The organism is Psychrobacter sp. PP-21 (genome assembly GCF_033790785.1).
Classification (GTDB): Bacteria; Pseudomonadota; Gammaproteobacteria; order Pseudomonadales; family Moraxellaceae; genus Psychrobacter.
Genome location: NZ_JAMYEB010000003.1, coordinates 115343 through 173013, shown reverse-complemented (window position 1 = coordinate 173013; position 57671 = coordinate 115343). Strand labels below are relative to the sequence as shown.

Annotated in this window: 56 protein-coding genes and 1 pseudogene (2 of these 57 running past the window's edge); 18 read left to right on the top strand and 39 right to left on the bottom strand. The window is 44.5% G+C overall.

Going from position 1 to position 57671, the window contains the following annotated elements; genetic code table 11:
- On the top strand, nt 1-438 hold the 3' end of the coding sequence (gene gyrB / locus NJD71_RS04835) for a DNA topoisomerase (ATP-hydrolyzing) subunit B (protein WP_319050874.1). The gene continues 2115 nt to the left of window position 1, outside the view; only the last 438 of its 2553 coding nucleotides appear in the window; the start codon falls outside the window, past its left edge; its stop codon occupies nt 436-438.
- Nucleotides 439-538: 100 nt separating this feature from the next.
- Here the strand turns inward: gyrB and rlmF are convergent, their stop codons facing one another.
- Both rlmF and NJD71_RS04825 read right to left on the bottom strand, forming a co-directional pair.
- A complete protein-coding gene (gene rlmF / locus NJD71_RS04830; RefSeq protein WP_319050808.1) occupies nt 539-1576 on the bottom strand; it encodes a 23S rRNA (adenine(1618)-N(6))-methyltransferase RlmF in 1038 nt (345 codons plus the stop codon).
- Between the two features lie 65 nt (nt 1577-1641).
- Complete coding sequence (locus tag NJD71_RS04825) at nt 1642-2349, bottom strand: LysE family translocator (RefSeq protein WP_319050807.1); 708 nt, start codon at nt 2347-2349, stop codon at nt 1642-1644.
- A gap of 245 nt (nt 2350-2594) precedes the next feature.
- Here NJD71_RS04825 and NJD71_RS04820 point away from each other — a divergent pair, with 245 nt between their 5' ends.
- Nucleotides 2595-3395, top strand: coding sequence for a crotonase/enoyl-CoA hydratase family protein (locus NJD71_RS04820; protein WP_319050806.1), 801 nt, complete (start codon nt 2595-2597; stop codon nt 3393-3395).
- 109 nt (nt 3396-3504) lie between these two features.
- Here the strand turns inward: NJD71_RS04820 and NJD71_RS04815 are convergent, their stop codons facing one another.
- Nucleotides 3505-3996, bottom strand: coding sequence for a cupin domain-containing protein (locus tag NJD71_RS04815; protein ID WP_319050805.1), 492 nt, complete (start codon nt 3994-3996; stop codon nt 3505-3507).
- A gap of 184 nt (nt 3997-4180) precedes the next feature.
- Here NJD71_RS04815 and NJD71_RS04810 point away from each other — a divergent pair, with 184 nt between their 5' ends.
- Nucleotides 4181-5341, top strand: a complete 1161-nt coding sequence (locus tag NJD71_RS04810; RefSeq protein WP_319050804.1) for a MalY/PatB family protein — start codon at nt 4181-4183, stop codon at nt 5339-5341.
- 133 nt (nt 5342-5474) lie between these two features.
- Here NJD71_RS04810 and NJD71_RS04805 read toward each other — a convergent pair whose 3' ends face one another.
- Nucleotides 5475-6323 (bottom strand): hypothetical protein, encoded by an 849-nt coding sequence (locus NJD71_RS04805; RefSeq protein WP_319050803.1) that lies wholly within the window; start codon nt 6321-6323, stop codon nt 5475-5477.
- Between the two features lie 247 nt (nt 6324-6570).
- On the bottom strand, nt 6571-8553 hold the full coding sequence (locus NJD71_RS04800) for a YadA-like family protein (RefSeq protein WP_319050802.1): 1983 nt from the start codon (nt 8551-8553) through the stop codon (nt 6571-6573).
- Nucleotides 8554-9116: 563 nt separating this feature from the next.
- On the opposite strand from NJD71_RS04800, the gene guaA reads away from it, so the two are divergent.
- A complete protein-coding gene (guaA, locus tag NJD71_RS04795; protein ID WP_319050801.1) occupies nt 9117-10727 on the top strand; it encodes a glutamine-hydrolyzing GMP synthase in 1611 nt (536 codons plus the stop codon).
- 209 nt (nt 10728-10936) lie between these two features.
- On the opposite strand, the gene NJD71_RS04790 is transcribed toward guaA, so the two are convergent.
- The 4 genes from NJD71_RS04790 to NJD71_RS04775 all read right to left on the bottom strand — a co-directional run bounded on the left by NJD71_RS04790 (nt 10937) and on the right by NJD71_RS04775 (nt 14710).
- A complete protein-coding gene (locus NJD71_RS04790; protein WP_319050800.1) occupies nt 10937-11785 on the bottom strand; it encodes an HNH endonuclease signature motif containing protein in 849 nt (282 codons plus the stop codon).
- Nucleotides 11786-11983: 198 nt separating this feature from the next.
- Nucleotides 11984-12988 (bottom strand): oxidoreductase, encoded by a 1005-nt coding sequence (locus NJD71_RS04785; protein ID WP_319050799.1) that lies wholly within the window; start codon nt 12986-12988, stop codon nt 11984-11986.
- Between the two features lie 194 nt (nt 12989-13182).
- Entirely contained in the window at nt 13183-14160 is a 978-nt protein-coding gene (locus NJD71_RS04780; RefSeq protein WP_319050798.1) for a zinc-binding dehydrogenase, read from the bottom strand.
- A gap of 295 nt (nt 14161-14455) precedes the next feature.
- A complete protein-coding gene (locus NJD71_RS04775; protein ID WP_319050797.1) occupies nt 14456-14710 on the bottom strand; it encodes a DUF2798 domain-containing protein in 255 nt (84 codons plus the stop codon).
- 304 nt (nt 14711-15014) lie between these two features.
- Between NJD71_RS04775 and NJD71_RS04770 the strand changes: the two genes are divergently transcribed.
- Nucleotides 15015-15737, top strand: coding sequence for an aspartate/glutamate racemase family protein (locus tag NJD71_RS04770; RefSeq protein ID WP_319050796.1), 723 nt, complete (start codon nt 15015-15017; stop codon nt 15735-15737).
- An 86-nt stretch (nt 15738-15823) separates the two neighbouring features.
- Nucleotides 15824-16771, top strand: coding sequence for an alpha/beta fold hydrolase (locus NJD71_RS04765; RefSeq protein ID WP_319050795.1), 948 nt, complete (start codon nt 15824-15826; stop codon nt 16769-16771).
- A 2-nt stretch (nt 16772-16773) separates the two neighbouring features.
- On the opposite strand, the gene NJD71_RS04760 is transcribed toward NJD71_RS04765, so the two are convergent.
- From NJD71_RS04760 to NJD71_RS04725, 8 genes and pseudogenes are all read right to left on the bottom strand, one after another.
- Complete coding sequence (locus NJD71_RS04760; protein ID WP_319050794.1) at nt 16774-17817, bottom strand: NAD(P)H-dependent flavin oxidoreductase; 1044 nt, start codon at nt 17815-17817, stop codon at nt 16774-16776.
- Between the two features lie 273 nt (nt 17818-18090).
- Complete coding sequence (locus tag NJD71_RS04755; RefSeq protein ID WP_319050793.1) at nt 18091-18252, bottom strand: hypothetical protein; 162 nt, start codon at nt 18250-18252, stop codon at nt 18091-18093.
- Between the two features lie 138 nt (nt 18253-18390).
- A pseudogene (locus tag NJD71_RS04750) lies at nt 18391-19623 on the bottom strand (IS3 family transposase).
- 52 nt (nt 19624-19675) lie between these two features.
- The gene (locus NJD71_RS04745) at nt 19676-19885 is read right to left on the bottom strand and encodes an AlbA family DNA-binding domain-containing protein (protein WP_319050792.1); all 210 of its coding nucleotides are present in this window, start codon (nt 19883-19885) and stop codon (nt 19676-19678) included.
- 369 nt (nt 19886-20254) lie between these two features.
- The gene (locus NJD71_RS04740) at nt 20255-20632 is read right to left on the bottom strand and encodes a DsrE family protein (protein ID WP_319050791.1); all 378 of its coding nucleotides are present in this window, start codon (nt 20630-20632) and stop codon (nt 20255-20257) included.
- A gap of 202 nt (nt 20633-20834) precedes the next feature.
- Complete coding sequence (locus tag NJD71_RS04735; RefSeq protein ID WP_319050790.1) at nt 20835-21377, bottom strand: acyl-CoA thioesterase; 543 nt, start codon at nt 21375-21377, stop codon at nt 20835-20837.
- Nucleotides 21378-21427: 50 nt separating this feature from the next.
- Complete coding sequence (locus NJD71_RS04730) at nt 21428-22525, bottom strand: YheT family hydrolase (protein WP_319050789.1); 1098 nt, start codon at nt 22523-22525, stop codon at nt 21428-21430.
- A gap of 245 nt (nt 22526-22770) precedes the next feature.
- Entirely contained in the window at nt 22771-23367 is a 597-nt protein-coding gene (locus NJD71_RS04725) for a YigZ family protein (RefSeq protein WP_319050788.1), read from the bottom strand.
- A 196-nt stretch (nt 23368-23563) separates the two neighbouring features.
- On the opposite strand from NJD71_RS04725, the gene NJD71_RS04720 reads away from it, so the two are divergent.
- Together NJD71_RS04720 and NJD71_RS04715 are read left to right on the top strand one after the other, a co-directional pair.
- A complete protein-coding gene (locus NJD71_RS04720; RefSeq protein WP_319050787.1) occupies nt 23564-24268 on the top strand; it encodes a pseudouridine synthase in 705 nt (234 codons plus the stop codon).
- A 376-nt stretch (nt 24269-24644) separates the two neighbouring features.
- Complete coding sequence (locus NJD71_RS04715) at nt 24645-25709, top strand: disulfide isomerase DsbC N-terminal domain-containing protein (protein ID WP_319050786.1); 1065 nt, start codon at nt 24645-24647, stop codon at nt 25707-25709.
- A 184-nt stretch (nt 25710-25893) separates the two neighbouring features.
- Here NJD71_RS04715 and NJD71_RS04710 read toward each other — a convergent pair whose 3' ends face one another.
- Nucleotides 25894-26544, bottom strand: a complete 651-nt coding sequence (locus tag NJD71_RS04710; RefSeq protein WP_319050785.1) for a DUF2939 domain-containing protein — start codon at nt 26542-26544, stop codon at nt 25894-25896.
- A 405-nt stretch (nt 26545-26949) separates the two neighbouring features.
- Here NJD71_RS04710 and dnaJ point away from each other — a divergent pair, with 405 nt between their 5' ends.
- From dnaJ to NJD71_RS04695, 3 genes are all read left to right on the top strand, one after another.
- The gene (dnaJ, locus tag NJD71_RS04705) at nt 26950-28086 is read left to right on the top strand and encodes a molecular chaperone DnaJ (protein ID WP_319050784.1); all 1137 of its coding nucleotides are present in this window, start codon (nt 26950-26952) and stop codon (nt 28084-28086) included.
- 172 nt (nt 28087-28258) lie between these two features.
- Nucleotides 28259-29089, top strand: coding sequence for a 4-hydroxy-tetrahydrodipicolinate reductase (gene dapB / locus NJD71_RS04700; RefSeq protein ID WP_319050783.1), 831 nt, complete (start codon nt 28259-28261; stop codon nt 29087-29089).
- An 87-nt stretch (nt 29090-29176) separates the two neighbouring features.
- Nucleotides 29177-30073 (top strand): hypothetical protein, encoded by an 897-nt coding sequence (locus NJD71_RS04695; RefSeq protein WP_319050782.1) that lies wholly within the window; start codon nt 29177-29179, stop codon nt 30071-30073.
- A gap of 96 nt (nt 30074-30169) precedes the next feature.
- Here NJD71_RS04695 and NJD71_RS04690 read toward each other — a convergent pair whose 3' ends face one another.
- From NJD71_RS04690 to erpA, 8 genes are all read right to left on the bottom strand, one after another.
- Nucleotides 30170-31345: a type III PLP-dependent enzyme gene (locus NJD71_RS04690; protein WP_319050873.1), complete on the bottom strand. Its 1176-nt coding sequence runs from the start codon at nt 31343-31345 to the stop codon at nt 30170-30172.
- 113 nt (nt 31346-31458) lie between these two features.
- A complete protein-coding gene (gene def / locus NJD71_RS04685) occupies nt 31459-32013 on the bottom strand; it encodes a peptide deformylase (RefSeq protein ID WP_319050781.1) in 555 nt (184 codons plus the stop codon).
- A gap of 206 nt (nt 32014-32219) precedes the next feature.
- A complete protein-coding gene (locus NJD71_RS04680; protein ID WP_319050780.1) occupies nt 32220-32474 on the bottom strand; it encodes a GlsB/YeaQ/YmgE family stress response membrane protein in 255 nt (84 codons plus the stop codon).
- A gap of 396 nt (nt 32475-32870) precedes the next feature.
- Nucleotides 32871-34358 carry a UDP-N-acetylmuramate:L-alanyl-gamma-D-glutamyl-meso-diaminopimelate ligase gene (mpl, locus tag NJD71_RS04675; protein WP_319050779.1) on the bottom strand — a complete coding sequence of 496 codons (1488 nt, stop codon included), beginning with the start codon at nt 34356-34358 and terminating at the stop codon, nt 32871-32873.
- Between the two features lie 325 nt (nt 34359-34683).
- A complete protein-coding gene (locus NJD71_RS04670; RefSeq protein ID WP_319050778.1) occupies nt 34684-35328 on the bottom strand; it encodes a copper resistance protein NlpE N-terminal domain-containing protein in 645 nt (214 codons plus the stop codon).
- Nucleotides 35329-35781: 453 nt separating this feature from the next.
- A complete protein-coding gene (locus NJD71_RS04665) occupies nt 35782-36309 on the bottom strand; it encodes a disulfide bond formation protein B (RefSeq protein WP_319050777.1) in 528 nt (175 codons plus the stop codon).
- A 68-nt stretch (nt 36310-36377) separates the two neighbouring features.
- The gene (gshA, locus tag NJD71_RS04660) at nt 36378-37952 is read right to left on the bottom strand and encodes a glutamate--cysteine ligase (RefSeq protein ID WP_319050776.1); all 1575 of its coding nucleotides are present in this window, start codon (nt 37950-37952) and stop codon (nt 36378-36380) included.
- 357 nt (nt 37953-38309) lie between these two features.
- Entirely contained in the window at nt 38310-38690 is a 381-nt protein-coding gene (gene erpA / locus NJD71_RS04655) for an iron-sulfur cluster insertion protein ErpA (RefSeq protein ID WP_057757666.1), read from the bottom strand.
- 698 nt (nt 38691-39388) lie between these two features.
- On the opposite strand from erpA, the gene NJD71_RS04650 reads away from it, so the two are divergent.
- Nucleotides 39389-41410 (top strand): ATP-binding cassette domain-containing protein, encoded by a 2022-nt coding sequence (locus NJD71_RS04650; RefSeq protein WP_319050775.1) that lies wholly within the window; start codon nt 39389-39391, stop codon nt 41408-41410.
- Nucleotides 41411-41484: 74 nt separating this feature from the next.
- Here NJD71_RS04650 and NJD71_RS04645 read toward each other — a convergent pair whose 3' ends face one another.
- The 3 genes from NJD71_RS04645 to NJD71_RS04635 form a co-directional block, all read right to left on the bottom strand.
- Complete coding sequence (locus NJD71_RS04645; RefSeq protein WP_319050774.1) at nt 41485-41847, bottom strand: septal ring lytic transglycosylase RlpA family protein; 363 nt, start codon at nt 41845-41847, stop codon at nt 41485-41487.
- Nucleotides 41848-42314: 467 nt separating this feature from the next.
- The gene (locus tag NJD71_RS04640; RefSeq protein WP_442967649.1) at nt 42315-42881 is read right to left on the bottom strand and encodes an IS630 family transposase; all 567 of its coding nucleotides are present in this window, start codon (nt 42879-42881) and stop codon (nt 42315-42317) included.
- Nucleotides 42808-43158: an IS630 transposase-related protein gene (locus tag NJD71_RS04635; RefSeq protein ID WP_102093161.1), complete on the bottom strand. Its 351-nt coding sequence runs from the start codon at nt 43156-43158 to the stop codon at nt 42808-42810. Before NJD71_RS04635 ends, NJD71_RS04640 begins: the two co-directional genes overlap by 74 nt.
- Nucleotides 43159-43437: 279 nt before the next feature.
- Between NJD71_RS04635 and NJD71_RS04630 the strand changes: the two genes are divergently transcribed.
- Together NJD71_RS04630 and NJD71_RS04625 are read left to right on the top strand one after the other, a co-directional pair.
- Nucleotides 43438-44457 carry a DnaJ C-terminal domain-containing protein gene (locus NJD71_RS04630; RefSeq protein WP_319050773.1) on the top strand — a complete coding sequence of 340 codons (1020 nt, stop codon included), beginning with the start codon at nt 43438-43440 and terminating at the stop codon, nt 44455-44457.
- A 98-nt stretch (nt 44458-44555) separates the two neighbouring features.
- Complete coding sequence (locus tag NJD71_RS04625; protein WP_319050772.1) at nt 44556-44879, top strand: chaperone modulator CbpM; 324 nt, start codon at nt 44556-44558, stop codon at nt 44877-44879.
- A 78-nt stretch (nt 44880-44957) separates the two neighbouring features.
- Here NJD71_RS04625 and sstT read toward each other — a convergent pair whose 3' ends face one another.
- The 4 genes from sstT to NJD71_RS04605 all read right to left on the bottom strand — a co-directional run bounded on the left by sstT (nt 44958) and on the right by NJD71_RS04605 (nt 49405).
- Complete coding sequence (sstT, locus tag NJD71_RS04620) at nt 44958-46160, bottom strand: serine/threonine transporter SstT (protein ID WP_319050771.1); 1203 nt, start codon at nt 46158-46160, stop codon at nt 44958-44960.
- Nucleotides 46161-46489: 329 nt separating this feature from the next.
- The gene (locus tag NJD71_RS04615; RefSeq protein WP_319050770.1) at nt 46490-46954 is read right to left on the bottom strand and encodes a DNA polymerase III subunit chi; all 465 of its coding nucleotides are present in this window, start codon (nt 46952-46954) and stop codon (nt 46490-46492) included.
- Nucleotides 46955-46961: 7 nt separating this feature from the next.
- A complete protein-coding gene (locus tag NJD71_RS04610) occupies nt 46962-48593 on the bottom strand; it encodes a leucyl aminopeptidase (protein WP_319050769.1) in 1632 nt (543 codons plus the stop codon).
- A 194-nt stretch (nt 48594-48787) separates the two neighbouring features.
- Nucleotides 48788-49405 carry a cysteine hydrolase family protein gene (locus tag NJD71_RS04605; protein ID WP_319050768.1) on the bottom strand — a complete coding sequence of 206 codons (618 nt, stop codon included), beginning with the start codon at nt 49403-49405 and terminating at the stop codon, nt 48788-48790.
- Between the two features lie 532 nt (nt 49406-49937).
- On the opposite strand from NJD71_RS04605, the gene NJD71_RS04600 reads away from it, so the two are divergent.
- Complete coding sequence (locus NJD71_RS04600; RefSeq protein WP_319050767.1) at nt 49938-51230, top strand: LPS export ABC transporter permease LptF; 1293 nt, start codon at nt 49938-49940, stop codon at nt 51228-51230.
- Nucleotides 51230-52438 carry an LPS export ABC transporter permease LptG gene (gene lptG, locus NJD71_RS04595; protein WP_319050766.1) on the top strand — a complete coding sequence of 403 codons (1209 nt, stop codon included), beginning with the start codon at nt 51230-51232 and terminating at the stop codon, nt 52436-52438. The genes NJD71_RS04600 and lptG overlap by 1 nt, the downstream gene beginning before the upstream one ends.
- Nucleotides 52439-52534: 96 nt before the next feature.
- On the opposite strand, the gene NJD71_RS04590 is transcribed toward lptG, so the two are convergent.
- Nucleotides 52535-53155 carry a class I SAM-dependent methyltransferase gene (locus tag NJD71_RS04590; protein WP_319050765.1) on the bottom strand — a complete coding sequence of 207 codons (621 nt, stop codon included), beginning with the start codon at nt 53153-53155 and terminating at the stop codon, nt 52535-52537.
- Between the two features lie 762 nt (nt 53156-53917).
- Between NJD71_RS04590 and NJD71_RS04585 the strand changes: the two genes are divergently transcribed.
- Complete coding sequence (locus NJD71_RS04585) at nt 53918-54415, top strand: hypothetical protein (protein WP_201547512.1); 498 nt, start codon at nt 53918-53920, stop codon at nt 54413-54415.
- 210 nt (nt 54416-54625) lie between these two features.
- On the top strand, nt 54626-54757 hold the full coding sequence (locus NJD71_RS04580) for a hypothetical protein (protein WP_319050764.1): 132 nt from the start codon (nt 54626-54628) through the stop codon (nt 54755-54757).
- A gap of 121 nt (nt 54758-54878) precedes the next feature.
- Here the strand turns inward: NJD71_RS04580 and NJD71_RS04575 are convergent, their stop codons facing one another.
- The 5 genes from NJD71_RS04575 to ruvX all read right to left on the bottom strand — a co-directional run.
- The gene (locus tag NJD71_RS04575) at nt 54879-55217 is read right to left on the bottom strand and encodes a DUF3817 domain-containing protein (RefSeq protein WP_319050763.1); all 339 of its coding nucleotides are present in this window, start codon (nt 55215-55217) and stop codon (nt 54879-54881) included.
- Nucleotides 55218-55284: 67 nt separating this feature from the next.
- Nucleotides 55285-56223, bottom strand: coding sequence for a site-specific tyrosine recombinase XerD (gene xerD / locus NJD71_RS04570; RefSeq protein WP_319050762.1), 939 nt, complete (start codon nt 56221-56223; stop codon nt 55285-55287).
- 65 nt (nt 56224-56288) lie between these two features.
- On the bottom strand, nt 56289-56615 hold the full coding sequence (gene tusA, locus NJD71_RS04565; RefSeq protein WP_319050761.1) for a sulfurtransferase TusA: 327 nt from the start codon (nt 56613-56615) through the stop codon (nt 56289-56291).
- A gap of 54 nt (nt 56616-56669) precedes the next feature.
- Nucleotides 56670-57188, bottom strand: a complete 519-nt coding sequence (locus NJD71_RS04560) for a hypothetical protein (RefSeq protein ID WP_319050760.1) — start codon at nt 57186-57188, stop codon at nt 56670-56672.
- Nucleotides 57189-57272: 84 nt separating this feature from the next.
- A protein-coding gene (gene ruvX / locus NJD71_RS04555) for a Holliday junction resolvase RuvX (RefSeq protein ID WP_319050759.1) crosses the window boundary here: on the bottom strand, nt 57273-57671 show its 3' portion. Its footprint extends 228 nt past the window's final position; only the last 399 of its 627 coding nucleotides appear in the window; the start codon falls outside the window, past its right edge — the gene reads right to left on this strand; its stop codon occupies nt 57273-57275.

Sequence of the window (57671 nt, the reverse complement as noted above, 5' to 3'; positions counted from 1 at the left end):
GTCACGGTATATGTGCACCAGTTGGCGCATCATTATCTACTAGATGCCAGCTTTATCAACTCAGGTGAGTACAGCAAGCTGTTACGCTTATCGAGTGAATGGAATACCCTGCTTGAGGACGATGCTTTTATTCGCCGCGAGAGTAACAGTGGTAGTAAAGACATGCCGATACGCGACTTTGATTACCTCTGGCAGCAGATGATGCTTGATGCACGTCGTGGTCTATCGGTTCAGCGTTATAAAGGTCTGGGCGAGATGAATGCCGACCAGCTATGGGATACGACTATGGATCCTGAAAATCGCCGAATGCTACGCGTCACTATCGAAGATGCGATTGCCGCTGATCATATGTTCACTTGCCTAATGGGTGATCATGTCGAACCGCGCCGTATCTTTATCGAAGAAAATGCGCTAACCGTTTCAAATTTAGACATCTAAGTTTAAGTTTGATTGGTAACAAAATAAAAAATACCGCTTCGATAGTCGAAGCGGTATTTTTGTTTCACGTGAAACTTAAATTAACTAACGTATCTATCGACTACTCTTCATCAGTATTAAAGCGCCACGCCAGTACACGAGTGCTCTTTTGACCTTGGCTCATCTCAATGATACGCATCTGCGCGACATCCAGCTGCTTTAATAGTAGCTGCAAAGGTTTCACGTTTTCAGATTTTGATACCAACGTTGTGAACCAACCGACATGCTCTGCAAAACTTTGGCTTTCTTTTGCCATCTTGGTTAAGAAAGCAATTTCACCACCTTCGCTCCAGAGCTCTTTGTGCTGTCCACCGAAGTTTAGGTTTTGCGCCGCGTTACCTGACTTGGTTGAATGACGGCTGATCTGCTCGCTTTCATTTTTACCACGATGGCGCTGCAAGTTGTGTTGCTTGCGGCTGTTGGCTTCCATTGCTTCTTCTAATGACGCGTGAAATGGAGGGTTACAAACCACCACATCGAAATAATCTTGACGACCGATGATGTTCTTAAAGATAAACTTAGGCTCAGGTTGCAGCTTTACTTTGACTGCACTTTTTAGCTTGGGATTGGCGTCACAAATGAGGGCGGCAGTATTGACCGAAATCGGATCAATATCGCTTGCCGTAAAGCGCCAGCCATAGCTTTGGCTACCAACGATCGGATAGATCGCACTGGCACCCGTACCAATATCAAGGGCATGAATCTCTTTACCCGTTGGCGGTGTGTTGTCGGCATTGACGTGCGTGGTTTGCGCGAGTAAATCCGCAATATAGTGGATATAATCGGCACGTCCAGGGATAGGCGGACATAAATAGCCGTCTGGAATATCCCAAAACTTAACACCGTAATAATTTGCCAGTAGTGCTTTATTCAGAACGCGAACCGCTTGATGATCCGAGAAGTTAATCGTCGGCTCGCCTTTGGGGTTGGTGATGGTGTGCTCAGCAAGTTCAGGCAACGCGCGTGTTAATACGGCAAAGTCGTAGCGACCTTGGTGCGGGTTGCGCGGATGCAGCTGACCAAGTTTTTTGGCGGTCGCAGGCGATCGGTTTCTATGTTTGCTATTGGCAGGATTACGGGTCATGGGCTTACTTGTCATAATGTCAGGCTACGATATATGGATATAAGTCATCAGTGTAGCAGATTTCACCGCTCACAAATGAGTTATCGATGACGCAAAATCAGGTTGAGTCCTAATACAATCATCGCGGACCCCAATACACGGTCGATCCAATGCTCAAAACGCTGAAAGCGGCGGTGAATCGCAGGAATAGAGAGTAGCATCACCACGGTGCTAAACCATGCCATCTGTAAGACCATCATCCAGACGCCATAAATCGCCAATTGCCAAAATGGGATGTCTGGGGATAGCACAAGGGTAAAGATAGCCACAAAATACACAGGCGCTTTTGGATTAAAGACATTACAAAAAAACCCACGGCGCAATGTGGCAACGGCAGACTCAGCATTTAAAGATTCAGTATTTACAGATTTTATATGCGTAGGTGCGTTTTGCTTCGCTTGTAAGTGATCAATAAGAGCGTTCTCTTGCGTTACCGATGTTGCTAGTTCTGCTGGCTTTTTTGGTTTTGCCTGAATACCTTGCCACCCTAGATAGATCAAATAGCCACCACCCAACCATTTGATCGCGGTCAATAGTGGCTGCGAGTGAGCAATGACTGTTGCTAGTCCCAGCACCGAATAGATAATATGCACCGACAGCCCTAAGGTAATCCCCAAACTACAAATCAAACCAGTACGGCGACCCTTAGCTAACGTCTGCTGTGAAACCAAGACAAAATCAGGACCTGGTGAGGCAGCTGCTAGTAAATGAACGCTCGTGATAAGCAAAAACCCATGCCAAAATTCCATAAAATACTCTGTACGCTACCTGAATCTGAATCATAGTTGCACTTATCGCAAATGAGGTCAACTTTTATCGATTATGCTTCATACAAGTCATCTCTACTGCTTGTGTTATGGCAGCATGATGTCTATATTAAAAGTCAGATTAAAGATAGAACTATCGACAATCGCTATCAATAAGCAATCGAGATTGAGCGATGTGAGCGATATGATCACTTAGTACAAAGAATTATTTTAACAAGGACAGTACCATGACAACGGACAGTAATACTCAAGACAATTGCATCACCTATGACACAGACGGCTACGTCTGCCTAATAGGGCTAAATCGCGCTAACAAACGCAACGCCTTTGACAGTCATATGATCACTCAGCTCTCTGAAGCCATGAGCCGATATGAAAACGATGATCATTTACGCTGTGCGCTTATCTTCGCCCATGGCGATCACTTTACCGCTGGGCTAGATTTGGTTGAGCTACAAGACAAGCTAAACGACGGTGTGTTTGAGTTTGATGACAATCAAATTGATCCTTGGGGTATCAGTGGAAAGCTACGTACCAAGCCAGTAGTGGTCGCGGTAAAAGGCACGTGCTTTACCGTGGCTATCGAGTTGATGCTCAATTGTGATGTGGTCATCGCAAGCGACAACTGTAACTTTGCTCAAATGGAAGTCCAGCGCGGCATCATGCCATTTGGCGGGGCGACGGTACGCTTTGTCACGGCGGCAGGTTGGCAAAAAGCCATGCCATATCTACTCACGGGTAAAGCCTTCGATGCGCAAACGGCTGATCGACTGAACTTGGTCAGTGAAGTGGTGGCAAATGGGTCTGAATACGAGCGCGCATTGACGCTGGCACAAGAGATCAGCAAAGCTGCGCCGCTGGGCGTTAGAGGCGCGCTATCTTCCGCGCAAGATGCGAGCCGCAATGGTGCCGCGACGGCACTGGCTAATATCCATAGTTATCTGCCGCCACTCTTTCATTCAGAAGATGCAAAAGAGGGCGTGATGGCGATGGTTGAGAGAAGGGAGGCTGAGTTTACTGGTAAATAGTTTTTAACCATATTAAAAAGCAGTACGCCTCGTGATAAGTATTTAAACCTGCCGTAACAGTGTTGTTCCTAGCAACTACTGATATTGCAGGTTTTTCACGAGGTACGAACTATACCTCACCCAAATCTTCCAAATCCACATACTCTTTTTTACCATGTATCTTATACATCTTACGATTAATATCGGGATATAGGGTGATGTCAATCGGTGGTCGGCTGCCGCCCATCAAATAAGTGGCATCGGCATCGCTATCATTGCGCATCGAGTGCGCCGCACCATGCGCAGGGAACGCCGCAAAGTCGCCAGCCTTTAGCTGATACTGCTCATCACCATAGCGCAGTGACAGCTCACCTGACAGCACATAAATGAACTCATCTGACTCTTCATGATTGTGATGGGTCGTTGTCTCATCGCCTGCCTCAACGCGCACCAGGTGCAAGCCAAATTTCGTCAGACCGGCAATATCACTGAGCGACACTGTATGGCGAATAGCGTGTTCGTTAAACTGGTGGACATGCTTGGTCTCGGCGGTGTTATCGATATCGGATTTGGTTAAGACATATGTTTGCGTATCCTTACGTGGCTTTTGTTCTGTCGTCATCATCAGTCTCCATGATTTTTATTTTGAGTTCACAAAGTTATTATCTAATAGTATTAGGTTGCAAAAAGTACAAAGTAGGCATGATTTTGTTAATGTCATCGCGCGTTTGTCTAATTCTCACAAAGCAATTGGTGATGATGCGATTCCTGTTGTACTCTAAGCCATTATCTTTAGATTTAGGAGCATGCAGGTGTCATATAACTTTGATGAAGTCGTCGACAGACGGGATACAGGGTCGCTCAAATGGCATTATAGCGACGATACGATTCCGCTATGGGTGGCAGATATGGATTTCAAAGCTGCCCCGCCTATCTTAAACGCGATCGAGCAAGCCGTGCAGCATGGCATACTGGGTTATACCAAACCTACCAAAGCGCTGTATGACGCAATTATCAATTGGCACGGTAGTCGCTATGATTTGGCGCTTAATCAAGAAAATATATTGTTCTCACCAGGTGTGGTGCCAAGCCTAGCGCTAATGATGAATGTCTTCACCGATATAGGGGATGCGGTACTGGTCAACGCTCCGATCTATACGCCATTTATGAGTAAGGTTGAGCAAAATGGGCGCACGCTCATTACTTCCTCACTACAAGAGAGCGAAGACAAATATCGTTTGAATTTGGTCGATATCGAAGCCAAGATTATCGAGCATAATGTGAAGCTATATTTACTCTGTAATCCGCATAATCCGGGCGGGCGTGTGTGGACACCTGATGAATTGAACGCACTGCTTACCATTTGCAAAAAGCATGATGTGGCGATTGTCAGTGATGAGATTCACCAAGACTTGACCCTGAGTGGGCATACTTTTACACCGTTTTTAACGCTAGCGGCAGGGTATGAGCATAAGGTGGTGAGCCTAACCTCTATGACCAAAACCTTTAATATCGCTGGTATCAAAGGCTCAATGATCTTTGCTAAGGATGCAGCATTAATCCAAAAAATCAGCCAGCAGCAGCAGCTAAACGACGAGTACGAACTGAATTTATTTGCATACACAGCGATGCGTAGTGCGTATAGCGAGGGCAGTGAATGGTTGTCACAGGCGCTGGAATATATTGAGGGTAACATTAATTTAACCATGCAGTATTTCGCTGAGCACTTGCCTAAGATCAAGGTCATGCGTCCAGAAGCGTCCTATTTGATCTGGCTAGATTGCGCAGCCTATAGTCAAGACGATCAACAACTTTATAATGCGCTGCGTGCAGCAAGAGTGGAGCTCAATGCCGGAATTAAATATGGTGAGGAAGGGCACTCAAAAATGCGCCTTAACGTGGCTTGTCCTCGAGCGGTGTTGGTAGAGGGATTAAACCGCATCCATCACGCTTTTAGTACTATATAGCTTCTATATATAAAAGCTACATACAGAAGCTATTATCAAATGATTTGCTCATAAGTTTCGTCATAGTGAGATATAAAAAACCCCGCAATAGCGGGGTTTTTGCTGTTCATAGCATGACTAATAGTTGTTAGGATTACTGAGCTGCTTTGTAATAATCAACAAGCATGGTACCTAACGTGCCGTTCTCATCAATCGTTACGATACTGACTTGACCTGTCTGTGAGGCGGTACTTGATTTAACTTGTCCTGCATTACCCAAGACGACTTGATGCTTATTGGTTGCTTTGACGCCGTTACCAATAGCAATGCTGTTCAGACCGCTAGCAACCGAGATATTACCGATAGCAATAGACGCCTCACCCTGTGCCGCAGCGGCTTCACCAACTGCTGTTGCACGTATGCCACTAGCATTGGCTAGGTGACCAAATGCTTGTGCTCGCTCGCCCGTGGCTTTTGACTGCCAACCGATAGAGGTGGAGCCCAGACCTGCTGCATTGGCTTCGCCGCCGACCGCTGTGGCAGAGTTCATACCAGCATTTGCTTTGTTACCGACCGCGACAGTGTCGTTAGTTCCACCAGCCATTGCAGCTTCACCGACTGCCGTTGCGCGTACACCGCTAGCATTGGCTAGGTGACCAAATGCTTGCGCTCGCTCAGCAGTGGCTTTTGATTGCCAACCGATAGAGGTAGATCCTAGACCTGCTGCATTGGCTTGACCACCGACCGCTGTGGCAGAGTTCATGCCAGCATTGGCTTTGCTACCGATAGCGACAGTATCGTTAGTACCGCCAGCAGTTGCTGCGCTACCACAGGCAATGGCAGACTTGACGTTGCTAGTAGCACCCATAATGGTTTGGGTATTGGCATCATTTATCTGACATTCGGCTGCCATCACAGCGGTAGTGCTCAAAGATGCTGCCGCAACTGCTAGGGCAAGGGTACTGATCTTTCGTACTGAGTAAGATGAGACTGCAATTTTCATAATTTTTTCCTCTGTTAAAATAGTTAAAGACTTCCTAGTTGTTTTAATTGAACCGTAAACACGTCTCTGTGAAACGAATTTTTATTTATATTGAGTAAACCTCTAACGCTAAAAGATATCTACCTCGCTATGTTCAAATACGCATGAAGACGAGGTAGATATCCGTGTATTGACTAGCCTGTACATCGATTAATAGATGAGCCAGTGGCTAAGCGAAAATCATCAAGCGAAAATCACTAAGCAACACTTACCAAGCAAAGGTTACCCCGCCGCGTGCGCCTACTTTACCCGTGTCAGTACCGAAGCCTGCACCAGTTGAGATAGTGATACTGTCACTGACTCGACCAGCGAATGAGGCGCTGATGGCTGAGCTGCTATTGTAATAACCCGTACCGATAGTCATGGCGTAACGCTTACCTGAAGGGATAACTGGGGTTTCCATCGATAGAGCCATCGCAATACCATCTTCTGCTTCATCTAAGCGGTCTTCTTGACGGTTATATTGACTACGCAAGTCGTTGAATTGTTTTGATGTTGCTAGTGACTCCATATTAAGGGTACCTAGCGTACCACTTGCATCCGCTGTCACAATATTGGTTACGCCAGATTGTGATAGAGTGCTCTCTTGCAGTTGGTTTGTGCTACCTAAGACGATTTGGTTGTCGTTTGCCGCTGCAGCACCATTACCAATAGCGATACCGTTTGAGCCACTAGCAGATGACTGATTACCAAGTGCTACTGATCCTGAACCTTGTGCTTGCGCAGCTTCACCCACGGCAGTAGAGCGTTCGCCAGTTGCAGATGCTAAATGACCAAAAGCCTGTGCACGAACGCCACTAGCGGTTGACTGCCAACCGATTGCGGTCGCCCCCGCTTGCGTTGCTTGGGCTTGCGCGCCGATAGCAGTAGAAGAGGTACCAGAAGCGGTCGTTTGACGCTCGCCGCTTCTATCGCCGCCAACCGCTACACCATCAAGACCTGAGGCGACTGAGTTATTACCGATAGCAATCGCATTGTCTGATTCAGCACTAGCATCTTCACCTACAGCAAGCGAGCGTACGCCAGAAGCACTGGCTAGATGACCAAAAGCCTGCGCCCTCTCTGCGGTAGCCGTTGCGCGCCAACCGACCGCGGTCGCACCTGCAGTCTCACCCGTAGAAGTTAGAGAGCCTGCGTTTAAGTCTGTACCTTCAGCCACTGTTCCAGTAAAGGCCTCACCGCCTAGTACAGTCGTCGAATTACCATTGGCTTGAGTTTTGTTACCGATAGCTACGGTATCATTAGCGCCGCCAGCAAAAGCATCTTCACCGACTGCGGTAGAACGAACACCAGTAGCACTGGCTAAATGACCGACTGCGGTCGCTCTCTCTGCCGTAGCCGTTGCACGCCAACCGAGGGCAGTCGCACCTGGAGTCTCACCTGTAGAAGTTAGAGCACCTGCATTTAAATCTGTATCATCCGCCACTGTTCCAGTAAAGGCCTCACCGCCTAGTACAGTCGTCGAATTACCATTGGCCTGCGTCAAGTTGCCGACAGCCACAGTATCATTGGTTCCACCAGCAAAAGCCGCTTCACCAACTGCTGTAGAGCGTACACCGTTTGCTTGAGCCAAATGACCGAAAGCTTGCGCACGCTCAGCATTTGCACCCGATTGCCAACCGATAGCAGTGGCACCAGGGCCAGTTGCCACTGATTCGCCACCAACCGCTGTCGTAGAGTTGCCTTGCGCGCTAGCACCAGCACCGATTGCCACAGCATCATTACCATTAGCATTTGAGCCAACACCATCTTCGTCTAAATCACCGTCATTGTTGACGTCATTATTACCACCAATGGCGATAGCACCATTACCTGTAGCCGTGGCATCTTCACCGACAGCAACTGACTGAACACCGATTGCAGAGGTCTGATGACCTAGTGCGGTTGATCGATTGCCTGCAGTAATCGCTTGCCAGCCGATAGCCGTTGCACCGGCACCATTTGCCTCTGACTCACCGCCAACTGCTGTGGTAGAGTTGCCAGTTGCTGTAGAGTCTGTACCAACAGCAAGTGCATCCACACCTGTTGCAGCCGCATTGACACCACACTCTAGAGCGGTGGCATCAGCGCCTGCATTACAGTCTGGCGTTGCGTCAGCAAAAGCAGAAACCGAAGTCAATGTTGCTGCAGCAACTGCTAAAGTGAGTGAGCTAAGCTTGAGTGCTGAGCGCTTTGAGAAGTCCTTTTCCATAATCTTATTCCTTTGATAAAAGCTTCGCGAGCTTTGTAGTTGGTACGGCAGGTGTGGGTAAAGGTGTATCAAACCCTGGATATATAGGGCGGTTATCTAAATGATTTAATGATTTATTGTCTCTGTGATAGTAAGAACCTCTTAACAATGTACACGTCCTAGCAACAAAAATCGACTAATATTTCGCTATTGTTTGAATATATTTTTTATTGGATAGCAGTGCTTTATCGTCATTTAAGGATAGGTGTTAAGTGGGTGTAGTCGTTGTACTCTTGAGAAGATTTATAGCTAAAACATACTGACTAAAGAGCCACTATAAAAAGTAAGAGTTGTTATATAGATATGATGCTGTAGCAAGTGAAAAGTCAGGAAAGTCTTAAACATACAACAATACGATTGAAAAATAATAGGATGGCAGAGGACAAGGTCGTTTAAATGACAGGATTGAATGTTTTTTCTAAAGAAAATGATTGAATAGTGAAATATTGCGGAGGAAGTAACCCTTATGAGGCGTAAACTTGTTAAAATAGGGCACCAATTTATCTATTGATGGACATCGATTTATGACCACTGCCGCTGCCACTCCTACAATCAAAGAAGACCGCATCTTAATTCTCGATTTTGGCTCGCAATACAGTCAGTTAATCGCCCGCCGTGTGCGCGATTCTGGAGTGTTTTGTGAGATGTTCCCTTATGATATCGACACTCAGCGCATCATCGATTTTGGCGCAAAAGGCGTCATCTTATCGGGTGGTCCTGAGAGCGTTCATGCTGAAAACAGCCCACGTATCAACGATGCAGTATTTGAGCTAGGCGTGCCCGTATTAGGTATCTGCTACGGTATGCAGGCGATGGCGGATCGTTTCGGCGGGCAGGTTCATGCCAGTGATATTCATGAGTTTGGAGCCGCGACCATTGATGTCACTGGTCATTCGCAGCTGACTGATGGTATCGAAGACAGCAAGACTGACGGCGCGGCTGCTAAGCTAAACGTTTGGATGAGCCATGGTGACAAAGTCATCGAAGCGCCTGAAGGCTTTGACATCGTCGCTAGTACGCCAAGCTGCCCGATTGCAATCATGGCCAATGATGACAAGCAATACTACGGCTTACAGTTCCACCCAGAAGTCACGCATACGCTACAAGGTCAAGCGCTACTCGGTCGTTTCGTGCATCAAATCTGCGAGTGTGCTGGTGAGTGGACGCCAGACAATATCGCTGATATGCGTATCGCACAGCTAAAAGAGCAAATCGGTGACAAGCAGGTATTGCTAGGTCTATCGGGCGGTGTCGACAGTTCAGTCGTTGCCGCGCTATTGCACAAAGCAATTGGTGATCAGCTGACCTGTGTGTTCGTTGATAACGGTCTATTGCGTCTGCACGAAGGCGACCAAGTGATGCAAATCTTTGCCGAAAACATGGGTGTAAAAGTCATCCGCGTCGATGCCGAAGATTTGTTCTTAGATGCGCTAGCAGGCGAGTCTGATCCAGAGAAAAAACGCAAAATCATCGGCAAGACGTTCATTGACGTATTCGCTGATAGCGCGCGTCAAGTAAGCGAGCAGAGCGATGGTAAAGTCGTTGAGTTCTTGGCACAGGGTACGATTTACCCAGACGTGATCGAATCTGCTAAGTCGCATCAAGGCAAAGCCCACGTGATTAAGAGCCATCATAACGTTGGCGGTTTGCCAGATGATTTGGCATTTAAACTGATTGAGCCATTACGTGATTTGTTCAAAGACGAAGTGCGTAAGCTTGGTATTACGCTAGGGTTACCTGCCAAAATGATCTATCGTCATCCGTTCCCAGGTCCAGGTTTGGGTGTACGTATCCTTGGTGAAGTTAAGAAAGAATACGCCGACGTGCTGCGTTTGGCAGATGCTATCTTTATGCAAGAGCTTGAGCGTTCAGGCTGGTATGACAAAACGGCACAGGCATTTGCCGTATTCCAACCTATCAAATCTGTCGGCGTGGTCGGTGATGGCCGCCGCTATGCGTGGGTCATCGCGCTACGTGCGGTTGAGACGGTAGACTTTATGACCGCTCGCTTTGCACATCTGCCGTATGATTTGATCGAGACGGTATCGAACCGCATCATGAATGAAATCGCTGACGTATCACGCGTGACTTATGATGTGTCGAGCAAGCCACCTGCAACGATTGAGTGGGAATAATTCGTTTACGTATTCTAAACGGCAACGGTGTTAACCTCGCTAGATGTACAAATACGTACTATCTGCGCTCGGTTGCCTTGTTACCATCTTAGATTACGTAAACTTATCTAATAGCTTTTCAACTCAAATTTTTTGAATTGATATACAGCTTGTCGTCAATAAAAAAACACTCAACTTTGTTGGGTGTTTTTTTGGTTGTTACAAGTACCTTATTGGTTTAGATTAGCTTCGATAGCAATAACTGTATCCATTAATTTACTGTTAAATTCTAAATGATCTAGAGAGTAGTGAGCTTTTCGATGACATATAGGGCACAACGCGATAACGTTTTGAGGTAAGTCTGCCCCACCGTCTGCCAACCTAGTTAAGTGATGGACTTCAAGGTAAGGTCCAGACTTAGTTTCAAATGGAGCTATTTTGTTACACCCTTCGCATATGCCATTAGCTCTTTTCTTAGCATAAAGTTTAATTGCTCTACTACGGTTTTGGATAGACTGAATTTTTTCTTGTGTACTTCCTTGGGTTGGCGTTGAACTTAAAGCAATCTCTCGTAATTTTTGTAATGACTGGCCTTTGCTAGGCTTAGTAATGTACATCGCTTTAGGTGATTCAACTAATTTGGAAGTTAGAGTGTGAGCTGCATCAATATTTCGATTGTTGACTATATCTAGATGGAAAACGATAGCCTCGCGAAGATTACCATTTCTATCTGGCCGCTCTTCAATATGATGAAAAACATAATTGCACGTTCCTAGAAGCCGTACATAACCTCGTGATGTAGATTCAAAGAGTAGGATTTCTTTATTGTTTTTTTGATGATCGCGAATAGCTAAATTGCCTTTAGACATTTTCATGTCACCCTCTTGTCCTTCTCCTGTGTATTTAAAGGTACCGTTAGGATCGAAATCGTCAATATATCCATACTCGCTACCAGAATCACCTGTAAATATAAATATATATGGATGAGCGGCAGGAGTAGCTATACCACCATATTGTTGGCCCTTATATCTACCGTGTATATCAGCACGCCTATTATAAATTTCTCCTATCTCAAACAATTTAACTTCCTTATTACTAATATTCTATGAAGATATTATAGTAAACTTAAGTTTGTTAAAGTCAATTCATGTTTTTCGATTTTTTATCCTAAGTTTCAACATGAATGAGTTGTCCATTGTCTATATGCCAAAAAAAGCGGTGCTCTTTTAGATAAAGAGCACCACTACTATTTATAGAATTCAATCTTAAAATGAAACCTAACCCTTCACATTCACCACATAACGCCCAACCACTTTGCTCGACATAAAGCGATCTAGGTATTCTGGCGTTTGCTCCAGTGTGATTTCTTCACCATAGCTCTCAAGGTTAGGCAGTTTCATATCGGTTGCGACACGCTGCCAAATCGCTTCTTTATCAGCCAGTGGGATATAAACCGAGTCGATACCCAATAGTGACACTGCACGAGTGATAAACGGCATGACCGTCATGGAGAACTCAGCACCACCTGCTAGACCACAATTGGTCACTGCGCCGCCCGCTTTAGTCTGCTTGAGCAAGTTAGATAGATACTCACCGCCGAGGGTATCGATAGCGTTTGCCCATAGCTCACGGCCGACAGGTTTGTTACCGATTTCGTTGATGGTATCGCGATGACGGACTTCGCTTGCACCCACTGCTTTTAGATGATCGCTCTGCTCTGGCTTACCTGAGAATGCAATCACGTCATAGCCGAGCTGCTTTAGGATTGCGATACTGATCGTACCGACGCCACCTGTTGCCCCAGTGACAGCGACTGGACCATCACTTGGTTTTGCGCCCATTTTCTCTAGTTTTTGTACACTGAGTGCTGCGGTCAGTCCGCCAGTGCCATAGGTCATCGCTTCTTTTAGCGTCAGCGTCTCTGGACACGCCAGCGCCCAATCTGCTGGTATCGAGATCATTTGACCCAGACCACCATCGGTATCCATACCGAGATCATAGCCGAATACCAATACTTCGTGCCCTGCGCTAAACGTGCCTGACTTGTCACTGACGACCACGCCCGCTGCATCGATACCAGGCGTATGCGGATACTCTCTGGTGATTCGCTTGTTGCCTGACGCTGACATTGCATCTTTGAAGTTCAATGACGAGTAGTGCACTTCGATGAGTAGGTCGTTCTCTGGTAGGTCGCTGACACTACGTTCTTGGATACTTTTTTTGAATTCACCATCCTCGGTTTCTTCGACGACGAGTGCTTTGAATGTTGTGTTGTTTGACATAGTTATATCCTTATTCGGTTTTATTATGGGTACTTATTGATGATGTAGCGACTATACTAGCGCCGCACTATGGTTAGAGACGTCTGGTCAAAACAAAAAAGCCCACAGTATTATCTGACGAGTAATACGAGCGGGCTCTTTTGGATGTCATGTTACCTCTCTAGAGGACAGTCATTGTAAGGGTAATATATTGCTTACGGTTTTAAAATAACCTTACCTTTTTTGCTTGATTGTACTTTTCCAGAGACGGCAGTTGTGATGTCATCCAGACTATAGATGGCTTCGATAGGGAGTTTTAGGTCGCCATTAGAAGCGCGCTCTAGTAGCTCATCGATCAGACGTTGTTTGTTATCGAGATCCATTTCTTGACTGGTTTTGCTGCCCCAGAACCCTTTTACCACCGCTTGTTTAAAGATGAGGCTACCAGCGTCTAGTGCCATTGGCTTGCCTGACATGATACCAAATGAGACCAGCGTGCCTTTGCTACCCAGTAGTGATAGTAGCTCATTGCTTGACTCACCACCGACCGAATCAACGGCTGCGGTAATCTTGTCATCACCGATGATGGCGCGAACTTGGTCTTTCCAGTCGTCATAAGCGGTGACGACGTTGTTTTTGATATCAAGTGCAGTCAGCTCTTCGAGCGAGTCTTTACTACGCACCAGATTGATGGTATTCACGCCGCGCGCAGCAGCGAGCATGGCTAGTGTCTTACCGACTGCGCCATTTGCAGCGTTATGAATAATCCATTGACCGCTATCGACTTCTAAGAACTCTAATAGCATCAAGGCAGACAATGGCATAGCGATCAGCTGGGCTGCTAGCTCGTCTTTGATATTGTCAGGAATGACAAATACCATATCGGCAGGGGCGACAAAATACTCGGCCCATGTCTCATGCACACTAGCACACGCTACTCGCTGACCGACACTGAGTTCTGTGACGTCTTCGCCGACAGCATCGATAATACCGAGCGCTTCACTACCACCGATGGCTGGCATCTCAGGCTTATAGCCGTATTGACCGCTGACGGTTAGCAGGTCATGGTTGTGAATAGGGGAGAGAATGGTTTTGATGCGGACTTCGTTGGCAGCAGGCTGCGGCATGGGACTATCGCCCACGCTTAAGACGTCAGAGGGTTTACCAAAACTGTTATGAATAGCACTACGCATGATGATTTCCTTTGCTTATTTATGATTTTATTTATAAGTATATTAAGAGTCTGAATAACCAGCTAAAACATGTTGTTATCAAGGTTATTCACTAATATTTTTTATTCGAGTGAAAACAATACCACGATAATGATAAATATAGGCTATCGATTCACAAAGATACTATACTTGAAAAAGGATACTATACTTAAAAATAGACTGGTCGTCTAGACGGCGGATACATTCGTGCTAAATGGATTTTATTGTAGAAAGCTTGGCTTACATCGGTAATATTTTTGTCTGCTGCCTAAGTGCTCTAATAAAACTCAATACGACTGAGTACATGCTCTTGTATCATATAGGCACAGATATACGCGCTCGGCCACGCAAAGATAAAGGCCAATCCCCAAGAGTGCATCAATTCTGCAAAAAAGCCATCAACGTAGCCTACTTTTACCAATAATAGCGCTGACGAGATAATAAGTGACATCATCATCGCCATGAGACCTGTAAAAATAAGGCGATAGAGCTTGCGGCGGATGCGTATTCTGATAGTGGGGAAGTTTGTCATAGTGTTCGGTGTCCTACAGGATGGTAGCAAATAGCGACGCTCAGCCTATGATGCTGGCGTATGGTATACATCTATGGTAATTAACAAACGTAGCCGACAGGATGGTTGGCTACGAGCGCACATGATACGCCTCAAAAATGAATAGGTAAAATCGTTATTATTAATGGTGATAATCGTTGTATATTGATCACAAGAGTTTTGTTTTGAGCAAAATAGCATTGGTGTAAACGCGCACACTATATATAGCCAGCGTTGTTACGATAATTGGCGATGAGCCAGACGATAAAGTACCTAGGAGAGTGGCATGGCAGATCAACAACAGCGAGACTTTGAACAACGAACATTGGGCATCATCGGCGGTATGAGCTGGGAGAGCACCGAGAGCTACTATCGCCTGATTAATGAAGGCATCAAACATCAGCTTGGCGGACTACATTCAGCAGACTTGATGATCCATAGCGTGGATTTTGCCACGATCAATGAGTTACAAGAGCAAGGCCAATGGGACGAGCTGGGCGCGATAATGGCTAGTAGTGCTCAGCGTTTGCAAGCAGCTGGCGTGCAAGGAATCATGATCGCCTCCAATACGATGCATAAATTGTTTGATAACGTAGCAGCCGTCACTTCCCTGCCGTTGATTCATATCGCTGATGCGACTATCGAGGCTATCAAAAAGCAAAACCTGACCACAGTAGCACTACTCGGTACGCAGTTTACAATGACTCAGGACTTTTATAAGCAGCGCCTGATCGATGCAGGCTTGCAAGTGCTGATACCAGAGCAGGATGCAAGAGTAGAGGTACACCGTATTATCAAAAACGAGCTGTGCGTCGGTGAGTTTAAAGACAGCTCACGAGAATATTATCGCCAAGTGATTAAGGACTTGGCAGCGCAAGGAGCAGAGGGCGTAATATTAGGCTGTACTGAGATTGGTCTACTTATCAAAGAAACCGATAGCCCGATTTCTGTATTTGATACTACTGCTATTCATGCTGCGACTGCGGTAGAGTTTTTGTTAAATCAATAAAGGCAGTTAAAAAGGCTAGAGCACAAAAGGGTGGCATAAATAGGTGTTGTGCGACTCATTTACCGATAACTAATAAGGATGTTTTGATGTCATTGATGCGTATATGTTTTCCTCTTTTCTTGGCTTTGTCTGTTGCCAGTTGTACAACGCCTAATAGTTTCACCGTTGCCACAACCCAAAAAATCATCCAACACGAGCGCAATAAATCCGATCTGACCACTAAGGTGTTTACACTGGCGTCAGGTGAGCAGCTGACGTATGCCGAAAACAACAATACCACTGCTGAGCCTTTATTATTGATTCATGGGTTTGGTAGCAACAAAGACAGCTTTACGCGTGTTGCAAGCGAGCTTGGAGACTATCATCTTATTATCCCAGATCTACTAGGATTTGGTGACTCAAGCAAGCCCGATAGCGCAGACTATCGCGCAGATGCACAGGCGCAGCGCTTACATGAGTTGATGCAAGCGAAGGGCACCGCTTCCAACCTTCATCTAGGTGGTAACTCTATGGGCGGTGCTATCAGCGTGGCATATGCAGCAAAGTATCCAAACGATATCAAAAGTCTTTGGCTCATCGATAGTGCAGGATTCTGGTCAGCAGGTGTCCCAAAATCACTGGAAAATGCCACACTTGAGAACAACCCACTATTGATCAATAAGACAGAAGATTTCTACAAGCTGTATGAGTTTGTCATGTATAAACCGCCTTATCTGCCCAAAACGGTGCAAGCAGTCTTTGCCCAAGAGCGTATTGAAAACAAAGCGCTACATGCCAACATTCTTGAGCAAATCGTGGTAGACAATGTCGAGGCACGCGCCGCAGTCGTCGCAAACTATAATATTCCAACGCTAGTCGTTTGGGGCCAAGAAGACCGAGTCATCAAGCCTGAAACCACAGAATTGATCAAAGAAATCATCCCGCAGGCGCAAATTATTATGATGCCTAAGGTTGGTCATGTGCCGATGGTCGAGGCGGTAGATCAGACGGCTGAGGATTATAAAGGGTTTCGAGAGGGGCTTAAAAGTGAGTAACTCTATAGCTGTTTTACCAACCGCCCAAGCAGATCAAGCGTGCTTTCTTGTTTGACTAAAGCTACCCCTTGTCCTGCCCATAATGATAGATGTTCTGCATCAAGATTATGAGCAGCATGCGCGCGCATAGACTTAGTCATAGCATTGAGTTGCGGGTAGGGTGGTAGCACATCCGTGCTTTCAAATTGAGCAAAATCACGTAGATAATCGTTCAATAAACCACGAGCGAGCTTACCTGAAAACAAACGAGTTAAGCGTGTTTCTGAGCTACGTCTGCTGTGACTGGCATCGAGTAAGGCTTGTTTATAGGTGTCGTTAATACCGCATTGATCTGTGGTCAAAAACGCTGTTCCCAGTTGCGCAAGCTCAGCACCAGCGGCTTGTACTGCCTTGATATCTTGTGCTGTCATGACGCCACCTGCTGCAATCAATGGAATCTCTATGCATGCGCGCGTTTGGCTAATCAGTGTCAGCAATCCCAAAGGATCGGTTTCGCTTTGTGGCAACCAGCCACCGCGATGACCGCCAGCTTCCGCCCCTTGTACACAGACCGCATCAGCACCAATCTCGCTCCAGGCTTTGGCTTCTAATGGATGATTGGCAGTGCCGATGACGCGTGTGCCGAAACTTTGCAGACGCTGAACTTGCTCAGCACTGATAATGCCAAAGGTAAAACTGGCAACGGGAACGGGATTGTCATAGAGCACTTTTAGCTGCTCTGCGAAATTCTGAGCGGGGCGTTCAGGTAACTCGGCGACTATGCCATTCTCTTGATAGTACTGATTCAGCCAAAGTGGCATAGCGGTATCAAAGTTGCTCGACTCGTGCTCAGACAATACCATGAGATTGATCATAAACGGACGGTCGGTGAGCGATTTAATGGTATCAATTTGGCTGGTCAAAACATTTGGCACAGTCATACCAGATCCTAGTGAACCCAGTCCACCAAAGTTACTGACCGTCGCTGCCAGTTCAGGTGTGGTTGCTCCTGCCATGGGTGCTTGGATGATCGGGTAGGTGATATTAAGCGTATCGAGCAAGCTCATGAATGGTTCCTTTTTATTAGGATATTTGCATGACTTACTTTAACAGAGCTGGGCGAACAGTATGTGAGATAGTGTTTATTTAGTTGCTAAATAGGGTGGTGGGTTTTGGCTACAGTTTTGTAGTTAAAATAGTTAGCTATGGATTTGTAGTTAAAAGTTTTTACCTATTGCACTATACAACCTTAATTAGCAATGAAATAAGGAAGCCTATAAAAATCAAGGCATTCAGATATTCCACGGTGTATTCTTGATTAGCAATGTAATGAAAATTATCTAGGCCCAAGAAGGAATATAACGAGCATACCTTTTTGATTCAGGAGCATTAGGGTCAAGTTTGATTAGATTTTGCTCGACACAGTTATTGATTGTTTGTGATACTGAGTTACTACTTGCAGAAGAAATACCAAAACGCTCCCTTAAAGACTGGTTTGTCATCTGTTTTCTTAATACATATTGTAGGGCACAGTGTTGATAACAAGCTCTAACTCTATCAGAGCCTTCCATATTTTTATAAGCTTTGGGTCCATTGACCTATGCTGTCAAATCTGTAGACATTGACTTGGGAGATTTTAGTTACGCAGCTTGACGATAAAAATCAAACCATACCTGTCTTGGCGTTTTATAGCCCAAACCCTTTTGGATTCTAGTCTGGTTATACTCAAGCTCAATATATTTAATGATGTCATTGATAGCTTCGAATCTCATTTTATAATCCTGATGATACACTAACTCATTTTTCAATATGCCCCAGAAACTCTCTATCGGAGCATTATCAAAGCAATTACCACGTCTGGACATTGAACCCTTAAATTTATGCTTCTTAATGATCTTATGATAGTCATAACTACAGTACTGACTGCCTCTATCAGAATGCACAATCAGCCGTTGGTTGGGTCGTTTGTTCTTGATGGCCATATTGAGTGCACGGCAAACTAAATCTGCTGTCATACGCTTGTGGATAGCATAGCCGACCAGCTCTTTAGTGTAGAGGTCTTTAACACCTGCTAAGTATAGCCAACCCTCATCTGTCCATATGTAAGTGATGTCACTAACCCAAGCTTCGTTAGGACGACTGGTATCAAATTTTTGATCGAGCAGGTTTGGATAAATAAACTTGTTATGGTTTGAGTTGGTGGTAACTTTAAAACGCTTGTGACGACGGCAAACAATGCCGTATTCTTCTTTAATGCGTCTTACCATGTATTGACTGATATGATGGCCTTGCTCTGCAAGATGAGCATGCAATCGCTCACAGCCATAGCGCTGCTTAGTTTCATCATGAGCCACGCGAACCAGCAGCTCACACTGGTTGCGGTGGATCTGCTGATTACTAACACCACGATTTATCCAGTTATAATAGCTTGATGGCTTGACATCTAATACGTGACACATACAAGTGATGCTAAATATTTTCTGGTTATCCTTGATAAAGACGTACCTCATCAACTGTCACTGCGTGCATAGCCCTTCGCCTTGCGTCACTAAAACAGTCTCCCAGACTGTTTCTTAACGTTCCTCATTCGCGAAGTACGCCGTGGCCTTTTTTAGAATATCTCGCTCTTCCTGAGCAACTTTTAGATCACGTTTAAGACGTTTATTCTCTTCTAGTATAGCCATGAGCTCAGGATCATATTCTTTAGTACCAATAAGCTGGCCTTTATCAGCTTTGTTTTGCCAGTTAGATAATGTCTGCATGGCGATGCCAAGCTGCTTTGCAGTCGCTGAAACATTGCCATTATTATCTGCTATCTTTTTAACGGCTTCAGCTTTGAATGCTGCACTATAGGTTCTGATTTTCTTAGTCATGATAAACTCCTCATTGAGTCGTTAGTTTACCAAGTTTGGTTCTACAGTTTTTTCAGCATAGCTCAGATGTTCCACAGATAGTCCTCGGAAGCTTGTCAGTAATGCCAAGTACTAGATGACCACCGCCTTCATTAGCGATGGCTACACAATATTTATAGAGCTTCGTAGAGTCAAATTGGTTCTTCGCTTCTTTAAACTCGATGATTTGTGTTTCTTTAGGTAACAAAAGCCAGAGATTAATTTGTTCAATACCGATAGTCATGTTTTTCTCATAATCACTTTAGTTATATTATCCACTATAACTAGTTTCACTCAAATTATTAACAAGAATTTATAAATAGTAGTTTATGAGTGAAGCTACTGAGACGTTACATACTTTCATAAATAAGAATCTATGAAATAATTTTGTTGTTGGCTAGATTAACATATTCACTAAGATTCAAAGAACAGGTTCAATCCATCGGTAGCCAATAATTGTCTTTGCCACCCTATATTCAATTAATACCCCTTCAATATCTCACTCAAAAAAAATAATAAAAAAGGGAAATTCTATTTAAAGAATTTCCCTTTGAATTTTTAGATTTTCAAACATGCCTTGTTAGCGAAGCTACATCAAATGATTTGATGATTCTTAGTTCAACTGCAACGACCCTTTTGCATTCATCAGCAGCTCAACCACATCATCACCGCTAATCACCTCAAAGCGTTTATCGATCTCAGACTCCTCGACACCGCCATGTTTCATGCAAGCGCCGCAGACCAGTACTTGTCCGCCTTTTTCGATAAAGGCTTCTAGCAATTCACCAGCGGGCTCAAATGGCGCGCCAATATTGACATCGTCTAGCGCATTTGGTTTTGCCAGATGTACCGCATCTACCATGAGTATGACAGTAGCAGAGTGACCTTTTTTGAGTGCTACGCCAGCCATAGTAAAGGCTAGGGTGATCTTGCTTGGGTTTGTCTCGCTATTATCAAATAACGTACCGACAAAATCCGTCATGTTAGCCATATTATTCTCCTTATAGGACTATTTTTAGGTGAGTCAAATATAATACTCACTAGTATCCTAACATTTATTATATGTATTTATATAATGACTTGTTATGGAATAGTAGTCATAAGGTGACTTGTTTGTGACATGCTTTTTCATGGCTTTAACGTGCTTTTAATCAATGTTCAGCAGTGTCATTTCTAGCTAAGTGACAGGCACATTATTCCGTTGGCGGCCACGGACGATCAGCATCACTCTTGATCCATTCAGCCACGTAACCCGTTGGCGGGAGATCCCAATCAGACTGTCCCAATGCTGCCAGTACCTGTGCCGTATCGATCACCCGTCCACCTTTGGTCACACCTGTACGCAGTAATCCAGACGAGCAAGGCTTGCCCTTGACCCACATCGATTGCTCGATATAGAGCCAGCGTGCATCAATACCGACGATTTTGGTCTTTAGCGTGACTTTGTCAAAGGCGCGAATACGCTTACGGTATTGGATAGTACTGCCAGCGATGACCAAACCCCAACGCTGTTTCAGTAGCTGGTTGCCAAGCCCCGTCCGTACCGCAAAGTCCATACGACCCAAGTCATATAGTGTGAACACGCGACCGTTATTCATCTCTAAAAAGTTATCGATATCAGATAAACGGCAGCGAAACTGAATCTCACTGGTATCTTTGAACGTCAGTGTGTCACCCCGTTTTGCTTTTATGGCAGCATGAGCGATGGTGGCGGCATAGCGGATAAATGGATACATAGAACACTCTCAAAAGTTTGTAAACGTTGGCGTTATTATTTTTTCATTGATTATTTATTGTCAGAGACCACATCTTGAGAAGGCTCGCTAATAGAAGCCAAACCAATCCAATTAAAATAAGCACTAACCGTTTCAGGTATCCAGTTAATATCGAATTTCGAAGTCTTAGGCTTTTTATCATTGGTGACAGACGGTTTGCTTTTGGTCTGAGCACTGTCTGAGCGATAGCGCAGATAACCGATATGTCCACCGTGTTTCGTATCCAATATAGTAACGCTATCAGAAACATCGTTTGGCGTCGCGGTAAAGCCAATGAAAGGATCGTCTTTTGCACTAATTAACAGTAGAGGCTTGGTGACGTTGATCAAGTAAGGTAGGGCAGACGAAGAGTGGTAATAGTGATTGTTGGAGCGGTAGCCATGACGGGGTGCGGTAAAGATATCATCGAAGTCGCTGATACGATTGACGGCTTTGATAGCATCAATTTCTTCTTTGGTGATGTCGTTCGCCAACGCTTTTTTGATAATTGGATTGAGCAGATAAGGCGTATAGATACGATGACTCAAAAAGCTGTGCATAGTAATGGCAGCCGATGACATATCGACGGGAGCAGAGATGACCGCCGCGCCTTTGCAAATGGCTTCATCACCATACTCGCCCATATATTTCGCTAGTGCGTTACCACCAAGTGACACGCCAGTCGCATAGATATTGGCATACTGCGCACGTAAGTTCTGTAGCGCGTGATGCACCTCATTGGTATCACCGGCATTATAAAAAACTCGTCCATTAGCTGGAATACCGCCACAACTACGAAAGTGCACCACTACAAAATGCCAGCCTTGCTCGTGCATCTGGTAAGCCAATGCACGAGCATAGTGACTGTCACTGCTACCCTCCATGCCGTGGAATAGGACAATCAACGGCGTTTGCTCAAGTGCTCCATCAGTCGATGGATTTATAGGATGCGCATCATAAAAGTCGTAAGCAATATCGGTTTCACTCAAGGAATCTTGCATCACCACACGGCGATACGTCGGTGCTTTGGGCGCAAAAAACTTAGGCAAGATGCTCTGCAAATGAGGGTTGGTCAGCCAAAATGGCGGCCTAAAGGGAGCTGGAGAAAAAGGTGTGGTCGAGGTGGACATATAAGGATCTTATTTAATGAGGGTTAAAAAGTAATGTTTTTTATCATAACGCCAGTGCCTACGAAAACCAATGATTTTCAGTGAACGCATGCTTACTGAAAAACAGCTACTGAAAGTAGTTGTTCCAAAGCATTTTTTAAAAGCAGCTATTAAATACAGAGACTGAAAGCAGCAGTTGAAAAAAGCGACTAACAATAAAGCTGCCTAAACTAACGGACGAGAGCAGTTAGTCCGATCTTTTAACCTTATGGCTGATTCAACACGCGACCATCCATTGCCAGACGCTTCTTTAGATTATCAATATTTGCCTCAGCAAGGGTTGCGCTCAAAGTAACTTGTTTGCTGTATGCGACATCATCAACACGCCCACCAAGACTCTCTATGATATAACGGCACTGTGCTTCAGTCGCAAACGTCGCCAGCACCTGCACTTGTGCCATCGGTACATAGGGGCTCAATATCATCTCATCAACAGATGCTTGGGCCGCGCCTGCATAAGCACGAGTAAGACCGCCAGCACCTAATTTGATACCACCAAAATAACGCACCACGATGATAATCACGTTGCCGATGGACTTGTGTTGCAGAACATTTAATATCGGCCTGCCAGCCGTACCGCTTGGTTCACCATCATCATCGAACCCTGCACTGGTGGTGTTATCAGGGTCACCAACGATATATGCCCAGCAAAAATGACGGGCATCAGGGTACTGCTCGCGTAGTTGTTCCACGTGAAACATAGCTTGCTCGCGGGCGGTCACAGGATAGGCATAAGCAATAAACTCGGACTTTTTGATTTCTAGGCGCGCGGTAACCGCACGTTTTAGCGTTTGATAGCTCATATTTCATCAGGCTTAGGTTGGATATGTTAAACTGGTCTGACTGTCACTGGCTTTTATATTGGGCGCAGTGTTCATTCAATTTTTCATTATAGTACCATTTCTAACCATCGAAGATAACGAGGCGCTCACGGCTGAGAGCTGGTATCGTTAGTTTCTGATTTAGGGCTGGTATCATAAAACCGATGGTAGTCATAGTATGCGTTTAGATAAATTTATTAGTAAAGCCACCGAGCTGTCACGCAAAGAATCAAAAAAAATCATGCACGCCGGCGAAATCACCGTGAACGATCAAGTGGTCAAAGACCCTGGTCTACATGTCGATATCGTTAATGACGATGTAATGTGGGCAGGCGAGCCACTGTCAGTGGCTACTGGCAATCGCTATATTTTGTTGTATAAGCCTGAGGGCTTTGAATGTACATTAAAAGCCAAAGAGTATCCAATCGTCACCGAGCTGATTGCGGTACCAGAACTGGGTAGCTTGCGTATTGCGGGACGTCTCGACGTCGATACCACAGGCGCACTGCTCATGAGTGATGATGGTGGCTGGCTACACCGCGTCACTAGCCCCAAGCACGAGCATGCCAAGGTGTACGAGCTGACCTTGGCAGATGCAATGGATAGCGATTCACAAGAGAAAGCCGTGAAAAAAGTCGCCGAAGGGATTCTATTAGAGGGAGATTTTGAGCCAACCAAGCCTGCTGTTCTAGAATTCATTGATGAGACTCATGCACGTCTGACACTAGAGCAGGGTAAGTATCATCAAGTCAAACGCATGATGGGCTATTTTGGCAATAGAGTCACTGAGCTGCACCGCGCTAGTATCGGTCATATCAATTTAGAAGGTTTAGAAAAAGGCGATAGCCGCTTCTTAACACCAGAAGAAGTTGCCAAGTTCTAGTTATAGACTGGATTTACTCTTCGCACTATCATTTTTAGACCATTGTTGTACAACTCATGAGCAGTCGCGACACCGTGTGCTGCTTTTTGCTGTCCGCTGTTTTTGTCTACCGTTTTCATCCACGGTGCTTGTGTTGCCTATCTCTTAAGATTAGGTAGCAGTTTTGCGATTTGGGCCATTTATCACTTTGCAAAACCAACCTATGTGCTACAGTTATTTTTATCCATATTATGACTTGTCTATTATTACTTGCCGAATCGGATTTGCTCAGTATGCTTGAGTCGTAAAAGCAATCGTTATCAAAAAACTATCACTATTGAAAAGCCATCGTTATCAAAGAAATGATCATTATCAAAAACCAGATAGGAACCCTTCAGTGATATTATCTGTATTAAAACCTGTCAGTCTAATCAGCGTCATACTATTAGCAACCACGGCTTGCGCTCAGCCAAGCTCAGCAGATGCTACCAGTGTTCAGGTGAATAACAACAGCCAAAGCGCACAAACAACCAGAGCGGTAAGTGTAGCTATCGATCAGCGCTTGCGCCAAGTATTGACCCAAGCAGGTATCAAAACGCAAATCACCTCTATCGTGCCCTCTAACTTACCTAATATGTATCAAGTAAACTTGGCAGGGCAGTTACCGTTGCACATCACTGAAGATGGTAGATATGTCATCCAAGGTGAGCTGCAAAAGAATCCAAGCAAGCGGGTAGTGACCAAAACACCAGCACGTAGCACGAGTGCGCAGGTAGGCAAACCTGTCAGTGCTAGCGTCAAATCTGACATGCTAGCCAATATGAGTGCGCTGAAAAACATGAGTGCTAAAACGCCATTCTTTTATACTGCCGTACCAGGCGTGATTTGGGGAGCAACGCTAGAAGGCGTGCCGTTTTTACTATCCGATGATGCACAGTACATTACTGATGGTGAAATATCAGTGATCGAAAACGGTCAATTTATCGGACTCGATGAGAACTTTGAAAAGCGCAAAAATCAGTCTGTATTTGCGACATTGGATAATAGCCAGTTGATTACTTATCCAGCGACTAGCCCTGAGAAAGCCGTTGTCTATGTGGCGGATGATGTGAACTGCCCTTACTGCCGCAGACTGCATCAGCAAGTGCCATCGCTCAATGCAAAAGGCGTGACGGTCAATATCATCGGCTATCCAATATATGAAGCATCACCAAAGCAAATGCGTGGTATCTGGTGTCAAGCGGATGAAGACAGTCGTCGTCAAGCATTTGATAAGGCGATGCTACAAGGTCAGATGACACCTGCGTCAGCAAGTTGTAATATCGATCACGTCACACCCAATCGCGAAAAAGCCGCGGGACTCGCGGTAATGGCAACGCCAGCCATTTACCGTGAAGATGGTGTGCTATATCAAGCGAGTTTTGAAAGCCCTGAGTTCTTAGAGTTTCTGGGCATAGAGTAACGACGTCAGCGTCATACAACATTCATAACTCATGTAGCCCCGCACTTCAAGCAAACAAAAAACCGCCTTATGACGCTATGTATAAGGCGGTTTTTTTGTTTTATATAATAGTAGTTCGAATACTATAGTTTAAGGGCTATAGTTTGAACGTTATAGTTTTAAGATCGTTGGATGTCAAAAATAGTTATGGCAGCACCACATCCACAATTTTCCATCCAATCAAACCTTCACGCTGCATCTCGATAGTAAGTGGATAGCCTTTGACTTGACCACTGATATCGAAGCAATTGATACCGCAATAGCTCAATGTTGGTTTTTCGCTATCATTACCTTGTGCGGCTTGCTGCTCAAGCTCAGCCGCTTGTTTTTTCATGACTTGCTGCATTTGGCTTTTGACCACAGCATCTACGTCGCCGCGTTGAATAATTAAGCTTTGAATAAGGTTTTTTAGATCAACCTGATCACTAGCGATGGCCCATGCAGCAGCCAGCTCTTTGGTGGCTGTGTTGGCCTGGCCTTGGGTATTGATGAGTTTCTCGATGTTTTGCGGGGTGATGGCACCGTCGACGGCTTGCGTAATAAAGCCATTTGCCGCTTGGGTAAGTGGCTCACCACCCAGCTCAGCGATCAGCGGGTACTTGGTCAGGGTCGTTGCAAATTGACCAGTCAGCTGGTTTTGAATACTTGGTCGTACCTGCTCATAATCAATAGCCGCTGCGATAGTGGCCCCATCTTTATCATCATAAGCGTTTTTGAGCTGATAGGCGCTGTAATAAGGGGAGCCTGCATAGACGACTACCGCAATGATGATCAATAAAAAAATCAGCTTTTTCATAAGACTTGGCACCTTGTTGCATGTTGTCGCAAACGTTGTCGCTATAGATATAAATGACGGTAAATATTAGCACGACTGGACATTACTTCGGTACGAAAAGCTGTGTAGCAACCTTAATAAATCGTGTATATCGCGATTTAACAGTGCTAACTATGAATTTGATGGCTTAAGCGCTTGATAAATCAGCAGACCATCTCCATAAATAGCGCAAACTTTTTATAATTGATTTGGCTAAGCGGCCCCACCAAACTTGCTCGTCGCATCCACTTGTTATTAGCACGTGATATCGTTGTTTGTTATGTTTCACATGAAACCTAATGATGTACTCACGTATGAATAAAGAGCTAATGAGCAACGTTAATCAGTCAACGAGCTGGCGGTACTGCGAAGACGATAGGAGAAACCATGAGTAAACGCGATTTTTATGAAGTATTAGGTGTCAGCAAAACCGCTGATAGCAAGGAAATTAAGCGAGCCTACCGCAAGCTTGCTATGAAATACCATCCAGATCGCAACTCTGATGACCCTGACTCTGATGACAAATTCAAAGAAGCGTCGATGGCTTATGAAGTGCTAAGCGACGAAGAAAAGCGCTCAGCTTATGACCGCATGGGTCATGCTGCTTTCGAAAACGGTATGGGCGGTGGCGGTTTTGGTGGTGCAGGCGGCGGCAACTTCCAAGACATCTTTGGCGATATCTTTGGCAACTTCGGCGATATCTTTGGTCAATCACGTGGTGGCGGCGGTGGACGTTCACGTCGAGGATCAGACTTACGCTATGTCATTGAGCTGACATTAGAAGAAGCAGTACGTGGCTGCAAAAAAGAAATCAGCTTTACTGCGCCAGCGCCCTGTGATACCTGTGATGGTAAAGGCGCAAAAAACGCCTCTGATGTCGTGACCTGTCAGATGTGTCATGGTCAAGGTCAAGTGCGTATGCAGCAAGGCTTCTTTGCAGTGCAGCAGGCTTGCCCGCAGTGTGGTGGCTCTGGTAAACAGATCAAAAACCCATGCCCTGACTGTCATGGTAATGGCGTCAAAGACAAATCACGCACACTAGAAGTGTCTATCCCAGCAGGCGTCGATGATGGTGACCGCGTTCGCCTAGCAGGAGAAGGTGAGGCAGGCGGCGCAGGTGTACAGAACGGTGATCTGTATGTCGAAGTACGTGTCAAACAACACAATGTCTTTACCCGCCAAGGCGCTGACCTATATATGGACGTACCTGTTAGCATCACCGATGCAGCATTAGGTAAAGAAGTTGAAATCCCAACCTTAGACGGCAAAGTAAAGATCAAAGTCGCAGAAGGTACACAAAGTGGCAAATTGCTGCGTGTACGCGGCAAAGGCGTGACGCCAGTACGTACCACAATGAAAGGTGATTTGATCTGCCGCGTTGTCATCGAGACACCTGTCAACTTGACACGTGAGCAAAAAGATCTGTTACGTCAATTCCAAGATACCTTGGATGATGACAGCAAACATCAGCAGTCACCACACAAAAAATCATTCTTTAAAAAAATCGGCGATTTATTCGATTAAGAAATAGTCTAACTAAGTAGCTAGTACTAAACTAAGCCCAAAGGTTTCACATGAAACCTTTGGGATTTTTCTTGTGCTGATAAAAAACCACTCAGGTAATGATATTTGCTAAACTTACGATAAATGATATTCAAAACAATCCCAGTAAATATAAAGTATTTAAGGTAGAGAGATGAGTCAACAAACAAATGAGCAAGCCATCAAAGTTGGTGTGATCGGTGCAGGTGGTCGTATGGGCCGCATGCTTATCGAAGCCGTACAGAACAATGCAAAAACTATACTTAATGCCGCGATTGAGCGCCAAGGATCTAGTCTCGTAGGTACTGATGCAGGAGAGGTTGCTGCTATCGGATGTTTAGAGGTACAGATTGTTGATAACCTAGAGACTGTGATTAACGACATCGATGTGCTGATTGATTTTAGTTTGCCTGATGCGACCGAGCAAAATATGCAAGTCTGTGCTGAGCACAATGTGGCAATGGTTATCGGTACGACTGGGTTCAATGAAGCCCAAGAGCAAGTACTAGCAAAAGCAAGCGAAGCAATCGCCATCGTGTATGCTGGCAACTATTCGACGGGCGTAAATTTATCGTTAAAACTACTTGGCATGGCCGCAAAGGCATTTGGTACTGATGCTGATGTAGAAATCATCGAAGCACATCATAAGCATAAGATTGATGCGCCATCTGGGACAGCCTATATGATGGCAGAGGCTGTCGCCGACGCCCGCGGACAAAATCTAAAAGACGTCGCTATCTATGGCCGCGAAGGACAAACGGGCGAGCGTGAAACAGGAACCATCGGTATACATGCCGTACGCGGCGGCGAGATCGTGGGTGACCATACCGTAATGTTTATCGCAGATGGTGAGGTGGTTGAGATCACTCATCGCGCACGAGAGCGCATGACGTTTGCCGCAGGTGCTGTACGTGCCGCGACGTGGGTGACCGAGCAAGCAGTTGGGCAATACAATATGCAGGATGTGCTGGGTCTAAATGAGTAACCGTGATCACTGAGGATTTAAACAAACAGAGACATATAGGTTTTAAGACTGAAAGAGACGAGGCCGCGAACAACAAGGAGAGTGCCTGTGAGTAATATCAAACGCTATACAACGTATAAGCTGGTTGGTGCGATTTCTATAGCCAATATTGCTCGCAGTGCATGCCTTCCTGTATTTGCACTCAGTCTAGCTGTCCTACCTATTGCAGTACAAGCGAGTAACGTCGAAACCTATGTAATTCACACTTATGGCGGTGCGGCGCTACTACCCGCAGTCAGACAACAGCTAAACACTAGCGCTGATGGTGGTGCAGTTAGCATCTATCAAGATAAGCTGATACTGAGAACCACACCTCGCAATTATCAAATGATACAGCAGCTACTCGTGCAGATTGATCGTCAGCCGCAAGCGCTCACCGTTGCGGTACGTGTTGGGAATATTCAGGACAGTCAGAGTAGCACTCAGCAGGGTCAGGTCATCATAACCAATCGCGGTATCCAAGGGTCAGGGATTATCAATCAGCGTCGCAGCCAGCAGCAAAGCAATAATCTATACCAAGTACAAACGCTATCTGGCAGCGCGGCCAGTATCAGTACAGGCACGCTCTACTCACTCTACAATACCAATATTTATTCAAGCGACACTCGATCCTCAAGACAAATTATCATCCAGAATCAAGTATTGCTACCGACTAGCAGAGGCATCGTTGTTTTACCAAGGCTACTGTCAAACGGACAGGTTGAGGTCACACTATCTCAAGTTGAAGAAACATTAGCTAAAAACGGAGTTGCACAACCCCATTCGCCTTATCATCAACATAGTTATGGCAGTAACATGGTCGATGCTCAAAGATTGAACAGTACGCTCATTGTGCCACGTGGACAATGGGTGACGATTGGTCAAATCTCGCAAACCTTAATCAGTAGCGGTAGTCGAACGACTAGTAGCAACGATAACGCACCGATTGCTTTATTGGTTCAATAGCTTCTAAATCAAACAGCCAAACACAAAAAAGCGCGGTGCTGTGATTAATCTATAATCAACAGCACCGCGCTTTTTTATGGACAACAGGTTTGAAACCTAGTCAATATAAACCACTTCGAGCGGCGGAAAACCGTTGAACTCTACCGATGAGTAAGAGTTGGTATAAGCACCAGTGGTGAGCCAGTAGATTTTGTCACCAATCTCAAGCTCTTGAGGCAGCTGATAACCAGCTTCTTCGTACATAATGTCGGTTGAGTCACAGGTTGGGCCTGCCAGTACGACGGTACCTTCGCTGGTTGAAGTTTCCATCTTAGGCGTATAGACAGGATACTTGATGGCTTCACCTAGCGTTTCGATCAAGCCTTGGAATAGACCGACATCCGTGTATACCCAGCGGGTCAAATCGGTATCTGATTTACGCGAGATAAGCACGACATCACTGACCAGCACACCTGAGCCACCGACCAATGAACGACCTGGCTCCAAGATGATTTCAGGCATCTCTTCAGCGTTGTAGTCATCGGTTAAGTAACTGGTAATCTCTTCGGCATAAACCTTGATCGGGTTGACTTCACTGATATAGTTGGTTGGGAAACCGCCGCCCAGATTGATCATCTGTAGCTTGATGTCTTCTTCGTTTTTCATCCAATCAAACATATATTTGACCTTGGCCAATGCATCATCCCATGCAGCCACGTCTTTTTGTTGACTACCCACATGGAATGAGATGCCATATGGTACCAAACCCAGCTCGCGCGCTTGAACCAACAAATCAATGGCCATATTAGGGTGACAGCCAAACTTGCGCGATAGTGGCCACTCTGCGGTCTCTGAACCTTGAACCAAAATACGAACAAACACTCTAGAGCCTGGGGCATGTTTGGCAATATTTTTGAGATCAGCTTCTGAGTCGGTAGCGTATAGATCGATACCTTTTTCAAAAGCGTATTTGACGTGTTCGGCTTTTTTGATGGTATTACCATAAGAGATGCGAGAAGGCTCAACACCGCAGTCTAGCACTCGATCAAGCTCATAGATTGACGCGCAGTCAAAGTTTGAACCAAGCTTTGCTAATAAGTTGATGACTTCTACCGCAGGGCTGGCTTTCATTGCATAGTGCAATTTGGCAGTCGGAAATAGACTGACCATTTCGTGGTACTTTGTTTCTATGCGACTAAGGTCTACCACTAGAAATGGGGTCTCACGACCTTCGGCAGCTTTGGTAAATTTCTGCCAGCTGGCAGGTTCAAAATATTGGTCGATTTTGATCATTGTCATAGTAATAAACCTTTAGTAAAAACAATACCCAACAAAAAACGTCGCCACACCGTGAATGTCACAGAGTCACAGTCACGTTAGGCGAGACGATATTAAGGATAAGAAATTTAAGAGTTGAGGGTTTGTGCTTGCTTGTCAGCCGCCTGAGCTTCTTGTTTTTCACGTATTTTGACGACTTTACGAACTTTATCACGCGCACGAGTTTGCTTTAGACGAGAGAGGTAGTCGACGAATATCACACCATTTAGATGATCCATTTCATGCTGGATACAGACAGCAAGTAAGCCTTCTACTTCTTCATCAATGACGTTACCTTCACCATCCAAAGCTTCGATGCGTACCTTGGTAGGACGTTCTACTTTGTCATAGACGTCAGGTACGGATAGGCAGCCTTCTTCATAGGGTTTTTTGTCATCTACCAATGGCGTGACTTTTGGATTGATGAATACTCTAGGAGCAGTTTTGTCTTCAGACAAGTCCATGACGATAAGCTGAATGTGACGATCGACTTGGCTAGCAGCAAGGCCAATACCTTGAGCATCATACATCGTCTCGATCATGTCAGCGATTAAGGTTTTGATTTCAGCAGTTACTTCCTTGACAGGTTTGGCAATCGTGCGCAAACGCGGGTCTGGGTAACTTAAGATAGGGAGTAGTGCCATAACGCTCACCTCAATGATAGGGACAAAATAGGGTTGATATTATAAGATAAATGGGGACAAAAGTAATGCTTATCAATACTTTCCCGTTCATATCAGGTTTTATAGGTCTGTAGAATAGAGAGGCTTATGTTTATTGATACAAAAAACCCCCGCTTAGTGCGAGGCTTCTTTGGTTGTTTTGTATGATTGCTAACTATATGCGGTAATTAGGCACGGCGTTTGTTTACAATCATTTCATACAAGAACAGTAAGATAATGGCACCGATCACTGAGAAGATAAGACCTGTGAAACCGCCATCCGCATTAATACCAATTAATCCTGCGATGAAACCACCTAGCATGGCACCAACAATACCCAATACAATCGTCATGATCCAACCCATAGGGTCGCTACCTGGCTTGATAGCACGTGCCAATAAACCTGCGACTAGACCTACGATAATCATCCAAATAAAGCTCATGTTGTTCTCCTAAATTATTAATATTTATAATATGTCGTTAATTTGATGACTTCATTGTAAACAGTCCTCAAACACAAAAGTAAGCACGAAATGTTACCTGTGTAGGGGCTATGTGAGAAAAAAGTCTGATTTGCTATTACGTACGGGTAATAAGTAAACGAAAGGTTACAAAGGTAGCCGTGGTGCTAACAGAAGCGAATGTTGGCAGGTTGCGAGAGGTGAGTGTGTTCAAAGGCACTTGCTTAGAAGCAACTTATTCAGAAAAGCTGATTTAGAAAGGCTCATATAAGTAAACCGGGATAAGTGAACCGGAATAAAAAAACGCAGCTCGTCTGCTAAACGGCTGCGCTTTGTTCCATAGTAAATACGGGGTCTATCTACTCTTTGGTTAATTATCTAGTCATTACGCAGTGCAGTGAGCAGACGCTGATGAATACCCTCAAAACCACCATTAGACATGACGACAATGGCATCGCCTGCCTGGGCATGGGTAATGATATGTTCGATGATGGTATCGATGCTAGACATCACTTGCTGGTTACCAATAGAGTCACTTTCAGTACAGGCCTGTTCGATGACTTCTTTTAGACCCCATTCTAGTCCCGTAGGCTCGTACCATAACGTATAGTCAGCGAGAGCAGCTGACTCAGCCAAGCTGTCTTGGTGAATACCCATTTTCATCGTATTACTACGCGGTTCGATAATCGCCCAAAGTCGTCTGTCAGCCAGTTTCTTTTTGGCGCCGTCCAAAGTCATCGTAATAGCAGTTGGGTGATGGGCGAAGTCATCAAAAACGAGAATATCGTTTACATCACCGATTAGCTCCATCCGGCGTTTGATACCAGCAAAGGCGGATAATGCAGCGCAGGCAGTAGAAACGCTCACGCCAACGTTGTAGGCTGCTGCAATAGCAACCAAAGCATTGTTGACATTATGAATACCGCTCATCGACCAGTTTACGATAGCAGTTGCTTCTTTGTCAGCTGCAAAGCTTACTTGGAACTGACTGCCATCCTCGCGAATAAGCTCAGCTTGCCATTCGCTATTGTCTTTTAGGGTGTCGTCTGTGTTTGAAACAGTAGTAGTAGAGTCGATAACCGCCGTACGCCAGATAGGGGTCCAGACCCCTTTTGCTAAGGTGTCCTCTAAACTGATAGTCGCGGCAGGCATGATGATTTTACCTGTGCTTGGAATCATGCGTACCATGTGGTGAAACTGGGTCTGAATAGCATCAAGGTCTGCAAAAATATCAGCATGATCAAACTCTAGGTTGTTCAAGATAGCGGTACGCGGGCGGTAATGGACGAACTTTGAACGTTTATCAAAAAATGCAGAGTCATACTCGTCGGCTTCAATGACAAAATAGCCAGAAGGAGCGGTACTATCATCGTTTGTTGTTTCTGCGCCCAGATAGCTACTGTGCGCAAACACCTTCTGCAAGTGCTCATCAGTCGTATCGACCAGTGGCACACCGCCGATCAAAAACCCTGCATCGATACCAGCATAATGCAGTATCCAAGCGAGCATAGTGGTCGTGGTGGTTTTACCATGAGTACCGGCGACGGCTATCACATGACGGGACTGCAACACTTGCTCGGACAAAAACTGTGGACCTGAGGTATAGCGCAGACCACTATCTAGCATGTACTCGATCACATCCATACCACGTTTCATTGCATTACCAACAACGACTAAGTCTGGCGCTGGTTGTAGATGCTCGATGAGATAACCTTCTTCGATAGTGACGCCAGCATTTTCAAGTTGGGTAGACATAGGCGGGTATACATTGGTATCTGAACCAGTAACGGTATGCCCAAGTTCACGCGCTAACAACGCTAGCGAGCCCATAAAAGTACCACAAATACCAAGGATATGAATATGCATAGACGTTCCGTACGAGCTTGAATAAAGGAGATAGACAGCTAATGAATAATAAGGTTTGGAGTGCTTAGCCGCTATCAGTAAGGATTAGTGCTTTGATCAGGCGTTGCCACTATAGCAGTGTGGCAGAGCAGCAATCATTGTAAAGTAAACGTTGTTCGATGACCAACAAAAAACGCCCAACAAGTAGGCGTTATGTGGCTGAAAAAATATGACTCGTTCAAAAAGATGTTGAATAGGGCTTACCTATTTAAAAAGATAGGTTGTTGATATTGAGTTTATTGATGACTGCTTACGTCGCTTTATTAGTGATTATTTGCGTTGATGATTATTTACGTGACAACGTATAGTCGTTATTGAGATTCTTTTGCTCATCTATCAAAATCAAATGGTTGTCTTGGATGTGATAGGACTCAATGTTCTTGTCTTCGTATACGATGGTGATTTTGTCATTGTCTTGACGATAAACGCCAGATTCAAGCAGAGGGGGTCGCGGTCGTTCTGGATTGTGATAGGTACTGGCTTTCAGTACAGAACCGTCAGCAAATAAGTTCAATGTGACATCAATACTGTCGCAGTCTGCGCAAGGCACCATACCGCCATAGTCACCCATTAGTGTTGCTTGCAGTGTACTGCTGTTCGATTTTGAATATAGTGTCGATGGTTTTATCTTTGCATCGTTATTTGATTGGGCAGCGGCAATAAGCGATTGCCCTTCGGTAGACTCACTCAAGTTGCTATTGGCATCTGATAGGGAGGTGCCGTCACCCTCTTCTGGCTCATCTTGTGGTTCAGTTGTATCCAATGTATCAACAGAGCCAATTTTGGTCATCATGTTTTGATCAGCATTAGATGAAGCGCTATCACAACCGGCCAACAACGCACACAGCGGTATCGCCAATAAGGGTAGACGCCAGCGTTTGATGACAATAAGTGTAGTAGAGCAAATGGGTGCAAGAGATATCATGGTCATACCAAAAACAGTTTCTAGATAGTGTTTTAAAAAATCACCCTTACTATCGAAAACCCCAAATTATTGACAATATGATGCCGTTGTCAAAACTAATCGACGTTGAGGGGTATAAGCTTAACGATAATATAAACTTAGGAACTTGAGAACGTCATCTGGTTATCGAGATACAAATAGTCTGTCGTTCAAAAGCAATTGAGCTATAAGGGCTAACGACTAATGGAATAAGCTGTATAAAGATATCAAAGGGTTAGGAATATCTCTGTAGACTTTTTGTTGTGCTTATTATAGATGCTAGATAGAAGGAGATAGTTTGGCATCTGTCGTTCCCTCTAATAGAGCTAATAAGAGATATTTAACAATGACATAAGCTAAAACAGACATTACATAGCAAGGTATGAATGTCTGTTTAGAAAAAACATTAGCTATAAAGTAGTAGAGTGCTTTGATGAATTACTAAGCGATACGAGCGTTATGGGTAGGTCGTACGATACGCCATAGGATCAACCCGTGTACCACTAGGAGTACACTAAACAAAATCAAGGACTGCTCAGGAATACTCAACCCCATAAATGTCCAATCGACAGAGGCGCATTCACCAGAGCCTGCAAACACCTCTTTGAATACTTGCAAGATAGGTAGGGTATCAAGCCAATAGTCCAAACCGGGACCACATGAAGGAACTTGGTCGGCAGGTAGGTGTTGTAGCCAAACATGGCGTATAGCGACAGCAGTAGACCAGCCAATGCCTGCCAAACTACCAAGCCATAATAGCAACTTCACTACTTTGGATTTTGGGTTAAATAATGCTGATATCAGCGCAAAACCACCCATGACTATTAGACCAATACGTTGAAAAATACAGAGTGGACAAGGGGATAGTCCAAGATGCCGCTGCAAGTAAAACAGCGCAAAACTCATGCCTGTTATGGCCATTATCACCAAAAATACTTGCAAGTTACGGTAAGTGGTCAGGTGTCGCATAGTGCGTTACTCTTATATAGTCATCTGCAATAGATGTTGGATAGCAGTCAGAACTCAGTAATCAAAACTTAGCGATACTGCTGCAAAAATTCCATAAAGTCTTCTGTTTCAGACTTTTCAATATCAGCTTGTTGTAGAACAGATTTTTCTGCCAATACTTCATACTTTGCTTGGGTATTCGGACTGAGTGTTTGTTGCAACAGAGAGTCACGATGCTGCTGAGCCAAGGTAAAGCCAAGCTGCCATAGGCTACCCAAACGTTTACTATCTGAGTTTACTTGCGCAGATATGGTCGACTCAGAGTGTCCTGCTTTGCCTTGCATCAATGCTACTGCTGCGCGGTAGTCATTACCACCATAGTGAGCATCTAACAATGCGGCAAGGGGCTGCATACGCTCCAAATGCGTGAGCATCCAACGCTCTAGTGACTGCTCTTGACCGTTATTGATAATGTGCAAATCATCGCGGCGACCTTCATTGACCACACGCTCAAGATTGATAGCGAGTGTCTCTTCTTCTTCAGGAAGCAAGTCTGGCGACTCACTAAATAGACAGTAGAGCGCCATCACTTCTAAGAAGCAAGCACTGGATAGACGGATACCGACATCGCTATAAGGATCAAGGTCAATCGCACGAAACTCGACATAAGCGATACCGCGACGTTCAAGCGCTTCGGTCGGTGTCTCACCACTCATCGCAATCTGTTTAGGACGAATAGGGCTATAGTATTCGTTTTCTATCTGGAGGATATGATTGTTGATTTGGACAGGATTACCATCAGCGTCTTCTAAACCAAGTTTAGAAAAGCTGTCATGCGGCGTTTGAATCGCACGGCGTAGCCCAGCGACATATTCTGGCAGATAGTTATAACGAATATCTAGCTGTTCTTGCACGCTATTGGTGTAGCCAAGCTTACCCATGCGCAGGCTCGTCGCAGCAGGCTTGTAGTAGGTCGAGTCATTTAAAAGCTCTAAATCATGCTCACGCCCTGCTACAAAACAAGGGCACACGCTTGGACTGGCGCCTAGTAAATATAGCACAAGGCTGGTTAGGCGCTTGAAGTTACGAATGAGCCCCAAGTATTTTTCGTTTTTGAATTCTGTCAGCGTCTGATCTTGTGCCGTTGGGGTTTGCGCTTGCCATGTTTCAAAGAGCGTATCACCAAAAGACAAGTTGTAATGTAGACCTGCGATGGTCTGCATGCGGCGACCATAACGAATACCCAAACCACTACGATATAAGGTTTTTAGCTTACCTGTGTTGGAGCTGCCATAATCAGCCAATGGAATATCTTCATCTTTCGATGACAACATACATGGCATGGACAAAGGCCACATCAGCTCACCTTCAGGCATGCCCTGATATACCAACACGTGCAGCTGGCGCAACATGTTTAGGGTCTCTTTTGGGGATGTTTTTGGTTCGGTGATGAGCTCGAGTAGGCTCTCTGAGTAGTCAGTAGTAATAAAGGGATGGGTCAGTTTTGATCCCAATTTGGCTGGATGCGGTGTCTGTGCCAAAAAACCATCAGGCTTTACGCGCAGTCCTTCTTTTTCGATACCACGAAGCATACCCGTCAAGTGCTGGCTATCGAACCAGTTGGGAATGTCAAAGTTAACAAAGCTACTCGCAAAATTACTCATAATAGTCATCTATTGTTATTTATTATGGTGGATCAAAACACGATAGGCGTTTGTCCATAAAATAGGTAAATGTTAGGTCAATAATCCCGTCAGTTTAGCTCAAAGCCGTATTGAAAACCACGGACAATTACAAATACGATAAGCTTTAGGAAGGATGATTTGACAAAGTTTTTCTCGGTATTTAGAGTCAAATTAGCTAGTATTCATGCTAGCCAGTTTTATTAGATAGACTTAAGAGTGATAAAAAAAGCACCTACCGTGTAGATAGATGCTTTGACCGTTATGCTCTAAATCATCAATACCGTTTTGGCGCGCCCATTAAGTATCTTAGGTCATAGTGCCAAAACGATAGACCATTTAAATAGAGAATGACGAGCCGCAGCCGCAAGTGGTGGTTGCATTTGGATTGGTCACCACAAAACGAGCACCTTCTAGTCCTTCGGTATAATCGACAGTAGACCCTTGCAAGTACTGATAGCTTAGTGAGTCGACGACCAAGGTCACATCACCGTTATCAAAATTGGCATCGTCTTCGTTGAGATCATTGGCAAAGTTGAATCCATAGGAAAAACCAGAGCAACCGCCACCAGTCACATAAACGCGTAGCATCAGATCGCTATCACCTTCTTCTTCGCGTAGACGGCGTACTTTTTGTGCGGCACTATCGGTTAGGCTTAATACCGTAGGATCTACTGGCTGGCTTGAGCTTGGACTAAATTGGTTGGCTGATTCGTTCATATCTACCTCAGTTGCTAGGATCAAATGCGGTCGTCGTCCTGTTTGGGTTTGCAATAAAACGATTGCAAAAAAAGATACGCACGGCGTTTGATTCAATTGGGTGCTGTCGTTATGTCAAAAATAGTAATGCATTGTAAGCCGCTTTAAAATGATATTTGCGCTACCACAATGCGTTATAGATGCTAGGCGCTTATTTTTTAGCAGTATATCATAATGGGGGTATTGATTCGTTTGTCAAGAGTGACACGATTCACTGTGTGCTAACCATGCCATTGATGACAATAGATAATGGGTTAATATCTTGATATTGTCTGCGCTATTTTCCTTGTTAGGCTTCCATTTATCGTGTCTTTATCGTTGTCTTTAGAGTGAAGACACGCTCTAGTATAAAGCACTATTAGACAGTACTAGAATGTATAACGCTTACTAGGCAGTATTGATACTCGCTGTCTATACATAGGCGCATTGTGATCATAACCTTTATAATAGTTATCTTTAAATTGCTAATCGGTATTTGAGCGCTCAATAGCCAGTTATCGAACCTCAAGCTATTATCATAATAAATACTTAGTTTTGAAATAGTTATTTAATTGTTTGCCTATGTGGCAAGCGTTTGAAATAATAGCCGCCAGTTGGCATACCCTATGTGTGTTTCTTATTGCCCTATATCTATATTATTGCTGAGATGAAGAAATTATATGATCGAATTTAAAGACGTTGGTGTTCGCCGTGATGGTCGTGAATTGTTTGCAGGTGCAAGCTTTCAGCTCCATCCAGGTCACAAAGTTGGCCTGACGGGCAACAACGGCACCGGCAAGTCGACCTTGTTTGCGCTACTACTGACGCAAATGGGCAAAGGTGATACCGAAGTTACGCTAGATAGAGGTGAAGTCAGTATTCCTGATAGCTGGCAAGTGGCGCATATGGCACAGGAAGTGGGTGCGACGACGCAGTCTGCGGTCGATTATGTACTCAGCGGTGACGAGCAGTGGTATGAAATCAATGCGGCACTCAATGACTTGAGCAGCGTTAGTGATGAGCAGATCGGCGTATTGCATCAGCAGTTTGATGAAATTGATGGCTATCGCACGCCCACCAAAGCCGCTCAAATCATGGCAGGTCTTGGCTTTAATACCAGTCAGCATGAGCTGCCTGTAGAAGGGTTTTCTGGTGGGTGGCGCATGCGCTTGAATCTTGCCAAAACCCTGATGAGCCGCGCTGATCTGATGCTACTCGATGAGCCAACCAACCATTTGGATTTGGATGCTATTTTGTGGCTTGAGACATGGATCAATGCCTATATGGGTTTAGTGATTGTCATCTCGCATGACCAAGCCTTCTTGGACGCGACAGTCGGTCATATCTTGCATGTCGAACAACAAAAAATCACCCTTTATACGGGTAATTATCAGCAGTTTATTCGCACGCGTCATGAGCGTATGGCACAGCAGCAGCAAGCGTTTGAGAAGCAAGAAGCGACCAAGGCTCACTTGGATGACTTTATTCGTCGTTTCCGTGCCAAAGCCAGTAAAGCTAAGCAAGCACAGAGCCGTATCAAACAGTTAGAGCGTATGTCAGAGCTGTCACCAATGATGGCAGACAATCCATTCTCATTTCAGTTTTATGAGCCAGCAAACATGAGCTCACCACTGATTGAGCTGACCCATGCAGATATTGGCTATAGCGAGACGCCACTGCTGCACAATGCCAGCATGCAAGTGACGCCAGACACGCGTATTGGCTTGCTGGGTATGAATGGCGCGGGTAAATCCACACTGATTAAAGCATTGGTTGGTGAGCTTGGCGTATTGACAGGTACCTACCGCGTTTCAGATACCCTAAAATTGGGCTATTTCAACCAGCATCAAATGGATATCTTGGACGCCAAAGCCACGCCCATAGAGATGCTGCGCCGCCTAGCAGGTAAAACCTCTGATGCGCTATTGCGTTCGTTCTTAGGCAGTTTTGATTTTCGCGGTGAGCGTATCGATACTCCAAGTGAGTTATTCTCTGGTGGTGAGCGTGCGCGTCTAACATTGGCGTTGATCGTTTGGCAGCGTCCCAATGTTCTCGTACTTGATGAGCCGACCAACCATTTGGACTTACAGATGCGCCAAGCATTGACCATTGCGCTACAAGGGTTTCAAGGTGCCGTTGTCCTGGTATCGCATGATCGTGAGCTGATTGCCAACGTCTGTGATGAGCTGTATCTCGTTCATGATGGCAAAATCGATGAGTTCGACGGTGACATCAGCGACTATGGTAAATGGCTGGCTGAAAAGCGTAAGCAAGAAAGTACACAAGAGAAGAGTAACCATAAAAAGAAAAGCAAAAAAGAGAGTAAGAAGTTTGTTTCACGTGAAACAGATAATAGCCAAGTCAGTAATAAAGCAGCTGATAACTCCTCAAAAAGCAAAACGACGACGCCTGCACTTAGTAAAGAAGAACAGCGTAAGCTCGCTGCCGAACAACGCAAATTGACAGCGCCTATTCGCCGTGAGATAGAGGACACAGAAAAGCTACTGGCTAAAATTGACGGGCAGCTTGTGACCCTTGAGGAAAAACTGGCTGATACGACTCTATATGAAGAGAGCCGTAAGTCCGACTTGCTGGTTTTGCTAAATGAGCAAACGGCATTACAACAGCAGCATAGCGATAATGAAGAAAAGCTGTTGCTATCGATGACGACGTTAGAAGAAATGGAAAGTAGGTTTGCATAAACCGCTTTGAATACTTAACAGTGAACAATAAAAAAGGGAGGGCGTTAGCCCTCCCTTTTTTTAGATCTATAACATCATTCTTTACGGTATTTACCATCACCGTAAGACAGTACTTCCATTGTGGTCGTACAAAGTTTACAGTTTATTTGACCAGCAGCGGCTTTCGATAAATCAAGGATGCGCCCACGAATAAATGGACCTCTATCGGTGATTTTTACAACCACGCTCTGCTTTGTCTTTTGGTTGGTTACTTGAACCTTCGTACCAAACGGTAACGTGCGATGTGCAGCGGTTAAAGAGTTCATATTGAAGATACTACCACTCGCTGTACGCTTCCCATGAAACTTACTACCGTAGTAACTGGTATTACCAGCAAAAACTGTAGTGCTCAGCAATAGTGATAACGCGACAACCAAAGACTTGATTAAATAAGACATTTAATACCTATAAGCAATTAATAAAATAGACAGATGCTCTTGCCTACGCTATCTATACTCCCTATGAGTATGAATAATGAGGGGATTCTACAAGAGATAGCTTGTCATATTATTACTGCTGTGTAAAAAACTCATGAGGTCAAATGATTGTTTTTTAAGGAGAAAAATCTGTTTTTGGCAAGAAAAATTGATATTAAAAAAGCTAAATATGATGTTATAGAGATTGGTTCTCATAAACAAGCTGACAAAATACTGGAGACGGGATAATACAATGCAAATGGGTAATATATAAATACAAATACTATCGATATAGCATAATTAAGGCGGTTTACATCTATTAAAACACTGGCTACTGAATGTAACAAAACCTTTCTATAGTGTTTCCAAACCACTAATATAAGAAATTAAATACGCTTTTGAACACTTCATAAAAAATATTTATCAATTAATAAATACCTAGCTTATAGTTAAGTCTTTATAAAATCGATACAGCCCATATCATAAAATAGTTTAGGTAGATTATTCTCCATCCACCCTTGGCGTAGAAACTTAGCCTGTGCCCACTTCTTCTCGATAGGGTTTAGATCAGGGCTGTACGGTGGTAGCCAAAGAATACGATGGCCATGTCTGTTGAGTAGCTTTTGAATACGTTTGCTTTTATGAAACCGAGCGTTATCCATGACAATCACGCATTTAGTCTTGAGACTTGGAATTAAAGTGTGTTTGCACCAGTCGTAGAATATGGTGCCATTGATGTTCTGCTCAAAGTAATCAAGCGCAAAAAGCATTTTTTCATAGAGAGCTCCGATGACGTTGGTTCGCTTTTTTGCTTGCCAGTTGTAGCTATCGATACAGGGTGTACCAATCGGTGCATAGCCATGAGAACGAATGGTTTCAGCCTCAAAGCCGCGCGCGTATATATAGACAATGGGGTAGCCTTGCTGCGTAAAGCTATCAAGCTTATTCTGGAATACCGCTCTTTTTATCGGACACGCTTTTGGATGTTCTAAGGTCTTTTTTTTGACTGATACCAAGACGCTTTAAAGCATTAAAGATGCCAGTCTTACTACAGTTCAAGCGACGAGCTCTTTCATAGTTATAATCATCTGGATATGTTTTTACGTCTTCAATCAATGCGTCATCAGGTATTTTAGTTGGTGCTTTATTTCTGGTTGTTTTAGGAGTTAGGTTCTGCTGCCAGCTGTGAATGGTGCTGGTGCTAAGTCCATAAAACAGCGCAGCTTCTCGTATGGTCATGCCATCAGCGATGCTAGAAAGTACCTGTTTGCGATAGTCTATTGAATAAGTCATTGTTTATTTCATTAATTAAGATTGTTATAAATATTGTATCGGTTTTATTTGGATTAGACTATAGAGTAAAAGTACTTATTTATCTGCATTTTGGAGTCTCAGCATAGCTATACGTCGTGGCTGGTAATATTTATATAACGGTGTTTGTCTTTATTATTACTACCATAAAAGGTAAGTTAGAAATAGATAATATATCAATATTAAGTGGTCAGTTATGACCTATCGTTCGAAACTGGTGAACCGATATCACTAATATGCTTTTATTTTGAGGGAAATAACATGGCAGAGAAAAACTACTATGACATTTTAGGGGTCAAAAAAGATGCTTCAGATGCTGATATCAAAAAGAAATACCGTAAGCTCGTTCGTCAATATCACCCTGATGTCAGCGACCACCCCGACGCGGACAACAAGATTGCAGAAATAAACAACGCTTACGAGACCATCAGAGACAAAGACAAGCGCGCTGAGTATGACGCGATGCTAAACAATCCATTTGCAAATCAAAGCCGCGCAAGTGGCTTTGGTGGACAGAGTGCTGCAGGGCAAGGCGGGTTTCGTTGGGAAGATATCAAAAGCCAGTTTGGTGATGGTGAGGCTTTTGGTGACGGTGGTTTTCGCTTTGATGATATTTTCTCAGCGTTCGGTCGCGGCGCGCGTGGATCAGCTGGTGGGCAAGCGGGTAGCCGCTCTCAAAGCAGCGGGTTTGATCAGTTTGGTAGTGATTTTGGTACGCAAGATAGCAAAGGTCAGGACCAACATGCCGAGATTACGGTTGATTTATCCTCAGTATATAGTGGTGACGATTATAGTATCAAACTAAATGTCCCTGTGCGCCAAGCTAATGGCAACGTCGACTATGACAACAAAACCCTAAAAATAAAAATTCCAAAGGGTATCACGGATGGTAAGCAGATCAGGTTGGCTGGACAAGGCGCTGCTGGTAATAGTCATGGTAAAAATGGTGACTTGTTTTTAAAGGTTAAAATTCGCCACGATGCCAATATCCGAATAGAAGGCGCGGATGTCTACCAGACCGTAAATATCGCACCGTGGGAAGCGGCACTGGGCGAAAAAATTAACGTCAGTACGCCAGCGGGTACGCTTGGGGTAACGGTGCCCAAAAATAGCAAATCAGGTAGCAATTTACGTCTAAAGGGTAAGGGTATTCCTGCCAAACAATCAGGCGATTTGTACTTAACTTTAAATATTGTCAATCCTGATATCAGTAGCGAAGAGGCCATCGATGCGTATGAACAGCTCAAGCAAGCCTTTGCTGATACCAGTATCAACCGTTAGACGACGCCCTTGATAAGAGTCATCTATCACTATAATGATAAGCTACGCGTAGAGATGACTAGGATAACGATGAAATAGAGCAAACGAGGATAATAGCTATGAAACACTCGACTGAATTTACTGACATTATCATGAGTTTAGATGAGCTAGTCACGGCCTGTGGTCAAGAGCGCCAATGGGTCATTGAATTAATCGAGGAAAATATCATTGAATATGATGTGCCAGAGCGCGAACAGTTCACTGGCTATCAGTTGACGACCGTACGCCGCGCCTCACGGTTGAGTCGTGATTTTGAAGCCAGTGTACCTGCTATTGGTTTAATTATTGAGTTATTAGATGAAGTTGAGCAGCTACGCCAACTCAAACGTCAAACAGAGCTGCAATCCCCAGTTATAGAGATTGATATAGACAGTATAAAGTAGTTATTTACTGGTAATACTCAATAAAAAAGGGCCCTTCAAAGGCCCTTTTTTATGTTTATAGAGATGCTGCGCCAAACATTAGCGCGAGTAAGTAGGATCAGCGGCAGCGGTAAATAGTACATCCGTTGAAGAGTTCAAGGCTGTCTCTGCTGAGTCCTGAATGACGCCAATAATAAAGCCGATGGCCACCACTTGCATGGCGATATCATTTGGAATACTAAATAAGCTTGCCGCCAATGGAATGAGCAATAACGAACCACCAGCCACACCAGAGGCACCGCACGCACTGACCGTCGCAACGAGGCTTAACAATAGTGCTGATGCAAATGTAACTTCGATACCTAGCGTATGAGCGGCCGCAAGCGTTAATACGTTAATTGTGATTGCAGCACCCGCCATGTTGATTGTGGCACCCAGTGGAATGGTTACTGAATACGTGTCCTCATGTAAACCCAGCTTGCGTGCCAGGTTCATATTGACTGGAATGTTGGCGGCTGAACTACGGGTAAAGAAGGCCGTAATACCTGACTCACGCAAGCAAGTAAACACAAGGGGATAAGGGTTTTTGCCAGTCTTCACAAGGACAATTAATGGATTAGCAACCAAAGCAATAAATAGCATACAGCTGATGAGTACCATCAAGATACGTGCATAACCTGCCAAAGAAGCAAAACCTGTCTCAGCGACAGTACTGGCGACCAGTCCCAAAATACCAAATGGTGCCAACGCAATAATCCACTTAACGACCTGTGAGATGGCATCAGCAAAATCACCAACGACATTGCGCGCACTATCACTGGCCTGACGCAAGGCAAAACCAATGATAATCGCCCATGCTAATATACCGATGTAGTTGGCTTCAGCGATGGCATTGATCGGGTTTGCGACCAGATTCATTAACAAGTTCGTTAATACTTCTTTTAAATCAGCAGGTGGTACTTGCGCGATATCGGCGTTTACCAAGACCAAATTCGTCGGGAATAAAAAGCTGGCACCGACTGCGGTTAGTGCGGCCAAAAAAGTGCCGAACATATACATGATCAGCACAGGCTTTACGTAGACTTCATTACCACTGCGGTGCTGACTAATTGCTGCCATGACCAAAACAAATACCAAGATGGGAGCAACTGCCTTTAACGCACCGACAAACAGGGTACCGAGTAAGCCTATGGCAGTACCCACACTTGGTGCAAGCCAACCGATCAGTACGCCTAACACCAAACCAATAATAATGAGCGGCACCAGTCCTATACGCTGATACATCGCAGTCAATGAACGCATGTGTATATCCTCGACGTCTGTCAAAAGTAAGTGAATTGTTTAAGGGGAAATTTGTCGAGGGATGGTAGCATTTTTTGGCATATTCGCATACCGCTCATAGCAGCGAGTGCCGTACGCAAAGTGGAAGGTAGTAGGCGAACATATAGAATAGGATAAATTATGACGCTAGAAAGGGTTATACCTAGATAATACTTAGCTAAATCTAGGCAATAAAAATGCCTCAACAATGAGGCATCAAAGACAGCGATATATCAGGTAACAAGTAGATTTTGTGATAGCAAATTCTATAAAAAGTGGCAAACAGACAAAGTGACAAGGTAAAAGCTAAACTAAACCTTAAAGTGGGTCAACTCATAGCCTGATTGTTGATACGCTTTATATTTATCACGGCCCGCTTGGGTACTTGCCGTATCTGGTTTGATCAGCTCAAGGACTCTGGAAGGTTTGGCATTACTAGTAGCCACCATAAAATCATTAACAGGATGTGCGGTAGTATTGAGTACAATACCGTTGAAGTCTGCTGGCATATGATTACCAAGCAATACAGGTGTCATAGACTTACTAGCCGCCATGTCGATATCAGTCTGATTATCTAAAAGACACTGATGCGGTATAAAACTCGTGGCGTCGTGTGCCCAAAGTGCCGTATCTAGGTCTGATAGTAACGCTTTATCTTCAACTAAAATAAGCAAAGACTGATCGCTTTTATTGAGCGCTGTCTGAGTCAACTGACAAACAAAGCCCAAGAAATCTTGGGCTTTACTCTCACTTAATATATAAAAGCTGATCTTCATAGAACGCTTATACTCTGTCTGCGCTGTTTTTTAGATATTGCATGAATAGTGGCACAGGGCGACCAGTTGCTGCTTTGTCTTTACCTGAATTCCATGCGGTACCAGCGATGTCTAAGTGTGCCCATGCTTGACCTTCTTCAACGAAGCGCGACAAGAAACAGGCGGCGGTGACAGCACCAGCGCCTTTGCCACCGATGTTTTGCATATCAGCGATTGGTGAATCAAGCTGAGCCTGATACTCGTCATCCAATGGCATATGCCAGACAAGATCGCCTGATAGGTTACTTGCATTTTCTAAGTCAAACAATACATCTTCATCGTTACTAAATACCGCTGAACGCACATGACCTAAAGCAACCACACAAGCGCCAGTCAGGGTAGCGACATCGATAATGGCTTTCGGATTATAGCGCTGTACATAACATAAGGTATCTGCGAGCACTAAGCGACCTTCGGCATCCGTGTTCAAGATTTCAACTGACTTACCATTCATCGCTTTTACGATATCGCCTGGACGTGTGGCATCACCTGATGGCATGTTTTCAGCACAAGCGAGTGCGCCAACGACATTGATGGGTAGACGTGCTTCACACAAGGCTTTGATGGTACCAAGTACTGACGCCGAACCGCCCATATCAAACTTCATCTCATCCATTGCTGCACCTGGCTTGATTGAAATACCACCTGAATCAAAGGTAACCCCTTTACCGACCAATACAATTGGGGCATCATCGCTAGCATTGTCTGCTTTCTTAGCTGACTTTTTGGTTGGTAGCTTATCAGCCAGTGCTTTTAGACCAGATACTTTTGCGTTGCTGCTGGTTGTCTCAGTCGCTCCTGCCTCTGTACCAAATGCTGATTTACCGCGATACTCCATCAGTACTAGCTTGCCTTCTTTGGTAGAGCCTTGTGCAACGGCTAAGAAGCAGTGCATACCTAACGCAGTCATCTCGTCTTCGCCAAGTACCTTGACGGTCAACAAATCAGGATAAGTGGTTGCAAGCTCTTGAGCTTGTTCTGCCATATAGGCTGGGAAGCAAATATTACCTGGCTCATTAGCCACGTCACGAGTGAGGCTCTGACCGGCAAATACTGACTGAGCAAATGCAAGTGCAGGCTGCAAGGTGTCATCAGCTACTAGGTAGACATCAGTCAATACAGGCGTCGCTTGCTCAGACTTATACTTATCAAAACGATAACTGGCGGCTAGTAGATTGAGCGCAAATTGACCAAAGTGATTCTCTTCTAGCGCGTCGCCCAATGCAACCGTAATAGAAGACACACGCTTTTGTGTGCTGCTATAGATGGTCTTAGCAATTTTTTGCAATACAGTGTTATTGAACTTATCCGTGTTGCCCACACCGACTAGCAGTAATTGTACAGGATTCTGTTTGGTTGTCTTTTTATCACCTGCCAACGCATAGTCAGCAACGGTCTCACCAGCAGTGCCTTTGAAATGTGACACGTCGATCAACTGCTCAATACGAGCGGTATATTCGCCCAGCACAGATTCTGCAAGAATGTTTTTCTTATCATCGACCAATACAACCAGACAAGCGTCGTCTTTGCTTTTGGCTTCTTTTTTTAGCATTTTTTGTGTATGGGTCTTTGGTAGGTGCTGAGATAATTTGATATTCATATCGTTATCCTTATTAGAGTTATAAAAAATACAGCGTTCGTATGAGTGCGTATGCCTGTTAAATTATTAGATTATTTGGCCTATTGAGCAATCACAGTAGTGTAGCATATTGCGATGATAGTGCGCAGTTAGCAAGGCTTAGGTAATAAGTTCGTACAATTTTACTGCGCCAATTTACACGATCATTTTAAGACTTAGCCATTAACCAATTCGTCTGTCGTCATTAGGGCACTGAATCTATCTTGCAATGCTGCCATCGCCGTATCATGCATAACTTCAGCACTGATAGTTTCTTGTTTGGTGCTAGGTAGGTTGCGAGTTGCACAAGCGTCATGACAGACAAAGCTATCAAAGCCCAAATCAAATGCAGCGCGAACGCTTGAGCTGACGCACATATGACTCATAAAGCCTGCAAAAATAATTTGCTGCCTTGATGCAGATGAAATCATTGACTGTAGCTGAGTATCGTGAAACGTATTAGGATGTTTTTTGGTAATCACCGCCTCGCCATCTTGCGGCTGGAGCTGCTCAACAATCTCAACATTGGCTGATAGGGGATCAAAGACATTGCCGTTTTCGGGGCCGTGATGGGTAATATGAAAGACAGGCACGTTTTGCTGACGGGCTTTATCAAGTAAGCGCTGCGCGTTTTCAATCGCTTTAGTACCAGCGTCTCCTAATGGCATCGCGCCATCGACATATTCATTCTGATAATCAATAAGCACGAGCGCGCACTTCGACCAGTCGAGTGCATCAAACGTGCCACCAGCGAGTTCAAGTAGGGTAGAGGGGATAGACGTCGTATTATTCATTGATCTTATTCTCCATTTAACGATATAAAAGTATTTTTTGCACTTGGCATCTTTTTACTTAGCTTTACTTAGCAATGTCACTCAGTCTAGCAATTAATATTGGTCATACGCACTCGGTGATACGAACGACAAACAAACCTTTCTAAAATAAATAAAGCAAAAATATCATGGAAGAGAGGTCTTTTCATTTAACCTCATTTAAGGTTGGGTCACTGCTTCATCCAATATTTGCTATATTTCTATCTTACTGTCAATAATGCGCGATCAGCAAGGTGTAGGTAATGTTTTCAAACACATTTCACAGCCATTTTTAGGCAAAACATGCTAGCATTAGCGGTTATATTTGCCGCTTGTATTTGTTTAGTATGACTAATCAGTCGTCCAGCAGTATTTGCTGAGATCTGAAGGTCTATTTGAACTTATGTCTTGACCATGCTGCATTATCGTCGTCTTTACATTCGATGAGAACTGCTCAATCAACCACGCGCCTACCAACTGTTTAAGAGTACCCATTGTGATATTACGCCGCTATATGACTCAGCAAGTTGCCTCGACCACTGCACTGGTGTTGGGGTTTTTGGTGGTGATGATGCTTGGTGGACGTTTGATACGTTATTTTGGCATTGCTGCCGAAGGGCGTTTGGATGTTAGCCTACTGTTCACAATCATTGGGTACAATCTGCCGTACTTTTTAGAATTGATATTGCCGTTAGCCTTTTTTATTGCCTTGATGCTGGTGTTTGGTCGTTTATATGTTGATCAAGAAATGGCGGTTATTAATGCTAGTGGCGTGTCTCGTGGCAGACTGGCGCGATTGATGACGCCATTGATATTGGCCTTGTTCGTTGGAGAGGCTGCGTTGTCTATTGTGGGTAAACCATGGGGCGTACGCTCATCTGAGGCGGTCTGGCAGCAACAAGCACTGACCAGTGCGTTTGATTTGATTCGACCGAATGAGTTTATCAGTAGCGGTAACTATCACTTATATGTAGGCAGTCTCAGCGATGATAAGAAAAAACTGCAAGATGTGATCCTGATTCAGTCTGAACCTGCGTCAAAAGGCAGTGATACTAAAGATGCTGCGGATATGAACAACACTATTGATCAAAAGACAGCGGATCAAGTCGGCATCTCCGATATGCCAAAAGACATTATAAGTAGTAGTGCACAAAATATCAGCAAGGATACGATTACGCTTGCCAAGCGTGCTGAGCAAGTAAATACGGGTAATAGTGGCGTGACACAATTGGACTTATTCCAAGGTCGTCGTTACGAAGTGGGCGCAGGCAGCTTAAAATACAATCAAGTTACTTTTGATCGCTATCGCATCACCCTGACCGAATCCTCACAAGATGTCATCACCGAAGACAATATAGAGACCCAGCCAATTGGACCGCTATGGCGCGCTGCAACCGGTGACGCACAGACCAGTACCAATAACGCGCTGCGTGCCGCTCAAGGTGAGCTAGGTTACCGTCTCGCATTACCATGGCTGATGATTATCGCACCGATGCTAGCAGTACCGCTTGCACAAGTACGTCCACGCCAAGGACGTTGGTTGCGTTTGTTTCCCTCTATCTTGTTATTTGTGAGCTGTGCGTTAGGTATCATCTCGCTCAAAAATGCGGTGAGCAAAGGCAGCGTCAGCGTGTGGGCATATGCATGGTTAGTGCTAGGGTTTATGGCATTGGCGCTCTATTTGAATTGGGGTAGCCGTGTGCAACATCGCCTGCGTTTTCGCAAACAAGAAAATAGACTGGCTGCAGCCACTGCACATAGTGATATCGATAATAAAAATCACCGCTCATCAGGAGGGCAGTCTTAATGCGCTCTTTATTTGCTAAGTCTGCAAGCGCTGATCAACTGGCCAAAAAACCAGGTAGCCTAAAAGTGCTAGGCCGTTACGTCAAACTTAATGCCTTGCTTGCTATTATCGCTGCTGTTATGGGTCTATGGGCGTTGCAGCTGGTGTTTTCTTATTTGTCAGAGCTTGATTCTTTGGATGACAGCTATACGATGGGTGAGGCGCTTAAATATATATTCTATCGTTCGCCTTACTTTTTAGAGCAGTTTATTCCAACGGGTGCCTTACTTGGCGCTGTTATCGGACTGGGCTTACTCGCTAATAAAAGCGAGTTGGTTGTTATGCGTGCAGCTGGAGTCAGCATCTATCGTATCGTTGGCTGGGTATTACAACCCGCTTTGATTTTTGTGCTATTGGCATTAGCGATCAATCAGTTCGTCTTACCCTCTTCCAATCAATTGGCAAAGCAGATTAATGACGAGGATAATATCTCTCTGGTTACCTCAGTACGCGGCTATTGGACGATACAGCCACGGTTTGATAGTGCAGAGGATGGTAGTGCCATACCTGATGGTAGCGATATTTTGTACATCGATTATGCCGATGTCGCAGGCAACATTGGCGAGGTCAAACGTTGGCATTTAGATAACAACGGTAATCTGCAAACGGCAGTTCATGCTGAAGGTGGCAAATATACTGGGCGTGAGCCGATTGATCTTAGCAGCGATAAACCAAGCGAGCAGTATCGCTACGAGTGGCAACTGAACGATATGGTCAAGCTCAGTATCAATCAGGGTTTTGAAAGTAGCCAAGCGGTCTCAGCATCAGATACCCTCAGCTTACCATTTGCCCCAGAGTCCGTGTATTTGCTCACGCGAAAAGCAGAGGACTTGTCATTGACGCAGCTCTATGAGCATCGTACCTTTATGCGTCAACAGGGCAATCGCTCCTTAGAGCATGAAGTGGCGTTCTGGCAAAAGCTGCTGTCACCCTTGTCAATATTATCATTGGTCATCGTTGCTTGCTCTTTTGTCTTTGGCTCGCTACGTACGCATAGCTTAGGCTTGCGTATCGTCGTGGCCTTGCTTTTCGGTCTGCTATTTAGCTATATTCAAGACTTGGTTGGGTTTGTATCGCTCGCCACAGGATTCTCGCCCATGCTCATGGTGTTACTACCAATTATCGGCAGTGCAGCGCTCGGTGGTTATTTGATAAAACGACAAATGTAGCAGACAACCTATACCCTTGAATAAACCAATAAAAAGCACGTTACATCAGAGGTAGCGTGCTTTTTTTGACGATCTTTTGTGACTCAATGCTAAATATTATTCTTTAATCGCCATAGTAATTGTGTAGGTTTTACCTTGTTTAATCTTTTCACTATTGCCAAATACTTCGGTAAATGAGCGTTTCACAAATTGACGTAAGCCATTAATCGTCACGACATAAAAACGTCCACCCTTGCGCATGCGCGCATAAGCATCGAGGAAATACAGATAATGCTGCTCTTTACCTACTTTGGCTGGCAAGTTCGACATCACAAGGCTAAAGTCTTTGTCGGCTGCTACATGGTTAAAGCCATTTGATAAATGCACATCGACGTTGTTTAGACCGTTTTTCTCACAGTTACGGCGCGCATACTCTACCGCCATAAAGTCTTTATCAATGAGCGTATGCTGACCATTTGGACATTCACGTGCTGCTGTCATACCCAGCACACCATAGCCACAACCCAAATCGATCGAATCATCATCGTCTTGGAAATCTACATAATCAAGCAGCATCAGGCTACCATCATCGAGCTTTTGCGGTGAAAAAATACCCCACGTGGTCGCAAAATCAAACGGCTTACCCAGTACGTCTTGGCGAAAGTTAATGTCTTCGCGCCAGTGTTCGGCGTTTTTGAGGAGGTCGGCAGGTGGCTTATGATTTAGTGGGTGGCTCATAGGATTCTCAGATAATGAATAGGTAAAAGGGGGTGCGTTGTCCAATTAGACAGTGCGCATCGTATGATGGGTATTGTAGCGAGAAAAGGATGGGTTTGCAGCTATCTATTGTATTGTGGGACGTCGTTATTGCAAAAATTGTGATAGGAGCTGATCCTGCCGTCCGCTATTATCTGCCATATCTGCTAGGGCACGGCTATAGACAGGTCAGGTTGCTGCTACCGCGACATCCTGACCTACCAAGCCTTCGCAATCTAGCAGTTATGACAGGATAACTGCTCCAGTCAGGGCTAAACTGCACCGTAAGGCGACTATTGTATTATTGCGAGATTTAAATGGGGAAGACAGCTGTTAAAGGATGATAAACAGCATTTCTAAGACGTCGATATGTTAATTTTAAATTTTTGAGCAAGTTACATTCGTTAAAATATAGTTAACTGAATACCAAATATATATGACAAGATAGATTCTTTCTATGTAACATGTTGAAAAATATAGTATATTATTTATTTTTCTTAGTTTTCAGCTCTTGGCCTTTCTTAAAAATCGCGTTACTCATTGCTTTATACTTCAAAATCTCAATTAACCACCTTGACTTGCATTAAAGTATGCAATAGAATCTAAGTTATAGAGACAAGAAAAAGCCCCTGAGCGAGCTATCCGACTAAAGAGAGCGTTCAGGAGCAGTTTTTCAAATAGAGTAATGGATTATTAAACAGCTCAGGCTGTACCATTTTTTTACGAATACTACATGAGGTAGTAATGGATAGTTTACCCAAAGTACTAGATTTTGTCAACGAACAAGCAACTTATCAAGTGGCACGTAGCGGTCATTTTGAACAGCAAGGTGATCAAGTAAGAGCTGATGCCTACCGTAATAGGTCCAAGGACTTTCTATCTTTAAAACAGTTTATCGAAAATAACTATAGAGAAAAACCCTCCTCAAACTCTATCTATATCACTCCTAATGACCTTATTGGTTTACCTCCTGAACTAATTGCAGAGCTTAATATCTCCGAATCAGATAAACAGGATTTCCTATTAATGGAAGTTGTTGAAGATCTGGGTGGTATTGCAAGTATCGATAAAATAATGATTCGAGTTTACCATAAAACTGGTGAAATACTTGAGCGTCAAAAGCTCGGTGCAAAGTTATATAGAATGATTAGTAAAAATTTAATATATTCTCTTCCTAGTAAGAAAGGCGTTTATTCTTTACAACCAGTGAGCGAAGAGGAGGAACAAAATATGGAGGATTAAAAAAGCTCAGCAACGACAATTGCTGAGCTTAGAAATTAAAAACCAAAAAAAATGAGTAGTCTCAGAGGTTGATGACTATCATTATTTTAAGGTATTTTGTACTTTTGCAGGGTACACACATACTTTATATTAAATGTTAGGCATTGTCTATGCCTCTGTGGCTACTTGTAAATTGATATCTCATTAATTATAAGAAGTCAGGAGGCCTATATGGCTAAAGAATGTTTCTACCCTAAAGCCGTTCATGTACGTTGGTACTGGCGGTATAGATTCAAACGCTGGGAACGCGTTTGTGAACATTGCCGTAGTTATCCAAATCAGCAGTTGTCTTTCGATTTTTAACTGCTAGAGTTTAATTTTATAAAATGGCAATGGCTTTAGAGCTGTTGCCATTTTTTTATCTTCGAAGATAACTCTTTATATTACATTCCTAAGCGTTGCCAGCATACAAAAAATTTTAATCTTAGTTCCCCAACCTTTTCTTTAAAACATGATCAAACACAAAAGGCCCAAAAGGTAAAAACGAGCCGAGAACCCCAGCAGGTAGTGCCCAAAGCGGCATTTTAATTTTGCTCGCCGCAAACAGCAGCATCAAGATATAAGCGATAAATAATACGCCATGCGCCATGCCAATATATTTCACTGCCTCAGGAATGCCAAGCATATATTTTAGCGGCATGGCGATGCCTAGTAATAATAAAAAAGACGTGCCTTCTAAATAACCTAAAATAGTAAGATTTCGAAGGGCAGCATTTTGTTGTTTAGTTAGGGTAGATAAGGTAGATGGCTGAGCTTGCGACACTATGTATTCCTCTGACGATCATGAACCAATGTTGAATGACAATTCTGCTCACCACGCTACCCAAAAGTTACCCACGCGGATGATGAGTAGCATGTAACTGCTGCAATCTTGCGGTCGCCACATGGGTATAGATTTGCGTGGTGGATAAATCACTATGCCCAAGCAATAACTGCACGCTACGCAGGTCGGCACCATGATTAAGTAGATGCGTGGCAAAGGCGTGACGCAGGGTATGCGGTGATAGTTCTTTATCGATACTGGCAACTTTGGCATATTTTTTAAGCAAATACCAAAAGTTCTGACGCGTCATATAACCACCTTGTGCAGTCAAAAACACTGCTTGGCAATTGCCAGATTTCAAATGCGCAATCAAATCCCCGCGCCCATGAGACAGATAGTCTTCTAACGCGTCACTGGCATATTCACCAAGTGGCACCAGCCTCGTTTTATTTCCTTTACCTGTGATTTGTAGCCAGCCAGCATTTAGGTTCACTTGTTCTAGTGCTAGGTTTATCAGCTCACTGACGCGCAGACCGCAGGCGTAGAGTACTTCTAGCATGGCTTTGTCGCGCAGTCCGAGAGCAGTGCTGGTATCAGGCGCGGCTAAGAGGTTATCAATATCAGCCTCGCTCAAGTCTTTTGGCAGTGGGCGACCAAGCTTTGGACTTTTGATACGTTCACAAGGATTGTCTTCACGTAGGTTGCTCGCGATCATCCACAGATAGAATTGACGTAGGCTTGAGAGCATACGCGCTTGGGTACGCGGGGTTTTGCCATCTTGAGTGAGTAGTGACAGACAGTGCAGCACATCATCAGGCTGCCAGCGAGTCAGGGCAATAGGATTGGTTAATTCACAAGCACGTAAATCGCGCACATACGCATTACGAGTACGCGTTGCCAGGCCACGTGCCAGCATGGCTTGACGGAACTCGGTCATATAAGCTGGCTCATCATCGACTGCCAGTGCTTTTGGTTGCCTTTGCTGTACGGCGCGATCACGGCTCATAAGACAATCTCAGATAAGGGGTAGGTTAGCAGTGACAGGTAATTATTAGGAAAAAACCAGACCTATTACGCCTCTTTTTTCTTAACCACATAACGATACAGCGTCACGCTTGCAGGTGTAGTATCGTCACTATCGATGGTGATTTCGTCAGGGTCAGTGTCTAGGCTGATGTTTTCTGCCAGCGTTTCTTGAGTCATCAGTTCATGACCCAAATGACGACAGAAATTTGGTATATCGCGAGTGGTAGCAGGGTCGGTTGCCAGTATTTCGATCATATCCCCACTATCTGCTCTGCGGATGACTCGGTGTAGCATCATCACAGGCTCAGGGCAGATCAGCCCCTGCGTGTCTAGATGATGGTTGATCGGGGTATCTGGTATAGAAGTGGTCATAGTCATTACCGTAAAGCTAAATAGGTGGGTTTAATAACAGTTGGTTTGCGTGATTTATTGATGCGTGCTGTCTGAATCGTCTACCATATCTATTTCTTGCGTTTCGTCATTATCAGGCAAGTCAGCCACTTCTAAAAAGTTAAAAAAGCGCTTAAAACTTACTTTAAATAAAAAAGCCACACCCAGCCAACAGGACAATCCCAACCAGACAGTATCTGCAAATATTAACCCACCAATCAGTATGATAGTCGAGACACCGATACTCATCGCAATCATCGAAGGCTGGTTCAAACGGTAGCGATATACCACCAGCGCATCATAAATAGTAATAGGAATGGTGAGAGCAACTAGAGCATAGGGTAGGTTATAAAACAATCGATAAAGAAGCTGGTTGTCATGGAACATCTTGATGCTAGCGATGGTGCCAAAGACCACAAATGCGAGAATAGCCGCATAAATAAGATAAATCGCTACTTGGTTTGCACGCTGCGCACCTCTAATACGGGCAATAGCAAGCGGTGCAAAACCATGTTGCGACTTAGTATGCAAATCTTGGTCTGAAGCGGTGGTCATAGTAATCAGTCATTTATCTGTGGAAAGAGACGATATAGCGAAGTCGCGTCATAAGGCAACTATGTATTTCAGGTACTTTTTTGACTAGTCGGCTTTGATCGCGTCAATAGCAATACTGCTAGCTGGGTCCGAAAAATAGGTCGACATCAGGATACAGGCAGAGATGTCATCAATCGGGTCGCGCTCATTTTTTATCCAACCATTATCCCATGCGATTTCTCTTGCTTCGATTGAGGTCAGGCGCTCATCACATAGTGACACGGTTACGGGCAGATGTTGCTCCATGATCCTATGTGCCAAACGACGCGCAAATTTATGTGCTCGTTTTGAGAGCATGGAGCTACTGCCATCCATATTAAGTGGTAGACCGACGATGACTTGTGCCACGCCCCAGACCTTAATAATACCGATTAGATTGTCCCAGTCAGGCTGACCATTATTCATCGCCAAGATGTCAAATGCACGGGCGGTCTGAGTCATGGT

What these genes read in the sequence shown, in the direction of transcription:
- NJD71_RS04690 (WP_319050873.1), bottom strand. Translation starts at nt 31,345, where the DNA reads ATGATCAAAATCGACCAATATTTTGAACCTGCCAGCTGGCAGAAATTT.
- NJD71_RS04630 (WP_319050773.1), top strand. Translation starts at nt 43,438, where the DNA reads ATGGCAGAGAAAAACTACTATGACATTTTAGGGGTCAAAAAAGATGCT.
- NJD71_RS04625 (WP_319050772.1), top strand. Translation starts at nt 44,556, where the DNA reads ATGAAACACTCGACTGAATTTACTGACATTATCATGAGTTTAGATGAG.
- NJD71_RS04780 (WP_319050798.1), bottom strand. Translation starts at nt 14,160, where the DNA reads ATGCGTAGTGCTATTCATAACAGTTTTGGTAAACCCTCTGACGTCTTA.
- NJD71_RS04740 (WP_319050791.1), bottom strand. Translation starts at nt 20,632, where the DNA reads ATGGCTAACATGACGGATTTTGTCGGTACGTTATTTGATAATAGCGAG.
- def (WP_319050781.1), bottom strand. Translation starts at nt 32,013, where the DNA reads ATGGCACTACTCCCTATCTTAAGTTACCCAGACCCGCGTTTGCGCACG.
- NJD71_RS04680 (WP_319050780.1), bottom strand. Translation starts at nt 32,474, where the DNA reads ATGAGCTTTATTTGGATGATTATCGTAGGTCTAGTCGCAGGTTTATTG.
- NJD71_RS04730 (WP_319050789.1), bottom strand. Translation starts at nt 22,525, where the DNA reads ATGTCCACCTCGACCACACCTTTTTCTCCAGCTCCCTTTAGGCCGCCA.
- NJD71_RS04785 (WP_319050799.1), bottom strand. Translation starts at nt 12,988, where the DNA reads ATGTCAAACAACACAACATTCAAAGCACTCGTCGTCGAAGAAACCGAG.
- NJD71_RS04720 (WP_319050787.1), top strand. Translation starts at nt 23,564, where the DNA reads ATGCGTTTAGATAAATTTATTAGTAAAGCCACCGAGCTGTCACGCAAA.
- NJD71_RS04560 (WP_319050760.1), bottom strand. Translation starts at nt 57,188, where the DNA reads ATGACCACCGCTTCAGACCAAGATTTGCATACTAAGTCGCAACATGGT.
- NJD71_RS04815 (WP_319050805.1), bottom strand. Translation starts at nt 3,996, where the DNA reads ATGACGACAGAACAAAAGCCACGTAAGGATACGCAAACATATGTCTTA.
- NJD71_RS04745 (WP_319050792.1), bottom strand. Translation starts at nt 19,885, where the DNA reads ATGACTATCGGTATTGAACAAATTAATCTCTGGCTTTTGTTACCTAAA.
- guaA (WP_319050801.1), top strand. Translation starts at nt 9,117, where the DNA reads ATGACCACTGCCGCTGCCACTCCTACAATCAAAGAAGACCGCATCTTA.
- xerD (WP_319050762.1), bottom strand. Translation starts at nt 56,223, where the DNA reads ATGAGCCGTGATCGCGCCGTACAGCAAAGGCAACCAAAAGCACTGGCA.
- NJD71_RS04810 (WP_319050804.1), top strand. Translation starts at nt 4,181, where the DNA reads ATGCAGGTGTCATATAACTTTGATGAAGTCGTCGACAGACGGGATACA.
- NJD71_RS04600 (WP_319050767.1), top strand. Translation starts at nt 49,938, where the DNA reads ATGACTCAGCAAGTTGCCTCGACCACTGCACTGGTGTTGGGGTTTTTG.
- NJD71_RS04725 (WP_319050788.1), bottom strand. Translation starts at nt 23,367, where the DNA reads ATGAGCTATCAAACGCTAAAACGTGCGGTTACCGCGCGCCTAGAAATC.
- NJD71_RS04800 (WP_319050802.1), bottom strand. Translation starts at nt 8,553, where the DNA reads ATGGAAAAGGACTTCTCAAAGCGCTCAGCACTCAAGCTTAGCTCACTC.
- NJD71_RS04635 (WP_102093161.1), bottom strand. Translation starts at nt 43,158, where the DNA reads ATGACTTATTCAATAGACTATCGCAAACAGGTACTTTCTAGCATCGCT.
- mpl (WP_319050779.1), bottom strand. Translation starts at nt 34,358, where the DNA reads ATGCATATTCATATCCTTGGTATTTGTGGTACTTTTATGGGCTCGCTA.
- NJD71_RS04820 (WP_319050806.1), top strand. Translation starts at nt 2,595, where the DNA reads ATGACAACGGACAGTAATACTCAAGACAATTGCATCACCTATGACACA.
- NJD71_RS04610 (WP_319050769.1), bottom strand. Translation starts at nt 48,593, where the DNA reads ATGAATATCAAATTATCTCAGCACCTACCAAAGACCCATACACAAAAA.
- erpA (WP_057757666.1), bottom strand. Translation starts at nt 38,690, where the DNA reads ATGAACGAATCAGCCAACCAATTTAGTCCAAGCTCAAGCCAGCCAGTA.
- lptG (WP_319050766.1), top strand. Translation starts at nt 51,230, where the DNA reads ATGCGCTCTTTATTTGCTAAGTCTGCAAGCGCTGATCAACTGGCCAAA.
- NJD71_RS04580 (WP_319050764.1), top strand. Translation starts at nt 54,626, where the DNA reads ATGGCTAAAGAATGTTTCTACCCTAAAGCCGTTCATGTACGTTGGTAC.
- tusA (WP_319050761.1), bottom strand. Translation starts at nt 56,615, where the DNA reads ATGACCACTTCTATACCAGATACCCCGATCAACCATCATCTAGACACG.
- NJD71_RS04650 (WP_319050775.1), top strand. Translation starts at nt 39,389, where the DNA reads ATGATCGAATTTAAAGACGTTGGTGTTCGCCGTGATGGTCGTGAATTG.
- NJD71_RS04805 (WP_319050803.1), bottom strand. Translation starts at nt 6,323, where the DNA reads ATGAAAATTGCAGTCTCATCTTACTCAGTACGAAAGATCAGTACCCTT.
- NJD71_RS04585 (WP_201547512.1), top strand. Translation starts at nt 53,918, where the DNA reads ATGGATAGTTTACCCAAAGTACTAGATTTTGTCAACGAACAAGCAACT.
- NJD71_RS04765 (WP_319050795.1), top strand. Translation starts at nt 15,824, where the DNA reads ATGTCATTGATGCGTATATGTTTTCCTCTTTTCTTGGCTTTGTCTGTT.
- NJD71_RS04710 (WP_319050785.1), bottom strand. Translation starts at nt 26,544, where the DNA reads ATGAAAAAGCTGATTTTTTTATTGATCATCATTGCGGTAGTCGTCTAT.
- NJD71_RS04760 (WP_319050794.1), bottom strand. Translation starts at nt 17,817, where the DNA reads ATGAGCTTGCTCGATACGCTTAATATCACCTACCCGATCATCCAAGCA.
- dapB (WP_319050783.1), top strand. Translation starts at nt 28,259, where the DNA reads ATGAGTCAACAAACAAATGAGCAAGCCATCAAAGTTGGTGTGATCGGT.
- NJD71_RS04670 (WP_319050778.1), bottom strand. Translation starts at nt 35,328, where the DNA reads ATGACCATGATATCTCTTGCACCCATTTGCTCTACTACACTTATTGTC.
- NJD71_RS04735 (WP_319050790.1), bottom strand. Translation starts at nt 21,377, where the DNA reads ATGTATCCATTTATCCGCTATGCCGCCACCATCGCTCATGCTGCCATA.
- NJD71_RS04775 (WP_319050797.1), bottom strand. Translation starts at nt 14,710, where the DNA reads ATGACAAACTTCCCCACTATCAGAATACGCATCCGCCGCAAGCTCTAT.
- NJD71_RS04825 (WP_319050807.1), bottom strand. Translation starts at nt 2,349, where the DNA reads ATGGAATTTTGGCATGGGTTTTTGCTTATCACGAGCGTTCATTTACTA.
- NJD71_RS04755 (WP_319050793.1), bottom strand. Translation starts at nt 18,252, where the DNA reads ATGACAAACCAGTCTTTAAGGGAGCGTTTTGGTATTTCTTCTGCAAGT.
- NJD71_RS04615 (WP_319050770.1), bottom strand. Translation starts at nt 46,954, where the DNA reads ATGAAGATCAGCTTTTATATATTAAGTGAGAGTAAAGCCCAAGATTTC.
- gshA (WP_319050776.1), bottom strand. Translation starts at nt 37,952, where the DNA reads ATGAGTAATTTTGCGAGTAGCTTTGTTAACTTTGACATTCCCAACTGG.
- rlmF (WP_319050808.1), bottom strand. Translation starts at nt 1,576, where the DNA reads ATGACAAGTAAGCCCATGACCCGTAATCCTGCCAATAGCAAACATAGA.
- NJD71_RS04770 (WP_319050796.1), top strand. Translation starts at nt 15,015, where the DNA reads ATGGCAGATCAACAACAGCGAGACTTTGAACAACGAACATTGGGCATC.
- NJD71_RS04605 (WP_319050768.1), bottom strand. Translation starts at nt 49,405, where the DNA reads ATGAATAATACGACGTCTATCCCCTCTACCCTACTTGAACTCGCTGGT.
- dnaJ (WP_319050784.1), top strand. Translation starts at nt 26,950, where the DNA reads ATGAGTAAACGCGATTTTTATGAAGTATTAGGTGTCAGCAAAACCGCT.
- NJD71_RS04645 (WP_319050774.1), bottom strand. Translation starts at nt 41,847, where the DNA reads ATGTCTTATTTAATCAAGTCTTTGGTTGTCGCGTTATCACTATTGCTG.
- NJD71_RS04590 (WP_319050765.1), bottom strand. Translation starts at nt 53,155, where the DNA reads ATGAGCCACCCACTAAATCATAAGCCACCTGCCGACCTCCTCAAAAAC.
- NJD71_RS04665 (WP_319050777.1), bottom strand. Translation starts at nt 36,309, where the DNA reads ATGCGACACCTGACCACTTACCGTAACTTGCAAGTATTTTTGGTGATA.
- sstT (WP_319050771.1), bottom strand. Translation starts at nt 46,160, where the DNA reads ATGCGTTCATTGACTGCGATGTATCAGCGTATAGGACTGGTGCCGCTC.